The following is a 55,309-nucleotide window of genomic DNA, read 5'->3' as shown; positions in this document are numbered from 1 at the left end:
CTGAAGCGCTTGGCGTTGTACGCAGGCTTTGTGGGAGCTTGCTCGCGAAAGCGATTGTCCAGACGACCTGTTTTTTGTGTCTGCACTGGCCTCTTCGCGAGCAAGCTCCCACAGGACCGATGCGCTGCCGGGGGCGGCACGCCGACATATTTGATGAAGACATGCGCCCCAACGCTGAAGCGCTTGGCGTTGTTACACAAATCTTGTGGGAGCGAGCTTGCTCGCGAAAGCGATTGTCCAGACGCCCTGTTTTTTGTGTCTGCACTGGCCTCTTCGCGAGCAAGCTCGCTCCCACAGGACCGATGTGCCGCCGGGGGCGGCACACCGACATATTTGATGAAGACATGCGCCCCAACGCTGAAGCGCTTGGCGTTGTACACAAGTCTTGTGGGAGCGAGCTTGCTCGCGAAAGCGATTGTCAAGACGCCCTGTTTTTTGTGTCTGCACTGGCCTATTCGCGAGCGAGCTCGCTCCCACAGGACCGATGTGCTGCCGGGGACGGCACACCGCCGTATTTGATGACGACATGCGCCCCCACGCTGAAGCGCTTGGCGTTGTACACAAATCTTGTGGGAGCGAGCTTGCTCGCGAAAGCGATTGTCCAGACGCCCTGTTTTTTGTGTCTGCACTGGCCTCTTCGCGAGCAAGCTCCCACAGGACCGATGCGCTACCGGAGGCGGCACACCGACATATTTGATGACGACATGCGCCCCAACGCTGAAGCGCTTGGCGTTGTACACAGGTCTTGTGGGAGCAATAAGCACAAGGCGTGGGGACGAGACTTAGGGATTTTTAAAAGGACCGCATCATGAGCAAAACCCTCGCTGCACTGGCCTTAGGCCTTCTGACCCTGAACGCCTACGCTGACGATAAACCCCTGAAAGTCGGCACCACGGCAGCCTTCGCGATACCGCTCGAAGCCGCTGTCGAAGAGGCCGGCAAGCAGGGCCTGAAGGTCGAGCTGGTCGAGTTCACCGACTGGATCGCGCCCAACGTCAGCCTCGCTGCCGGCGATATCGACGTGAACTACTTTCAGCACATCCCGTTCCTGACCAACGCCAACGAAGCCGCCGGCTTCGGCCTGGTGCCTTACGCACCGGGGATCATCAACAACGTAGGCCTGTACTCGAAAAAGTACAAAAGCTTCGATGAGCTGCCGACCGGCGCCACAGTCGCCATCGCCAATGACCCGATCAACAGCGGGCGCGGCCTGCAACTGCTGGCCAAGGCCGGGCTGATCACGCTCAAGGAAGGTGTTGGTTACAAGGCCACCGAAGAAGACATCACGGCCAACCCGAAAAAACTCAAGCTCATCCAGGTCGAAGCCGTGCAACTGGTGCGAGCCTACGATGATGCCGATCTGGTGCAGGGCTACCCCGCCTACATCCGTCTGGCCAAGACTTTTCCCGCTGACTCGGCGATCCTCTTCGACGGTCTGGACCACCCGGAATACGTGATTCAGTTCGTGATCAAGCCTGATCACAAGGATGACCCACGGCTGGCGAAATTCGTCGATATTTACCAACACTCGCCGGTCGTCCGCGCCTCACTGGACAAGGTCAACGGCAAGCTTTACCAGGCCGGGTGGAAAGAATGACTGCGACCGCGCAACGCCAACGGCCACTCGACACAGCAGGCGCAGGTCAACGGGCGCAACAGGCCGAGCTGCACCCGGAGCTGAATCGCGCGCATGTGCGCTTCATCAACCTGGGCAAGACCTATCACGGCAAGCAAGGCCCGGTGGAGGCGCTGGGCAATATCGATCTGGCCGTCCAGCGCGGCGAGATCTTCGGCATTATCGGCCGCAGCGGCGCAGGCAAATCCTCGTTGATCCGCACCATCAACCGCCTTGAACAACCGAGCAGCGGTCGCGTACTGATCGATCAGGTGGACATCGGCGAGTTCGACGAAGACAAGCTGGTGCAGCTGCGCCGACGCATCGGCATGATCTTCCAGCACTTCAACCTGATGTCGGCCAAGACCGTCTGGCAGAACGTCGAACTGCCGCTCAAGGTCGCCGGCGTGCCCAAGGCGCAACGCGCGCGCAAGGTCGCCCAGTTGCTGGAACTGGTGGGTTTACAGGACAAGCACAAGGCGTACCCCGCGCAACTGTCCGGCGGGCAGAAACAGCGCGTCGGCATCGCCCGCGCACTGGTGCACGACCCGGCGATTCTGTTGTGCGACGAAGCCACTTCAGCGCTGGACCCGGAAACCACCCAGTCGATCCTCGGCCTGCTGCGCGAGATCAACCAGCGCCTGGGCCTGACCATCGTGCTGATCACCCATGAAATGGCGGTGATCCGTGATATCTGCCACCGCGTCGTGGTGCTGGAACAGGGGCGAATCGTCGAGCAGGGGCCGGTATGGCAGGTGTTTGGCGACCCGCAGCACGAGGTCAGCAAAACCTTGCTGGCGCCCCTGCAAACCGGGCTGCCGAAAGAGTGGGCCGAGCGCCTGAGCGATCAGCCGCAACGACCCGATGCGGCCCTGCTGCTGGACGTGCATTTTACCGGTGTCAGTGACGAAGGGCCGGATCTGGCCGCGCTGTTTGCCGCGCTGGGCGGCAAGGTGCAATTGCTGCAGGGCGGCGTCGAGCGGATTCAGGAGCGCGCCATCGGGCATCTCATTCTGTCGGTTGCCGGCTCGCCGCACAGCCGGGACGAGCTACTGGCACGCGCCCGCACACTGGCGCCACGCACGGAGGTATTGGGTTATGTGGGTTGATCGCTTGCTGCAAGGCACCCTCGACACGTTCCTGATGGTCGGTGTGTCGTCATTGATCGCACTGCTGCTGGGCATTCCGCTGGCAGTGATTCTGGTGACCAGTTCCAAAGGCGGCATCTACGCAGCGCCGGGGATCAACCGCGTGCTGGGCGGCTTCGTGAACCTGTTTCGCTCGATTCCGTTCCTGATCCTGATGGTCGCGCTGATTCCGTTCACGCGGATGATCGTCGGTACCACTTATGGCGTATGGGCAGCCGTCGTGCCGCTGACCATTGCCGCCACGCCGTTCTTTGCGCGGATCGCCGAAGTGAGCCTGCGCGAGGTCGATCATGGTCTGGTCGAGGCGGCGCAAGCGATGGGCTGTCGGCGCTGGCACATCATCTGGCATGTGCTGCTGCCGGAAGCGCGCCCCGGTATCGTCGGTGGCTTCACCATTACCCTGGTGACCATGATCAACTCATCGGCCATGGCCGGGGCCATCGGTGCAGGCGGATTGGGCGATATTGCCTATCGCTATGGCTATCAGCGCTTCGACACGCAGGTGATGCTGACGGTGATCGTCTTGCTGGTTGCGGTCGTCGCGCTGGTACAACTGGGTGGTGACCGATTGGCACGCAGCTTCGACCGGCGCTGAGCAGCCGCAACGCAGCGAGGGTATATTGGCGGTCTTCCTTTACCGGACCGCCCTTGATGAAACTCGACCCACAAACCCTTGCGCAGATCACCGCCGCGACCCTCGGCAATTACAACAGCGTGGCCGACGACTTCCGCGAAGGCACCCGCGACCACGACGTCAGCCAGAATATCGACGCCCTGCTGCGGCATATAGAAGGACCGGCACCCTGGCAGATTCTCGACTTCGGCTGCGGGCCGGGCCGCGACCTGAAAACGTTTACCGCGATGGGCCATGTGGCGGTCGGGCTCGATGGCTCCGAACGTTTCGCCGAGATGGCCCGTGCCGAGACCGGTTGCGAAGTGCTGCAGCAAAACTTCCTCGAACTCGACCTGCCGCAAGGCCGCTTCGATGGCCTCTTCGCCAATGCAGTGTTGTTCCACATCCCCAAACAGGAGCTGCCACGCGTCCTGCGTCAGCTGCATGCCACGCTCAAGCCGGGCGGCGTGCTGTTCAGCTCCAACCCCCGCGGTGAGAATCAGGAAGGCTGGAACGGCGAGCGTTACGGCGCGTATCACGACCTGGAATCATGGCGCGAATTGCTGACCGAAGCCGGCTTTGTCGAACGGGAACATTACTACCGCCCCGCCGGCTTGCCGAGGGAACAGCAACCGTGGCTGGCGAGTGTCTGGCGGCGGCAGTGATGTGCGGCGCTGTGCAGTCGGTGTGCTGTCAGTTCTGACAGTATCGGCCAACACTCACGCGCCTTAGGATGGACTTGCGGCCGTCTGCGCAGACGGCTGGCAAGGGAATCCATTTGAACCGATCAAAGGAACTGATCATGGCGACCGAATTCTTGAAAAACGGCAACTTCAGCGACGGTCTCAAGTACTGGGCAGCACCTGAGGGCTTTGATCCAGACTTCAAGCCTTGGCCCGCAGGCGATGGGCAGAGCATCAAACTGGATGCTACTGAAGTGACCGTAAGCCAATTTATCAATGAGCTGCCTGACTCTACCCTGCGTATCGAGTTCGATGTGCATAGCGCAGACGTGAAAATAGACGAGGCGCTCTTTGTCATAGCCGTGGGAGGTTACAACAAAGAGGGCGCGCTGAATCTGACACCGATCATTGGCCTCGCCACTAAGGAGTGGGAACATTTTTCTGGCGAGATTACGTTCGAAGAAGCGCTTGAAAAATGCTTTGTGAATCTATCGGCGCCTTCGAACACGTTCCGCTTCTCGCTCTCAAACTCAAACTCAAACTCAAACTCAAACTCAAACTCACACTCAAGGCTGGCTTCACAGTTCGGCCCTGTACGGTTCGCAAACCTCAGCCTGACCATGATCGACGCCAAAGACTCAGACCAGACCGATTGATTGCCGTGTCAGCAGCCCTGCCCCGTGTCACAGGCGCAGGGCACGCCGACCTCAATGCGCCGGCCGCGCGTGCTCCCCTTCATCCTTGTCAGCCGCTTCGCGACGCTGTTCGTCGGTCGGTTCCTTGATGCGATACCAGGCCACGTACAACGCGGGCAGGAACAGCAAGGTCAGCAGCGTGGCGATGATGATGCCGCCGATCATGGCGTAGGCCATCGGCCCCCAGAACACCTCACGGGCGATTGGAATCATGCCCAGGCTGGCCGCGGCCGCCGTCAACAGGATCGGACGACGGCGATGCTCGGTGGCTTCGACCACGGCGTCCCACGGCAGATAACCGCTTTTTTCATAGGCATCGATCTGGGTCACCAGAATCACCGAGTTGCGGATGATGATGCCGATCAGCGCCAGCACCCCGAGAATCGCCACGAACCCCAAGGGCGTCCCCGTCGGGATCAGCGCCAGCACCACACCGATAAGCCCCAGAGGCGCGACACTGGCCACCAGAAACATCTTCTGAATGCTGTGCAACTGAATCATCAGGAACGTCGCCATGAGAAACAACATCAGCGGCGCAACGCTGGCAATCGGCCCCTGTGCCTTGCTGCTTTCTTCGACCGTACCGCCGGTTGCAACCTTGTAGCCGACCGGCAGACCTGCGGCGAACTTGTCGATTTCCGGTTGCAGTTGCTTGACCAGATCAGTCGGCTGAATGGCGTCGCGGACGGCGCCTTTCACCGTGATGGTCGGCTTGCGATCGCGGCGCCAGACCAATGGCTGCTCCAGCTCGTAACCGACCGTGGCAAACGCCAGCAGCGGGATCGACGTGCCGGTCGGTGTCACAATTTGCAGGTTCTGCAGGGTTTCCGGTGTGCCGCGCTCGGCATCTTCGGCACGCCCGATCACATTGATCAGATAGATATCGTCGCGCACCTGGGTCACGGTAGAACCGCTGACCACGCTGTTCATCAGCTTGGCGACGTCTTCCGACGACAGGCCCAACTGCCGGGCCTTGTCCTGGTTGATGTCGATGCGCAGGACCTTGCCCGGCTCGTTCCAGTCGTAGATCACTTCGCCCACATGCGGGTTGTGATCGAGCAGCGTGGCCAGCTCGATGGCGTGCTGGCGCACCTTGTCGATGTTCTCGCCGCTGACGCGATACTGCAACGGACGCCCCACCGGCGGGCCCATTTCCAGCGCCTGCACGTATGATCCGATGCCGACGAAGTCTTCACGCAGGCGCTTTTGCAGACGGGCAGTCAACGCGCCACGCTCTTCCAGGCCTTTGCTGACAATGACCAGCTGGGCGTAGAACGGATTTTCCAGCTGCTGATCGAGCGGCAGGTAGAAACGCAACGCGCCCTGGCCGATGTAGGTGCTCCAGCGCTCGATGTCCGGATCGTCCTTGAGGCTCGCTTCAAAACGATCCACTACCTTGCGCGTCTCGTTGATCGAGGCGTTCTGCGGCAGGTTCAGGTCGACCAGAATTTCTGGGCGGTCCGAAGACGGGAAGAACTGGTTCTGCACGAACTGCATGGAGAACAGCGACGCGGCGAACAACCCGACCGTGATGGCAATCGCCAGCCAGCGATGACGCATGGCCCAGAGCATGCTGCCGTTGAATGCCCGGCCGATGCGACCCGGCTCTTCAGATTTGGGCTTGATGTTGGCGCTCAGAATATGCACGCCGATCACCGGCGCAAACAGAACGGCAACCACCCACGACACCAGCATCGCCACGGCAATGACCGCAAACAGCGTGAAGGTGTACTCCCCCGCCGAGCTGTTGTTCAGACCGATCGGCACAAAGCCGGCCACGGTCACCAGCGTACCGGTAAGCATCGGGAACGCTGTCGAGGTGTAGGCGTACGTCGCGGCCTGCTCCTTGGACTCGCCCATTTCCAGCCGTGTGACCATCATTTCCACGGTAATCATGGCGTCATCCACCAGCAGGCCGAGGGCGATGATCAGCGCGCCGAGGGAAATCCGTTGCATGGTGATGCCGCTGTATTCCATGAACACAAACACCATCGCCAGTACCAGCGGAATCGAACACGCGACCACCAAACCTGCACGAAACCCGAGGCTGACGAAGCTGACCAACAGCACGATAATCACCGCCTCGAACAACGCGCTGGTGAAGCCGCCCACGGCCTTGTTCACCACCTCGGCCTGATCCGAGACCTTATGCACGCCAATGCCGACTGGCAGCTCCGCCGTCGTAGCATCCATCTGTGCATGCAGCGCCTTGCCGAACGACTGGATATTGCCGCCCTTCTGCATCGCGATGGCCAGGCCGATCGCCGGTTTGCCATCGAAGCGGAACAGCGGCTTGGGCGGATCGGTGTAGCCACGGGTGATGTCAGCAATGTCGCTCAGACGGTAAAAGCGATCATTGATGCGCAGATTGACCGCAGCCAGGTCCTTCTCGGAAGCGAACTGCCCGGAGGTACGCACCGAGATCCGCTCCGGCCCGGCTTCGATCACCCCGGCAGGCGTCACCGCGTTCTGCGATTGCAGGCTTTGCACCACCTGGCTCTGGTCGATGCCCAATGCCGCGAGTTTGCGTGTCGAGAAGTTCAGGTACACCACTTCGTCCTGCTGACCGATCATCTCGACTTTGCCCAGGCCGGGCACGTCGCGGATGTCGGCGCGAACCTTCTCGACGTAGTCCCGCAACTGACGCATCGAGAAACCGTCTGCGGTAAACGCATAGATCGAACCGTACACATCGCCGAACTCGTCGTTGAACGACGGGCCTTGCAGCCCCTGCGGAAACTGCCCACGGATGTCATCGACTTTCTTGCGCACCTGATACCAGATTTCCGGTATCGCCTTGGCACTGGTGGTGTCACGCAGGTACACGAAGACTGTGGACTCACCCGGTCGGGTATAGCTCTTCACGTAGTCCAGCGAGTCCAGCTCTTCGAGCTTCTTCTCGATGCGATCGGTGACCTGCTCGAGGGTCTCGTCCACCGTCGCGCCCGGCCAGCGGGTCTGGATAATCATGGTCTTGATAGTGAAGGACGGGTCTTCCTCGCGGCCCAGCTTCATGTAGGAAAACACGCCCATCAACAGCGCGACGAACATCAGGTACCAGACGAACGACTGATGCTTGATGGCCCACTCGGATAAATTGAAATTCCCTTTCATCGCGGGCTTTCCTCATCGACTTTGACTTTCTGGCCCGGCTTGAGGCTATTGACGCCCGCGCTCACCACTTTTTCACCCGCTTTGACGCCATCGGTCAGCACGAAGGAGTCGCTGTCACGGCTGGCAATCGTCACCGTTCTGGGGTTCACCGTCTGGCTCTGCGAGTCGACGATCCAGACCTGGCGTTTGCCATCGACTTCCTGCAGGGCATTGACCGGCAGACGCATGCGCGGCGTGATGGTCGAGCTGAGCGTCACGCTGATCGCCGTGCCCAGGCGGAACGCCGCTGGCGTCTGCGCCAGCGACAGACGCGCACGGCGCGTACGTGTCGTGCGGTCGGCCTGGGGCTCGATCTCGCGAATGGTAGCGGTGGTGTTCACTTCCGGATTCAGCTGACTGGCGACGGTGAAGACCACGTCGGACGGTAACTGGTCGGCCAGTGTGTCGGGCAGGTCGATCACCGCTTCCTTGATGTCCGGCCGCGCCAGGGTCACGACTTCCTGACCGGCTGTCACCACCTGTCCGGCTTCGACTTTCCACTCGGTAACCACTGCATCGTGATCACTGCGCAGCTCGCTGTAACTCAATTGGTCGCGGGCCTGTTGAGCCGCGGCTTTGGCCTGTTCCTGCGACGAGCTGGCGGTCTTCAGGTCGGTCAGGGCGATGTCCAGTTGCGCTTGGGCACCGACGCCGCGATCGAACAGCTCCTGCTGACGGCGAGCATTGGCCTGGGCGTTGATGTATTGCGCCTGAACATTGGCCAGGTCGCCCTGCCGGGCACGCACGGCGTTCTGCTGATCGGTCGGATCGAGGGTTGCCAGCAAATCGCCTTTCCTGACTTCAGCGCCGACGTCAACGTCGCGCCGGGCGATGCGCCCCGCGACACGAAAGCCCAGCACACTTTGATAACGCGCCTGGATATTGCCGGCAAAGCGCCCGAAATCCTGATTCGACTCAGGCTTGGCCTCGACGAACACCACGGGACGCACCGGTTCGGGAGGTGTTTCATCCTTGCCACAGCCACTCAATAAAACGCCGCTCAACAGCAGGCTGCCCAGCGACAGGCATGACGGACGCTTCATGGCTGCACCTGTGCATTCTGCTGTTTGGGCTGTTCGGCAATTTCGACCTGCATGTCCGGGTGTAGCAACTGTCCGCCTGCCACCACGACTTTCTCTCCACTCTTGAGCCCGTCGCCAATGATGACTTTGGCGGTCAGGTAACGGGTGACGGTGACCTTGCGCAGATTGACCTTGCCCTGTTCATCCACCACCCACACGGCAGGCTTGCCCAACTGTTCGCCGAGGTCCTTGGTCAGCGCCGCCCAAGGCAACTCGACACTGGCATTGGCCGGTGCGCTCAGCGCCACGCTGACCACCGAGCCCAGGTCCATGCCTTCAGGCAGCGGGTCCAGCGCGATCTTGACCTGCAAGGTGCCGGTTTGCGCCGACACCGCCGGGGTCACCTCGCGTACTTTGCCGCTGACCTTGATGTTCGGGTTATCGAGCAACGTGACCTGTACGGGTTGATCGGTTGGCGGCTGAACGAACAGCGACTCATAGACATTGAACACCGCATCGCGATCACCGTCGCGCGCCAGATCGAAAATCGGCATGGTGGCCTGCACCACTTGCCCGACCTCAGCCTGACGCGCAGTGATCACACCCGGTGCGTCAGCGACCAGTGCGGTATAACCCAGTTGTTCACGGGCGTTGGCCAATTGCGCCTGCGCCGCCTTCAACGAACTTTCACTGCCGCGCAACGCCGCTTGTGCAGAGTCATATTCGCTGCGGCTGGTATAGCCCTTGGGCAACAGTTTTTGTTGTCGGACGAAAGCCGCGCTGGCCTGATTCACGCGGGCCTGCTCGGCAGCCACAGCAGCAGCGGCCGAGTCGACGTTGACCTGCAGATCCTTAGGGTCGAGCCGCGCCAGCACCTGCCGGGCAGTGACCCGATCACCCACATCGACATTACGCTGAATGATCTTGCCATTGACCCGGAATGAAAGACGGGTCTGCACTCGCGCCTGAACATCACCGGTCAGGGCGACACTGGCGGCGAAGTCGGCACTTTTTACCGTCTGCACATAAACCCTGGGCAGTTCGGGCGCCGCCGGTTTTTCCTCGCCACAACCGGCCAGCGCCGCCAATGCAGCGGCCAGACCGAACGTAACCAGTCTTGAAATACGAACGGGCATGCAGACTCCTTGTGCAACTGCCGGATGCGGGCGTGATCAGGGCGAGAGAATAGCGTGAGTATGCGACTGTGTGCGAGAGGGAGGGTTCATTAACGGGGCAGAAAGTGGGTGGGCACGAAAGACCTTCAAATGAATGATTGGCCCAAAGGGACTCAGCGCATTTTAATTGAGCTTTGCTGGTACGAATTTCGGCAGATAGATTGCTTTTGAGCGCCACTGCCGAAATCGGACGTAGCGTATCGATTAATACATCAATTCATCGCCCGCGCGTATGGAATACGATGGCACTTCATCTATCGTTGGCATCTTGTGGACTCCAGAAAAATAATCTTTGGGAACATGACTTCTTATATCTCGGTATCTAGGATAGCCCGTTCTACGAATAGTAGGCGACTGTGCCGGCGCGACGCTTAATGGTGATGAATTTGCTCGTGGCAATATAAAGGATGTAGTCTGCAACCCGGCAGCGGATTGCGCAGGGCGTTGAGTTGGCAGTGTTCTCGCGGAGCTGATTTTCGGGCCGCGAGCCCGGCCACGAGCAAATGCAGATTTTGCGGACATTGCACCAGAGGCCAATGAAAAGGCGCCCAGACCAACAGCAACCCAACCCAGTTCCGAGCCACCCTCTACATCGTAATAGTCCGTAAGCACAGATGCTGTAGCCGCAGAAGAAGCACCAAATGTGGCAAGGACAGTCCCCCCAAATGCTTTTACGCTAAGAACTTTAGGAAAAGCATAAGTGCCTAATGCAACACCCACCAAAGCCATGGCCAAGCTTGCATAAAAATCCCAAGATTCATGTCCTGTAGCGTCTGTGCGATTAACCGGATCGCCAAGGCAATACGCATATACATTCAACCCACCCTTACCAAACGGACTCATACTGTCCGGGCTGTTGAAGCGCATCAACACCGGGTTGTAGGCACGATAACCATTGCCTAGCAGGTAATGGCCGGTCAGCGGGTCAGGCTGTTCGCCGTTGAAACCGGGTAGTTCTGCAATCGTCTGCCCGGCTTGATGATGCCCGAACGGCGTATAGGCAATGTCTGCTTGGCGCCCGTCTTCACTAGCATGCAGCACGCTGTTGTGCAGGTCGCCGGCGAGCAGCGTCGTCATGACCTCGTCGCCCTCCCGACTCTGTTGCGCCAGCCATTGTGCGCCTGCGCGGATACAGGTTCGTTGCCTGTCACCGTGCAACTCGGTCATCAGGTGCTCGCCGTTATAGAAGCGGTTGGCGACGGCCTGCGCCAGGGGCGTCACTGTGGATAAACGGTCCAGCGGGTCGTAGGTGTACTTGCAGAGGATGGCCATTATCGTTCCCTGATGATGACGAGGTCAGGGCTTTAGCGTGAGCCCGTCGGAGCCGACAGTCCACTGGCAAAACTATCAGTAGGGCACCCGAAAGCAAGAGTCCGGGTGACCTGGGTAATAAGCTCATAGGTTGTCATGGCTCTGTAAGATCGCCCAGGTTCCGGCAGAAGGCTGGATGGCGTCAAGACGGCATTCACTCAATAAAATGTCCGATCCTCATGCCGTCAGCCCCAGCGTTGCTCCTCACGTTCGGTGACATGACGTTGAGTTGGAATTGATCTCACGTATCTGATTGAGAGACGGCTTAATTTTATATGCTGCCAGTCCGTAATCACCTAGCAACCTGCCAGTTGTACGTATACGCATTTTTTCGACTCTCAGGCACCATCTGGTGACTTTGTGACTCGATAGTTATTCCGATAAAGTGTCTGACCCCGGCGAATAGTTGTAGCCTGCAGTCCAAATTGATCAGTCATTCTGAGCGTAGAAAACATCCGGCCGTTATCCACGAATTCACGGTACAACTCACCCTGATCACGAAGCGACATATACCTGTTACGGTAAAAACCAATGCCATTAACCTCCAGCACATCAGAGTTTACCATATTAAGAAACAAATCTTGTACGCCGTTGGACTCTTGATTAACACGACCCCTTCCCTCTGGCAACGCAAGTTTCTTATTAGCAGCGCGCGGCGACGCAGATCGCATATTAGCACCGTGCGTCGCCGCGCGCGGAGGGGATGATAGCCCCTCGCCCAACTTTTTAATGTAAATTACTTCCATATTTTTGAAATTTGATTTTGCTTTTCGCCATTGTCGTATCGTGCTTGCAACCCCTCCTCCGCCGGCAACCAAAGAGACAACCCCAACTGCAGCGAGTATGATGCGGAGCTCACTGTCTGATCCTTTGAGCCCAGCAGACGCCCCTATCGCTCCCGCCCCCACGGCACTGAACAAAATCCCCGATAGAAAAGACAGACCGATCGAAATATGCCCAGTCGGATCAACCCGATTAACCGGATCCCCCACACAATACGCATACGCATTCAACCCACCCTTACCAAACGGACTCATACTGTCCGGGCTGTTGAAGCGCATCAATACCGGGTTGTACGCGCGATAACCATTGCCGAGCAGGTAATGGCCGGTCAGCGGGTCAGGCTGTTCGCCGTTGAAACCGGGTAGTTCTGCAATCGTCTGCCCGGCTTGATGATGCCCGAACGGCGTATAGGCAATGTCTGCTTGGCGCCCGTCTTCACTAGCATGCAGCACGCTGTTGTGCAGGTCGCCGGCGAGCATCGTTGTCATGACCTCATCGCCCTCCCGACTCTGTTGCGCGAGCAACTGGCCGCCAGCGCGGATGCAGGTTCGTTGCCTGCCGCCCTGTAACTCGGTCATCAGTTGCTCGCCGTTGTAGAAGCGGCTGGCGACGGCCTGGGCCAGGGGCGTCACTGTGGATACGCGGTCCAGCGGGTCGTAGGTGTACTTGCAGAGGATGGCCATTATCGTTCCCTGATGATGACGAAGTCAGAGCTTTAGCGTGAGCCCGTTGGAGCCGACAGTCCACTGGCAAAACTATCAGTGGGTCACCCGAAAGCGAGAGTCCGGGTGGCCTGGGCAACAAGCTCATGGGGTGTCATGGCTCTGTAAAATCGCCCAGGTTCTGGCAGAAGGCTGGATGGCATCAAGACAAACGTCACTAAATAGAATATCTGATCCTTCTGCCAGCAGCCCCAGCGTTGCTTCCGCGGCTCTGTAAAGGTAGGCCGAACCCACTTGTTGAGTTTATCGATGAGGCAGTTGAAGCGCCAAGAGCCTCTCTTGCAGCGATGTGTGGGGGAAAAGGATATGGATCTCTTCGTGAATACACTGGCGGCGCATCAGGCGGCCGTGGACTATACGGCGGCGGCGCATCAGGCGGCCGTAGAATATCCGGTGGCGGTTGGCGGTTGGAGTCAGGCACTGTTCTTCGCCCGGCGAGCCGATTTGCTCCAGCTTGAACATCAGATCGTTTTTGCCTCATTCGTCTCGCAGCTAAGGAGCCCCGCCAAAACACTGTCGAAGTGACTCCTAAGCCAAATCCCACATATTGAAATATTGAGCTGGTCTCGGGGTGCGCGTCTTTCGTCAACGCCGACCCTATCGTGGGAAAAAGGCCAAGAATACCTGTTAATGAGCCGACGACCGAGACTATCCTCGTCTTGACCCCCTTCGATAGGAGTGTCCCTCCCCCCCCTCCGAGCGCACCGAGTACCGACAGGCCTAAACCCACCCAAAACCACGCGCTTTCATGCCCTGTCGGATCAACCCGGTTGACCGGATCTCCCGCGCAATACGCGTACGCATTCACGCCACCCTTGCCAAACGGGCTCAGGCTGTCCGGGCTGTTGAAGCGCATCAGCACCGGGTTGTAGGCGCGATAACCGTTGCCAAGCAGGTAATAGCCGGTGAGAGGGTCGCTCTGTTCGCCGTTGAAACCGGGCATTCCATCGAGGGCCTGGGCAGTGTCGTGGTGACCGTAAGGCGAGTAGGCAATGTCCGCCTGGTGTCCGTCTTCACTGGCATGCAGCACGCTGTTGTGCAGGTCGCTGGCGATCATCATTGTCACGACCTCATCGCCCTCCCGACTCTGTTGCGCGAGCAACTGGCCGCCAGCGCGGATGCAGGTTCGTTGCCTGCCGCCCTGTAACTCGGTCATCAGTTGCTCGCCGTTATAGAACCGGTTGGCGACGGCCTGAGCCAATGGCGTCACTGTGGATAAGCGGTCCAGCGGGTCGTAGGTGTACTTGCACAGGATGGCCATTATCGTTCCCTGATGATGGAGGTCAGGCTTCAGCGTGATCCGAGTCGGGAGGCAGGTCTACTGGTAGAAATGTCAGCGAGCGGGTTTATGCAGAGAACGAAGAGGATGTTCAAAATGGGGTTTCTTCAACATTTAAATCACCACTCCGAATGCTTGAAGCCCGGGATGTAGTGACATTAGACTCAGGTAAGGCGCTCTGCGCCAACTTCGCAGCTTTTTTTGCTGCTCGTTTTGTAGCTCGCTTTGCAAGTCTGGAACGCAAATACATCACGCCACGAGACCCGACGACGGGGATACCAACAACTATAGCAACGCTTCTCAGCGTACGAGCTGCCAGTAAACCACCCTCAAACTTTCCCGTAATATAACCTGCAGTCCATGCCACACTGGCCGTAAGCGCCCCGACGCCAATGAATCCCAAGAGTTTTTCCTCCGTGTTCGCCGGTCTTCTGAGCAAGGGTGTCTTGGGGAGGACATTATCGATAGCGTTTACTTCGGGCTTTACCTTCACTCCCTTTAACACAGCCTTTATAGACGAACGAGCCGTCAACAGGCCAAAAACGCCGGTAGCAAGGGCTGCGCCAAGGTAGATGTACGCCTGCACATCATCAAAGAGTTCATGCCCGCTCGGATCGGATCGATTGATCGGGTCCCCCGCACAATACGCATAGGCATTTATTCCACCCTTGCCAAACGGACTCATACTGTCCGGGCTGTTGAAGCGCATCAAAACGGGGTTGTAGGCGCGATAACCATTGCCCAGCAGATAATGACCGGTCGACGGATCGGGTCGCTCACCGTTGAAGCCTGGCAGCTGGTTCAATGCTTGCCGATGCCCGTAAGGGGTGTAGGCGATAGGGCCAGGCAAGCCGGCAGATACGGTGTGGAGCACGCTGTGCTGTTGGTCCGAGCCGATCAACAACGTGGCGAGCGCTGACTGCATGGCCAGCAACTGACGGTCGCGATGCAGGAAACGAAGGTGTTCTGCCCCCTGAATCTCGCTGACCAGAATATCGGACTGATAGAACGAACGGGCAATGGCTCCAGCCGCAGGCGTGCGAGCCGCGAGCCGGTCAAGCGCGTCGTAGCGGTAATTGCACAATGTGGTTGGCTGGCGCATGGCGAGTAACCGGAGTGGTCTTGATCAGCGAGGCAGGCCTCTTCAAGCACACAATGCACCGCAGGGACCGCAGCGGCTACTCGTAGAACTGCTAGGTTGCATCAGGGCTGTCAGGGGTTCTGGACGCATTCCAGCGAGCGCTCCAGCTCGGCCTTGGCCATATTGATCAGATGCACCACCGAGAACGCCAGATCACGTTTCAGGCCATCGAGGTTGTCACCGGTTTCATACGCGGTGGCAGAGGCACAGCGCAGTATTTCGCTGACCTGTATCAGAGAGTCTTCCAGAGAGTTGGGGAGCGGCGGGGATGGGGTTGAGTTGATCATCATGTGTGCCTCTGCAAGTAGGGCCATCAGATGTTCGCTGCTAAACAAACAAGGGTGGCGACTTTGACGCGGGTTAGCAGACCGGTAGAGAACACAGACCCGGCGCACTCGAAAGTGCCCCACGCAAAGCCGCCATAAAACGGTAATTGCGCTGCGTATCTCTGGACAGGCTGCTAAACCCGGTCGCTGGAAAAATCAGCGACCGACGCAGCCTAGTGTGCAGAGTTGGCAGGCACAAGGGCTCGAGATTTTCTAGGAAAGGTCATACGCAGGAAAGAGAAAAGACTGAAGGAAAGGTCCTGCAGGACAGGTTTTTCGTGAGCGGAAGTAACCTGAATCTTTTAGAAGAGGACGCAGAGCGTCCAGAATGGCATTCCCACGCTGGAGCGTGAGGAACGATAGGCGCCCGGGAGATCACCTATCGTTCCTCACGCTCCGCGTGGGAATGCCGTTCGTGACGCTCCGCGTCATCCTCAAGCAGCGCCGATCAGCTGCCCTCGGTGCCGTGTGCTTCTTCGAAGAAGAAATCCTTCCAGCTCGCTGCCTTGTTTTTCAACACACCCAGCTCATGCAGTTTCTCGGCGTAGATGAAGGTGCGCTGCGGCGTGATAGTGAAATCGATTTCCGGGTCGGCGACGATTTTCTCTACCAGGGGCAACGGCAGCTTCGATTGCTCGACGCGGATGTAGGTCTGCGCGGCAGCGGGTTTGTCGGCCTTGATGATCGTCTCGGCTTCAGCCAGCGCGTCGTAGAACGCCTTGTAGGTCTTGGGGTTTTCGTCGTGGAATTTCTCGGTGGTGTAGAGCACGTTGAACGTCGCCTGGCCGCCCAGCACCTCATAGGAACTGAGCACCTTATGCACGTTGGGGTTCTCCAGTTCCTGATACTGGAACGGCGGGCTGGAGAAGTGCGAGTTGATTTCCGAACCACCGGCAATCAGCGCGGAGGTCGCGTCCGGGTGCGCCAGGCTGACCGAGATGTTGTCGAATTTCTTGTAGTTGTCGTTACCGAACAGCTTGGCGGTTTCGATCTGCAAGGTGCGCGACTGGAAGCCCACGCCCGCAGCCGGTACGGCGATGCGGTCCTTGTCGGTGAAGTCCTTGAGGGTCTTGACGTTGGGGTTGTTGGTCAGCAGGTAATTGGGCATCGAACCCAGCGAGGCAATCGCCTTGACGTTCTGTTTGCCCTTGGTGCGGTCCCATACGGTCAGCATCGGCGGCACGCCGGCCGACACCACGTCGAGTGCGCCAGCCAGCAACGCTTCGTTCATCGCCGTGGCACCGGAGATGCTGTTCCAGTCGACCTTGATGTCCAGGCCCTGCTCCTTGCCGTGTTTCTCGATCAGTTTCTGATCGCGCACCACGTCGAGGATCAGGTAGCCGATGCCGAATTGCTGAGCGATGCTGATCTTGCCTTCAGCCTGAGCGCCGCCGCTGAGCAGCGCGCCAAACAAGCCGAGGGTCGCCGCCAACACAGTCAGTGCCGGACGTTGAAATGCAGTTTCCATGTGGTTCTCACCCTGATTATTCAAAAAAAGACGGCGTTTCAACGCTGCATACCCCAGCGCTTGACGGTCAGGCGCTCGATGTTGGCGAACAGCAGGTTCTCGACCAGCAGGCCGATGAGGATCACTGCCGCCAGCCCCGCAAAGACCTTGTCGGTATACAGCTCGTTACGGTTCTGGAAGATGTACCAGCCCAGACCGCCCTTGCCGGAGGACGCGCCAAACACCAGCTCGGCGGCGATCAGTGTGCGCCAGGCAAAGGCCCAGCCGATTTTCAGACCGGCCAGAATCGACGGCAGCGCAGCAGGGATCAGGATGTGCCAGACAAAGCGCAGGCCTTTGAGGCCGTAGTTGCGCCCGGCCATGCGCTGGGTTTCCGAGACGCCCAGAAAGCCCGAGTAAGTATTGAGCGCCAGCGCCCAGAGCACCGAATGCACCAGCACGAAGATCAGGCTGTTCTGACCCAGCCCGAACCACAGCAGCGCCAGCGGTAGCAGGGCAATGGCCGGTAACGGATTGAACATCGCAGTCAGCGTGCTGAGCAGGTCGCGGCCCAGTTGGGTGGACACTGCCAGGGTGGTCAGGGCGAACGCCAGCACGATGCCGATCAGATAGCCCTGAATCAGCACGGTCAGGGAGATCCAGACCTTGCCCGGCAACTCACCGGAAATCAGCCCGTCATAAAAGGCGGCAGCCGTTTGCAGAAAACTCGGCAACAGCAGGTCGTTGTTCTGCAGACGTGCGGCCAGTTCCCAGATCACCGCCAGGGCGATCATGATGACGCATTTGCGCACCCAGCTCAGTTGCCAGATACGCTGTGCCAAAGGCAGTTCTCGGGCCAGGTCTTCCTGAGTGAAAGGCTCCAGCGTGATTTCATATTCTTCGCGAGCGGGAGGTGCGAGGCTCATGATTCGGGTTTCCCGGTAATCGTGTAGATAGGACGCGGAGCGTCCTGAAAGGCATTACCACGCGGAGCGTGGGAACGATCAAGGCAGTCGCCTAGTAAGCGATCCGGATGTCCTGAAAATTCAGATCCTGCTCCACCGGCCCGGCCTCGCCCTCATCGAACAACAACCGATGAATACGCTGCGCGGTTTGCTGAAAGCCGACGCCGCCGAGACTTTTCAGGTCGTATTGATGGCTGTTGATTTCCGCCCTTACACGGCCCGGATGCGGCGACAGCAGCAGGATGCGGTTACCGACCACCAGCGCTTCTTCGATGGAGTGCGTGACGAACAGCAACGTAAAGCGCACCTCGTCCCACAGCTCCAGCAGCTCTTCCTGCATCTTGCGGCGGGTCAGTGCATCCAGCGCGGCAAAGGGCTCGTCCATCAGCAGGATTTTCGGCTGCATGGCCAGGGCTCGGGCAATCGCCACGCGGGCTTTCATGCCACCGGACAAGGTGTGCGGATAGGCATCGGCAAACGCACTGAGGCCGACCTTTTCCAGGTAGTAACGCGCGCGCTCCAGCGCTTCGGGGCGCTTCAATGTGCGTGATGCCAGCAGCGGAAACATGACGTTCTCGATCACGGTTTTCCACGGCGGCAGCTGGTCGAATTCCTGAAACACCACGATGCGGTCCGGGCCAGGCTCGGTGACCTGATGCCCCGCCAGACGAATCTCGCCCTCACTGGGCTCGATGAAACCGGCCACCGCTTTGAGCAGCGTCGACTTGCCGCAACCGGATGGGCCGAGCAGCACGAAACGATCGGCCGGATCGACTTCGAAACTGACCTGATGCGTCGCCCGCACCACGCGTTCTGGCGTGCGGTATTCGAGGCTGACGCCGCGAACTTGCAACAAGGCTTCAGCGCTGGGCTGTGCAGCCGGTTGCGCTTGGGTGCTGGTGCTGGCCGTGTGGCCTTGCGCGACAGCATTCATGAACGGCCCTCCTGGATCAAAATGGCGCGGTGCCTTGAATGGTCGTGCGATGCAGTTTGCGACGCAGATGCGCCGGGCAGCCGGCAGCCAAGTGGATCAGGGAACGGTTGTCCCAGAACACCATGTCGTTGGCCTGCCACTGGTGCCGATAGATGTGCTCGGGCTTCACGCTGTGGGCGTAAATCTCGTTGAGAATCTGACGGCTCTCGTCTTCCGGCAGACCGAGGATGCGTGTAGTGAAACCCTCGCTGACGAACAGCGCCTTGCGCCCGTTTTCAGGGTGAGTGCGAACGATCGGGTGGCTGACTTCGACCACCTGCGCCAGTTGCTCGGCGCTCAGGGTCGGACGCCAGTTGGCGGCGTTGTGGCCCTCGGCGTAGCGTGCGGTGTAACTGTGCACCGCTGAACGCCCTTCAACCGCATCGCGCAGGTGTTGCGGCAACGTTTCCCACGCCAGGTGCATGTCTGCAAACAGCGTATCGCCGCCTTCACTTGGCAGCTCCTGGGCGTACAACATCGAGCCCAGGCTCGGCAGCTCCTTGTAAGACAGGTCCGAATGCCAGTACTTGCCGGCATCGCCCAGGCCCACGGGCTTATCGTTCTCGACAATATTGGAGACGATGAGGATTTCCGGATGGTTGGCCGACAGAAACTGCTTGAGCACATGGATCTGCAGCACTCCGAAGCGCCGGCTGAAATCGATCTGCTGCTGCGGCGTGATCTGCTGATCGCGGAACACCACCACATGGTGATCCAGATGTGCCTGATGCACACGGGCGAAGTCGGCATCGTTCAACGGCCTGGACAGATCCAGCCCAACGATTTCCGCGCCCACCTTTTCGGTGAATGGACGCACTTCGAAGGATTGCGAAGCAGGTTGAGCGGACAATGAAGCGAGGGAGGCTGCTGGCATGAGAACTCCGACTCCAGGACTGTGTGACTGAAAGACGAAACTCTATAGGTATAAGAAACAGAGTTTAAATACCGTTAAAGAATATCGATAGTGCTGAATTTTTCACTGCCTCGCGGTGTAACGTCAGTCAGCATAAATGTGTCACGACAGATACATCCAAGTGTAAGACCGCCTTGCTAGGGTCGGCGCCTTATTCGACCTGAGTGAAGCGCCCGCTATGCGATCCAATAAACCGGTTGTCCATGTAATGGTGTCGTCATTGATACTGTCGCTGCTTGCCGTCTCGGTTCAGGCTGCGAGCCGTGCCAATGACAATCGTATAAACGGTGTCGACCTGCTCTCCGGGTTCAACACCCTGTGGACAACCGGCGCAACCTGGGACACCGGGACGCCGACGGCCCTCGGTCAGAGCCTGCTTCGGCGCAACCTGCAGATCGTGGTCGACCGCGCCAACTCGCGCACGCTGGCGCAGGAAACCGCCGCCTACTTCGATGACCGCCGCGACCAGAGCTACAGCGCCATCAGCGGCCTGGGCTCGCTGAGCGATGCTTACAAAGCGGGCGCGGGCGCGTTTACGACCATCACGCAATTCGACGACAGCAACAAAACCGTCAAGTACGACGACAAAGGCAATGGCGCAGGCAGTTCGTCTTCAGCGCTGGGCAAGGTGGTCGATCTGGTCGGCGCCGTGCGCAACGATGCCTCCACGACTCCAGCCAAGTCCCACTATCTGTATCCACGGCCATGGCGGCAGAGCCTCGACGGACAGAGCCTGGCATTCGTCGTCGCGCCGTCCCTGCGCCCGGCCGAAAGCACCACGCCGGCCAGTGACTCGGGTTTCCCCAGCGGGCACACCAACGCCGCCTACCTGTCAGCCTACGCCTTGGCCTACGCGATCCCGGAGCGGTTCAGCGAGCTGATGCTGCGTGCTTCGGAGATCGGCGACAACCGCATCGAAGCGGGCATGCACTCGCCCTTCGACGTGATGGGCGGGCGAATCACGGCGACCTATTTCGCAATCGACAATCTGTCCAATTCCGCCAACACGCAATTGCGCGCCGATGCTCGCGCACAGGCGCTGGCCTATTTCACTGCTCAGTGCGGCGGCAACGTCAACAATTGCATGACGGCCATCGACCCGGCCACCGACCGCACTTCCCAGCACGCACAGGACAAGGCGCTGTATACCGCGCGCATGACTTACGGCTTCGACCCGGTCGGCCCGACCAATCTCGCGCCGGTCGTGCCGACCAACGCTGAAGTGCTGCTGGAAACACGCTTCCCGTACCTGGACGCCAGCCAGCGCCGCGAGATTCTGGCGACCACTGAACTGTCGTCGGGCTACGCAGTGATCGATCAGTCAGGTGGCTACGGTCGCTTGAACCTGTATGCCGCAGGCGATGGTTACGGCGCGTTCAATTCCAACGTCACCGTCAACATGAACGCCAGCCTGGGCGGCTATAACGCCATCGACGCCTGGCGCAACGACATCAGCGGCAGCGGCGCACTGATCAAGAACGGTACGGGCAACCTGATCCTGACCGGCAACAACACCTACTCAGGCGGCACGCTGATCAACGGCGGCACCCTGACCGGTCATGCCCAGGCCTTCGGCAGCGGTACGATCACCGATAACGCAACGCTGGTGGTCGATCAGTCCACCAACGACACCCTCGCCAACACCCTGACCGGCAACGGTGCGCTGATCAAACGCGGTATCGGCTCGCTGAACCTGACCGGCAACAGCAGCCTGTCCGGCGCGACGACCGTGCAGGCCGGTCGCCTGGCAGTGAATGGCAACCTCGGTAACTCCATCGTCAGCGTGCAGCAAGGTGCAACGCTGGGTGGCAACGGCACCGTCGGCGGCATCAACGTCGCTCAGGGCGGCGTGGTCGCACCGGGTAATTCGGTCGGGCAACTGAACGTCAACGGTGACGTCAACCTGGCTCAGGGTTCGGTTTATCAAGTGGAATCGGACGCCAATGGCAAAGCCGACCGCATCGTCGCCAGCGGCCGCGCGACGATCAATAACAGCACGCTGTCACTCGTCGAGGGCGGTAACTGGCTGGCCGCCAGCCGTTACTCGATCCTCTCCGCAGCCGGTGGCGTGAGCGGTGCATTTGCCGCCGTACAAACCAACTTCGCGTTCCTTACCCCGACGCTGAACTACACCGCCACCGATGTCGGGCTGACGCTGGATCGCAATGCACAAACCTTCGCCAGCCTGGCGACCACGCGCAACGCCAAGGCGGTCGCGCAGGGTCTGGACAGCGCGGGCGCAGGCAACGCGCTGTGGCGTCAGGTGGTGCAGGACGACGCCTCGACGGCGCAGGCCACGTTCAGCGCGCTGTCCAACGAGCTGCATGCATCGACCCAATCTGCACTGATCGAAGACAGCCGGCTGGTGCGCAATGCCATGAATGCTCGCATGCAACAAGCGCAATCCACACAGGCATTCGGCAGCACCACGCAAACCCTCGCCGGTGACGCCTCGCGCGGCGTGGTGTGGACCCAGGCCATCGGCGCGACCGGCCAGACCGACAGCAGCCGTGACGCCTCAGGCCTGGAAACCCGCACCAGCGGCCTGTTGTTCGGCGCCGACGTACCGCTCGACGACACCTGGCGTGTGGGTGCATTGGCAGGCTTCAGCAACAGCAGCTTCGACCTGCGCCACGCGTCCGGCTCGACCGACAGCGACAACTATCACCTGGGTGTCTACGGCGGCGCGAAGTGGGGCCAACTGGGCCTGCGCCTCGGCGCGGTACGCACCTGGCATGAGCTGACCGCCAAGCGCACGCTGGACCTGCCGGGCTCGTCCGAGCACTTCAAGGAAGACTACAAGGCAGCGACCAATCAGGTCTTCGGCGAACTGGGCTACACCCTGGAAATGGGCAACGCACAGCTTGAACCCTTCGCCAACCTGGCACACGTACGCCTGGACACCGACGCCTTCGACGAGAACAGCAACGCCATCAGCCTGCAGAACAAATCCCAGGACAACCACATCACCTTCAGCACCCTGGGCCTGCGTGCAGCGACCCGCCTGAACGCAGGCAGCGTCGTGATCAAACCCAACGCCACACTGGGCTGGCGTCGCGCCTACGGTGACGTCACCCCGGAAAGCCGCTCGGCCTTCAGCGGCGGTGACACCTTCGAACTCTCCGGCGCCCCCATCGCCCGCAGCGCAGCCGTGCTCGGCGCAGGTGTCGACCTGGGGTTGAGCGATACGCTGAGCGTGGGCCTGAGCTATGACGGACAGGTGAGCAATGATGCATCGGATCAGTCGCTGAATGCCCGGGTGACATTGGCGTTTTAAGGCTGAAGCGGCGGCTGCTCTCTGTAGGGACGGAGAGCAGCCTGCCGAAGTTATCAGGGGGTCTGAGCGCTCTTGCGTTGACCCTCAATTTCATCCCACTCCAACCCTCTCGCTTTCATTTCCCGGCCTCCCGATCAGCCTCAACAATCGAGGTCGGGAATGGGCTGCGTGCCTTTGCAAACCACCACAGGGCACCCACCCCGATAACGCTCGTTAGCATGGCCAAACTCAGGATGACCTGGCGAATGCCCAGGGGCGCTGCGAGCAGGGCCACCAGCAAACCCGCCAGAGGCTGCGACAGGTTATTGAGCAGCGTGATCACGCCCACCGTCTTGCCGAAGTCCTGAGGCGGTATCACCCGCTGCCGGAGGGTGCGCATGTAGACGTTGAACATCTTGTCGAAGCCGACGATCAACAGAAACCCCAGCGCATAACCGGTAAGGTTCGGGCTCACAGCGCTGATAAATGCCCCGGTCGCGATCATCGAAAAGCCGACGCCACCCAGCACGCGCATAGGCAGAGCCACGCGGGCCAGGAAGAACAGAATCACGATGGTCGTCACCGCACCCGCCGCCTGCAGCCCGGCATAGCTGTCTTTGCCGGCGCTGTACTCACCGATCACCATGGCTGCCGAGGTCGCCAGCGTGACACCGACGATCAGGTTGACGCCTACTGCCAGCGTGATGATCTTTTTCAATTCCGCCAGGCTGCGGATATGCCCGAATGCAATCCGCAACGGCTGCAGCCAGATGCCCTGATGCTGCTCGAACACCTCCAGCGTGATACGACTGAGACGTTGCCACGCGAGCATGCTCAGGTCTGCCAGCAGGAACAGGCCAGCGGTCAACAGTACGACCCAGTGCCAGGCCCACACCTCAAGCATCAGTGCCGCGACCAAGGGCCCGAGAACCAGCCCGGACTGGTCGGCGATCTGGGAATAGGACAACGTTCTGGTGTAGCTGTAGTGCTGAAAGATATGCGGCATGAGCACTTCGCGCGCCATGATGCCTTGCGTGGTCAGCACCCCGCACAATGCCGACAGCACCACCAGCCATCCGATACCGCCAAAGATGGCGTAGAGCAGCATCGCCAGCACGCACAGCGATGCCCGGTAGATCTGGCTGATATGCAGAATTTTGACTGGCGGGTATTTGTCGCAGAGGGCACCGCACAACGGAAACGCGAGAAACCTCGGCAGCGATTCGACGAAAAACGCCAGCCCGGCCCATGAAGCGCTGTTGGTGGTCTGGAACACCACCAGCGGCACAATGAACAACAGAATCTGATCCGCCAGCCTGGACAGGAAAAGCGAGACGAAGAAAGCGAGGTAATCCTTGCGCATGGAAAACTCCTGTAGGCCGGGACGTGCATCGCTATTAACCGAGCCCGGCATTGGAGCTTATTGGATTTGCGGGCGCAATGCTCAGAAGAGGACGCAGAGCATCCAGAACGGCATACCCACGCGGAGCATGGGTACGATAGTGTTTGCCGGACACCTCGCGCGCCACCCGTACAGCGATCTCCCTGACGACTATCGTTCCTCACGCTCCAGCGTGGGAACGCCGTTCGTGACGCTCTGCGTCACACATCTGTGCCGCGCCGCACATTCAAGATCGGACGCGGAGCGTCCAGAACGGCATGCGACGCGGAGCGTCGCACGATAGTTGGAGGAAGGAGCGTCAGTGGGTCAGAACGCAGGCAGTACCGCGCCGTCGTACTTCTTGTTGATGAAGTCTTTCACTTCCTGGCTGGTCAACGCTTTCGACAGTTTCTCGATCGCATCGGTGTGGGCGTTGTCTTCGCGGGTCACGAGGTAGTTCACGTAAGGCGAATCCGAACCTTCGATGATCAAGGCATCTTTTGTCGGCTTTAGCGGAGGCTTGGCTTCCAGTGCGTAATTGGTGTTGATCAGGGCAAGGTCAACCTGGCTAAGGGCGCGTGGGAGCAATGCCGATTCCAGCTCGCGGAATTTGAAGTTGTGCGGATTGCTTGCGATGTCTTTCACAGTGGACAAGGCATTGGTGTTGTCTTTGAGAGTGATCAGTTTATTTTTGTCCAGCAGGATCAACGCACGCCCGGCGTTGCTGCCTTCGTTCGGAATGGCAATGGTTGCGCCTTCAGGCAGATCTTCCACGCTCTTGTACTTTTTCGAGTAGCCGCCAAACGGTTCGACGTGCACACCAACGCCGGTTACCAGGTTGGTGCCTTTACCCTTGTTGAAGCCATCGAGGTAAGGCTTGGTCTGGAAGTAGTTGGCGTCCAGACGCTTTTCGCTCAACTGGACGTTAGGCTGTACGTAGTCAGTGAAGACCTTGATTTCCAGGTCCACACCTTCCTTGGCCAGCGTCGGCTGGATCAGTTTGAGGATTTCCGCATGCGGTACGGGCGTCGCGCCGACGACCAGCTTTTCACCTGCGTGAGCCAGGCCAATGGAGAACACAGCCGCCAGAGCGGTCAGCAAAAACGTCTTTTTCATGCAATGTCCTTAACGAAATCCGAGAGCGTCATCCAGAAATGACACCTTATTATTCAATGGTTTGTCACAGCTATCCGAACCCTGCGACATCATGCTGACATTACCGGTGTTTTATATTCCGATAAAATACTTTTTAATCGAGTGCTTATGCTTTTTTGCATCAGGATCTACTGTAACTCATCGAGACCGCGCTGGGGCGCGCTCAAGCGGGACGCCGCGCCAGCTCCGAGGTGACTGTTTCAAGCAATTGCCTGAGCGCGGAAAGCTGCCTGCGATCACCACCATCGAGCAATACCTGCGTCTGGCGCTCGATCAGCGTCAACGGATCGGCGATGTCCGGCAGATTGATATCGTGTGCGCGAATTTCATCACCGCTGCTGACCAGCAAGGCAAAGTGAATGACGTTCTCCAGCTCACGGGTATTGCCGGGCCAGCTGTGCGCCTCCAGCGTGCGCTGCGCGTCCTCACTGATCAGTTGCACCGGCAGGTTCAGGCGCTGGCTGTAGATCCCCACAAAATATTCGGCCAACGGCAGGATGTTGCCCGGCTGCTCACGCAACGCAGGCAGATCAAGGCGGCCCTCGCTCAGGTAATGATAAAGCCGCTCGTGGAATTTCCCGGCGGCCACGGCCTGGGCCAGATCGATACTGGTGGCGGCGACCAGACGCACATCGACCGGGCTCGGCTGCTGCGCGCCCACTCGCGTGACTTCGTGATTTTCAAGGGCCGCGAGCAGCTTGACCTGGATCGGCAACGGCAGGTCGCCGATCTCGTCCAGGTACAAGGTGCCGCCATTGGCCGAACCGAACCAGCCTGCGCGGCTGCTGACCGTTCCACTGTGGGCTCCGGCGGCATAGCCGAACAATTCGGCGTCGGCATAGGTCGGGCTGATGGCACCGCAGTTCACTGAAACGAACAAGCCCGAGCGATCGCTGCCGCGATGAATATGCCGGGCCAGCAACTCCTTGCCGGTCCCGGACTCGCCACGGATCAGTACCGGTAGAGAACGAGGAGCCAGTTGCTCCATTTCTTCACGCAACCGGCGCGAGCGTGGATCGATAAACACCAGCGCCTTGGCGCGAATGCTCAGTGGGCTTTTTTCCGCATCGGGAAAGGTCAGCAGCGGCTGGCCGAAGTTTTCGTGAAGGCTCATGACACACTCCCGCCTGAGCCCTTGCGATGGCTCAAGCGTTTAAAAAGACGGGACCCGGTGAGTCCGATAAACAGGCTGCCCGGTCATGCGCGACGACGCGCGTGTTGCTCCAGACGGTTTTGCAGGCGATACAGGTAGGCGAAGCCCTGCTCCCAGCGTTGATGGCCGGACTTGACGTTGATATGCCCGGCCTGACTCAGAAAACCTAGCTCGGCACCCCAATGACGCGCCATCTCCATGGCCCGCTGGGAGCTGACCGCAGGGTCGTTGTCAGAGCTGACGATCTGCGTCGGAAACGGCAACAGGTCAGTAGGGATCGGTGCGAAATTACGCAACGCAGGCGGGCAATTCGGACGATCGACGTCGGCCGGTGCCACCAGCAGTGCGCCCTGCACCTGACGCAAGGTTTCCAGCGGCGCGAGTCGGGCCCAGTGCGCGACGGTGACGCAACCCAGGCTATGCGCGATCAGGATCACTGGCGTGTCGTGCGCGGCGATCGTGCGTTGCAACTCACCCACCCAGTCTTCACGACGCGGCTTGAGCCAGTCGGCCTGCTCCACGCGCGTGCTGTTGGGCAGGCTGTTCTGCCAGTGGGTCTGCCAATGATCATCAGGAGACCCTTGCCAGCCTGGCACGATCAGATACCGGATCGACTCGTTATGCATGGATTCGCCTCCTGCATGTATGCGTTCATGAGACGAGTATAGGGATGGAAGGGGTATTCGCTAAGGAATAAGAAGCTATTTATTAATTCCCAAAACGAATATCAACTGACAGGCAAAAAAAGAGGCCACTCCCTGCCTTCGAGGAACGGCCTCTAATAAAAATCACTTTCAGGGCAAAGACTATCCGCACTTCGTTACAGGATTACGACGACCTCAGGTTGCCGGGACAGTACGCGGGCCCTGCTCGCCCGCAGTCAGCGGTACTGGCTCGTCGTGCTGCGGGATTTCACGGGCAACGTTCCACACCACAATCGCAGCGACGATATCGAAGATCGCCAGCACCACGAACAGCGGGCTGTAGCCGATTTTGGTGACCATAACGCCGAAGACCATGGTGAATGCCGCCGCCCCGAAAAAGCCGAACATTCCGCCCATCCCGGTCGCGGTGGCCACCTCGTTTTTACCGAATGAATCCGAGGTGATCGAATACAGCGCGCCCGACAGGGTCTGGTGGGCAAAGCCGCCGATGCACAGCAAGGCGATGGCGGTGTAGGGACTCTCGACCAGCCCGATGCACGCTGGCCCGATCATGCAGGAGCAGCCAAACAGCATGACCATCTTGCGCGAGGTGAACAGCGACACCTTGCAGTACTTGTGGAACAACGGACTGAGGTAGCCGCCGAGTACGCAGCCGATGTCAGCCGCCAGAAACGGCAGCCAGGCGAACATCGCGACTTCCTTGATATTCATGTGACGCTCGGTCATCAGGTACAGCGGGATCCACGCATTGAAGGTCTGCCAGGCAGGCTCGGAGAGGATTCGCGCCGAGGCAATCGCGTAGAAATTACGGTTTTTGAACAGTCGCTTCCAACTGCCTTTCTGGGCAGGTGCGTCCTTCAGACGCGCTTCCTGGCCGCTGAGGATGTAGTCACGTTCGGCATCGCCAAGACGCTTCTGATCGCGCGGGTGCTTGTACAGCAGCAGCCACAGGCCGCTCCACACAATGCCCAGACCGCCGACAATCAGGAACGCCAGCTCCCAGCCACTCTGCAGAATGGCCCAGACCACCAGCGGCGGCGCCAGCAATGCGCCGAACGACGAACCGATGTTGAACCAGCCGATGGCGACCGAGCGCTCTTTGGCCGGAAACCATTCGGTGGTCGCCTTGACGCCTGCCGGCAGCCCTGCGGCTTCGGTCAGGCCGAGCATGCCGCGGAAGATCGCCAGACTCTGCCAGCCGGTTGCGAATGCTGCGGCAGCGCAGGCGGCAGACCAGGCGATGGCGAAAATCGCAAAGCCCATCTTGGTGCCGATCAAATCGATGATGTAGCCCGCCACGGGCTGCATGATGGCGTAGCACAATTGCCAGGCGACCACGATGTGCGCGTACTGCTCGGTGGAAATGCTCAGCTCGCTCATGAGCGTCGGTGCTGCGACGGACAGCGTGTTGCGTGCCAGGTAGTTGACGACCAGGCCGGCCGTGACCAGCCCCACCATCCACCACCGAATGCCTTTTATCTTCATCTCTTCACCCTGTTTATTTTTAGATTGGCGATGAGCGTCCCGCGGCCAAGGCCGTGAGGCGGCTGGTTTTATGTAACTTCAGATTACGGTTTCTTCAGAAGACTTTTAGGCGCTTTCTGCCGACGATCATGCGTAAAAACGGGTTTTTCGCACGAGGAGCATGCCTTTATGGCCTGAGAATTCAGACTGATCATGAGGTTGTTACTCTTTGAATTATTTTTGTGGTTGTAATTTTCTTCAAGTCTTATGTTGTCGTACAACATGATGCACTTATAGTCATTTGCCATTCCAGTGTCAAATGACAGAAACGCTCTGACCTGCATGAGGGATGGGTTAGCGCGGCGTTGAGAGTGGGAGGTGCGCTTTAGCGTTATACGATGACTGCATAATCGGCGTCTGCTCATAGCTCGTTTCGGCCTATAGAGCGTCGCTCAGTGGTGACAGCGAGGCCTATTTTCTGCGTAACGGCAAGAAACGCATCCTGGCACTTGCACAACTGTCACAAATGCTCTCATTCTTGAAGGCGGCTTCAGGCAAGGGAAATGCCCGGTGAGACCTTATCGGCACGGGCCTGACGCTGAAGTCACCTCATGTCAGGAAGAGGCGTGTGCATGCCCGAGCCAAGCAGTCTCGCCAGCTGGACCCCCGCTCTGCGCAAGCAGCTCACTGCCCTGGGTATGGACAGCGATGCGTTGTGCCAGAGCGCGGGTATTGAACTGAACAGGCTGAGTGAGCCCGGTGCGCAGTTCTCGCCGGACGTCACCGCCACGCTCTGGCAACATGCAGTCCAGGCCAGCCTTGACCCGGCTCTGGGTCTACGTGTTTCACGCTTCGTCAGCCCCACAGCGTTTCATGCGCTGGGCTACACACTGGTGGCCAGCGGTTCGCTGCGTGAAGTTTTCGAGCGCATCGTACGTTACCGCTCGATGGCCGAGGACTCTCTGGAGCTGGACTTCAGAACAGTCGGCGAGCGTTATGAATTCCGCTTCGGTACACCACCCTCCTGCCAGTCACCGGTTCATGAACTGCTCGATGCATTTGCCGCCATTTACGTGCGCACCTGCCGCAATCGGCTCGGCCGGGGCTATGCGCCGCTCGCCGTGCACCTGCAGCGTCCCGCACCCGAGGACCCGCGGCCCTGGCACGACCTGTTTCGCTCGCCGGTCATGTTTGCGGCGCATGAGAACTTGCTGGAGTTTGGCGGTGATCAATTCGACAGCCATCTGGATGACGGCCCGGTACAGCTGAACGGTCAGGAATCCCAAGGGGATCCGTTACCGTCACTGATTTGGGAGCAACGCGTACGCTCGGCCATCGAGACCCTGCTGCCGGACGGCGAGCCCACCGTCAGAAGCATTGCCGAAGCCCTGCACCTGAGCCCGCGCAACCTGCAGCGCCATCTGGCCGACGAGGGCTGCTGCTATGACCTGCTGCTCAATCAGTGCCGCCAGAACCTGGCGCTTTTGCATATGAACGATCAGCAAAGCTCGCTGAGCGAAATCGCCTACCTGCTGGGTTTTTCCGACACCGACTGCCTGAGCCGCGCCTTCAAACGCTGGACCGGGCTGACACCGGAACAATACCGCAGCGCCGTGGTGCGTTGATGGAGGACACACCATCGTGCCCATGCTCAGCGTCCACTCTTGATCAAGCGGCGCAGCGCAGATGTGTGACGCGGAGCGTCACGAAGAGCATTCCCACGCTGGAGCGTGAGGAACGATCGGTGTCTGGAGGATCGCGAGCGTAACGTGCCCGCAAGAACACCATCGTACCCATGCTCCGCGTGGGTATGCCGTTCTGGACGCTCTGCGTCCTCTCCTGATTATGTGACGCAGAGCGTCACGACAGGCATTCCCACGCTGGAGCGTGCGGAACGATAGTGCTCTCAAGAACACCGTCGCGCCTGTGCTCCGCGTGGGTAGGCATTGGCTTCTAGCGTGCTTCGATCCGCGCCAGCTCGGGCAGGTCCCCAGACAAACCCAGCGCTTCGCGGACGAACAGCGCTTTGGCTTCGGGCATGCGGTTGACCATTTTCAGGCCGGTGTTGCGCAACCAGCGCAAGGGCAGCGGGTCGGCCTGGAACAGGCGTTCGAAGCCTTCCATCGCGGCCATCAGCGCGAGGTTGTGCGGCATACGGCGGCGCTCGTAGCGGCCCAGCACACGCAGGTCAGACCAGCGCTCGCCACGCTTTGCAGCATGGGTCAGCACTTCAGCCAGCACTGCGGCGTCGAGGAAACCGAGGTTCACGCCCTGCCCGGCCAGCGGGTGAATGGTGTGTGCCGCATCGCCAATCAGTGCCAATCCTCCGGCAACGTAACGCTTGGCGTGACGTTGACGCAGCGGCACGCACAGGCGGCTATCGGCAGACAGCACCTGGCCCAGTCGTCCTTCAAATGCCTGCTCCAGTTCGCGGCAGAACAGGTCATCCTCCAGCACCATCAGGCGCTCGGCTTCGGCAGGTGTGACTGACCAGACAATGGAGCACCAGTGCTCGCCCTCGCGCTCCAGCGGTAGAAAGGCCAGCGGCCCGTCATCGGTGAAACGCTGCCAGGCGGTTTTTCTGTGGGGGTCGGCGGTGCGCACACTGGTGACGATAGCGTGATGCAGGTAATCCCATTCACGCGTCGGCGTTTCGGTCAGGCGGCGCACAGCGGAATTGGCACCATCGGCGGCCACCACCAGCGGTGCGCGCAGTTGACGACCATCGGCCAGAGTCAGCAGCCAGTCATCGCCGGAGTGACGCATCTGTTCAAGCCGCGCATTGGCCAGCAGGCCGATGTCGCTGGCATGCAGACGGTCAAGCAGCGCGTCCTGCACCACACGATTCTCGATGATGTGCCCCAGCACGTCGGCATGCACACTGGAGGCCGAGAAGTGAATCTGCCCGGTGCCGCTGCCATCCCAGACCTGCATGTGCGCATACGGGCTGACGCGGCGCGCAGCGATGCCGTCCCATACGCCCAGCCGCTGGAGGATTCGCTGGCTGGCCGCCGACAGGGCGCTGACCCGCGGTTCGAAGCTCGACTGTTGATCAAACGGTTCGACGCTCAGCGGTCCACCGTCGACCACCAGCACATCAAGGCCGCTGCCCTGCAATGCCAAGGCAAGGGCACTGCCGACCATTCCGGCTCCGACAATCAGCACATCTGCGCGCGTTTCCATGGTCAAACCGTTCTCGCTTGCGGCCGAAGCCCAGTGTTTAAAGTGTGTGATTCACACATCGGATCGAGTCCCCAAACCCATGGCCTGGCGGGCAAACCAGCGCTTGGCGGCAGGCAGCAGGTCCAGCCCGAGCAACCCGACGTTACGCCCGGTGGCAACCGCCGACCGGGAGCTGCCGAACAGGCGTGTCACCTTGTCGGAGAAGCCCACGGTCAATTGCTGATCCTGGCGCTGACGCTCACGGTAGAGCTGCAGCGTCGGCAGCTCGCCGGGCGGCGCGTCGCTGTCCAGCAGCGTCTCGGCCAGTGCATCGGCGTCGCGCAAGGACAGGTTGAACCCCTGCCCGGCGACCGGATGCAGGCTGTGCGCCGCGTTGCCCAGAATCACCAGATGCGAGCGCACCTGCTCTTCGGCTTCGATCAGTGCCAAGGGGTAGACATGCCGAGCACCGACCTGACGCAGCGTGCCCAGGCGATAGCCAAACACGCCCTGCAGCTCTTCCAGAAAACTGCGGTCGTCCAGCTCGGCCAGACGCTGGGTATCGTTGCCCGGACGTGTCCAGACCAGCGCACAGCGGTTATCCGGCAATGGCAGCAGCGCCATCGGCCCGTCCTCGGTAAAACGTTCGAACGCCTGACCACAGTGAGCTTCGCTCGGTGTGATATTGGCAATCAGCGCATGCTGGTCGTAGGGCCGTTGCCGCACCCCGATACCCAACTGCTCGCGCAGGCTGGAACGGCCGCCGTCGGCCAGCACCGCCAGGTCGCAGTCCAGCTCGCTGTCGTCACTCAGGCTCAGGCGATAACCATCGGCCAATGGCTGCATGTGTTTGACCTCGGCCGGCACACGCCAACTGACCACATCACGATCCAGCCCGGCCCACAGAGCCTGACCGAGCCAGGCGTTTTCGACCACATAGCCGAGCGCCAGAACGCCCTCTTCGAGCGCAGACAGGCGAGTGGCGCCGAAGCGACCACGGTCCGACACCTGGATTTGCAGGATCGGCTCGGCGCGTCGGGAAATCTGCTGCCACAGGCCAAGCCGCTCATAGATGCGTCGCGAGCCGAACGACAGTGCCGAAGAACGCGCATCGTAGCTGGGCTGCCAGGCTTCACCCGGCGCGAAGGGTTCGATGAGCACGATTTTCCAGCCGCGTGCCTTGGCACCAGCCTGCAGCGACAGCGCAAGGCTTGCACCGACCAGTCCGCCGCCGACGATGGCGATATTGAAGCGGCTCATGCGACCTGTTCCTGTGCAGCCGCCATCAGCGCCTCGATCTCGGCGACGGTCTTGGGCACGCCGCCGGACAGAATTTCACACCCCTGCCTGGTCACAACCACGTCATCCTCGATTCGCACACCAATACCTCGCCATTTCTTCGCGACTTCCAGATTGTCGGGGGATATGTAAATCCCGGGTTCAACGGTCAGCGTCATGCCGACCTCCAGTACGCGCCACTCGCCGCCGACCTTGTATTCGCCGACGTCGTGCACATCCATGCCCAGCCAATGCCCGGCACGGTGCATGTAAAACATTTTGTAGGCCTCGCTTTCGATCAGCTCGCCAACGTCGCCGCGCAGCAGGCCCAGTTCGACCAGCCCGGCGGTAATCACCTTGACCGTCGCCTCGTGTGCCTGGTTCCAGTGCTTGTCGGGGCCAATGGCCTCGAAGGCCGCATGCTGGGCCTTGAGCACCAACTCGTAAATGGCTTTCTGCTCGGGGGAAAACCTGCCGTTCACCGGAAAGGTGCGGGTGATGTCGCTGGCATAGCAGTCGATTTCGCAGCCGGCGTCGATCAACACCAGATCACCGTCCCTGAGCACCGCGTCGTTCTGCTGGTAATGCAGAATGCAACCGTTGCGCCCCGAAGCGACGATCGAGCCGTAGGCAGGCATCTTCGAACCGCCCTTGCGGAACTCGTAGTCCAGCTCGGCCTCCAGGCTGAATTCATGCAGCCCCGCGCGGCAAGCCTGCATCGCGCGCACATGGGACCGCGCGGAAATATCCGCCGCGCAACGCATGACCTTGATTTCCGCAGCGGACTTGTACAGGCGCATGTCGTGCAGCAGGTGGTCCAGCGCCACGAATTCCTTGGGCGGCTGGGCACCGAGGTGCGCCTTGGAGCGAATCACGTTGATCCAGTCCATCAGGTGCCGGTCGAACTCGGGATTGCTGCCCATCGCCGAATACACCCGATCCCGGCCTTCGATCAGGCCGGGCAGGATTTCGTCGATGTCATTGATGGGGAACGCATCGTCCGCACCGTACTCGCGGATTGCGCCTTCCTGTCCTGCACGCAGGCCCTCCCACAGCTCGCGCTCGGGATTGCGCTCGCGGCAGAACAATACGTACTCGCCGTATTCACGACCGGGGATCAGCACCACCACCGCTTCCGGTTCGGGAAAGCCACTCAGGTACTGAAAGTCGCTGTCCTGCCGGTAGACGTGCTCGACGTCACGATTGCGAATGGCAACCGCAGCGGCAGGCAGGATGGCAATGCTGTCCGGCTCCATCTGAGCCATCAGAGCCTTGCGGCGGCGGGCGTACTCGGACTTCGGGATCTGAATCATGGGCAGCAGGCGTCCTGATGGAGTCCACCGGCTCGCGCTGTGGCACGCGCAGGCCGGTGTCGCAGTGATCGGCTATCAGTGCAGTGAAGGCTTGGGTTGCGGCGCGGACGGCTCGTTGAATTCAGTGAACAGCAGCAGCGGCGCTACGCGCATGTACTCCATGACTTCCATGTAGTCGGTTTCGCCGTCTTCGGACTCTTCCAGCGCGTCCTGAACCTGGGCAATCGCCGCCAGATCCTCCAGAACCGCCTTGGCTTCAGTGCCCAGCGGCTTGTCGCCAATGCCCAGACCGAAACCTGACAGAAAGCCCTGACACCATTGGCCCAGCGCAGCAGCACGCTCGGTCAGCGGCTCGTCGTCGCCCGGCAGCAACAGCACGACGGTCATGTCGTCGCCGGTGAGCTCGCCCTTGACCATCTCTTGCAAGCCGACGAGCGCCTGACGGATATTGTCTTGCGGCTCGGTCTCGAGCAGGACCGACGCGTCGGCGAACCAGCCTTCGTTGTCGAAACCGGCACCTGCGCAACTGCGCCCCAACAATAGGCCATGCAGCTCGGCAGGAGATACCTGGTGACCGCCACTGTTGAGCAGAGTGGCGAACGCTTTGTACGGAGAATTCTGAATGGGCATGGGTAGCTAGTCGCCAAACGGCGCAATGTCTAGAATGAAGGCCTTGTATCCTAGACTATCCGCGCGACAAGATCACCCGGACGGCGGTTCGAGCTTGAGCACAAGCATCGCTCCCCCTGCCATTCATCAGAAAGTATTCAGTGGAAAACAATGGAAGACACCGACCTGCAAGCGCTGATGAAACGTGTGGAGCTGCTCCTGAAGTATGCCGAGCAACTTAAAGGCCAAAACGCACTCTTATTAGCTCAGGAAAAGACCTGGCGCGAGGAACGTGCCCAACTGATTGAAAAAAACGAAATCGCCCGGCAGAAGGTCGAGTCAATGATTTCGCGCCTTAAAGCCCTGGAGCAAGACTCATGAGCAATGGCAACAGCGTTACCGTTCAGATCCTGGACAAGGAATATTCGATCATCTGCCCTCAGGAAGAGCGCACCAACCTGGTCAGCGCCGCCCGCTACCTGGATGGCAAGATGCGTGAGATCCGCAGCAGCGGCAAAGTCATCGGTGCCGATCGCATCGCCGTGATGGCTGCCCTGAACATCACTCACGACCTGCTGCACAAGGAACATCTGCCTGACGTACAGACCAGCGGTTCGACCCGCGAACAGGTCCGCGATCTGCTCGACAAGGTCGATCTGGTGCTGGCGACAGACACGCCCGGCACACCGGATTCAACTCGGGGCTGATTATTGCGGGGCATTTCTGTATACTCGCGCTGCTCCCTGGAGTGCTTGCCAGTCGGTCATGTCCCTGAGCCGATACGCACAACCACGGGGGTTGCACGTTGGGGTTGGTGTGCATGTCCGCTCGACGGAAAGCCTTAAAACCTCCTGCAATCTCCACCTTGAACTTTCGGGTTCAAGGGCTAAACCGACAGCGGTTCGTCGGGGAGTCCATATTCAGTTCGTTGCCAGCCCTGTTGTCTGGCAACGACAACCCCGCTCCGGCTTCAACCTCCTTTCCGGATCAGCCTGCATGACCTTCTGCTCATGATCAGCGCCCAATCACTTACCCGTCCGCAATTGCGCCGCCAGCTACGCAAGGCACGCAAAGCCCTGAGTCAAAGCCAGCAACGCGAAGCCGCACGGGATATTTATCGTCAATTGGCGCAGCACCCGCTGTTTCGACGTGCCCGGCATGTTTCGCTGTACCTGCCGATGGATGGCGAAATCGATCCGCAGCTGTTGCTGCGCGAAGCCCAGCGCCGCGGCAAGGCAACCTATCTGCCGGTGCTCAACGCATGGCCGCGCACCCGCATGGTTTTTCAGCGCGTACGCCCCGGCGAGACATTCATCCCCAACCGTTTCCGCATCCCCGAGCCGCGCATCGACCGGGCAAAGCAACGCTCTATCTGGGCGCTCGACCTGATCCTGATGCCGTTGGTGGGTTTCGATGATGAAGGCGGTCGCCTGGGCATGGGCGGAGGTTTCTACGACCGCAGCCTGGCGTACCTGGCGCGCAGAAAGACCTGGCGCAAACCGGTGTTACTGGGGCTGGCTCACGAGTGTCAGAAAGTCGATCGACTGGCGCAGGCCAGTTGGGATGTACCGCTGCAAGGCACGGTATCGGATAAAGGCTGGTATGTGACGCAGACACTCTGATCGTTCAGCCAACAAGGCCATCAACGATCAGAGTACAAGCAGGGCTCAATGCCTGCCGGGGACTTTTTGCTGCTGCTGTGTGATCTCGACTGGAGCATCATCCTTGGTGGACCACAAGCTCTGTGCATAACCGGTTGTCACGACACCCAAGCCAAACAGAATAACCAGAATCCAGAGTAAATCAGGCTTGCGCTTCATTGACTGCCCTCCTTAGGCAAATCAATACGATGTCAGCATCGGCTTTGTGGAGGCCGCTGCAACAGCGTGGAACTTTAAAGGGCGGCATTTTGCGGTAACGTGAACCAGTACGCAAATAGTGGCGCGAACCGATTGTCGGTTTGTCATCAAACTGTTCGTCATACCGTGAACCTTTTGTCTGTGGAGTGAGCACAATGGCCTATTGGCTGATGAAGTCCGAGCCTGATGAATTCTCGATCAGCGACCTGCAACGACTGGGCAACGCTCGCTGGGACGGGGTGCGCAACTATCAGGCGCGTAATTTTCTGAGAGCCATGGCAGAGGGCGACGCGTTCTTTTTCTATCACTCCAGTTGCCCGGAGCCGGGCATCGCCGGCATCGGCAAAATCGCCAGATCAGCCTACCCGGACCCCACCGCACTGGACCCCGAGAGCCACTATCACGACGCCAAGGCCACGGAGGAAAAGAATCCGTGGAGTGCCATCGACGTCGAGTTCGTGGAGACCTTCAAGCGCGTACTGGGGCTGGGTTATCTCAAGCAACAAAGTCAGCTGGAGCAACTGCCTCTGGTACAGAAAGGCAGCCGGCTCTCGGTCATGCCGGTGACCGCCGAACAATGGGCGGCGATCCTGGCATTGCGCTGACGGACGTTATTGAACGATGAAGTTATTGAACAGCAAGTCTTCGACAATCGGCTTGCCTTCTTCATCGTTCATGACGCGCTGAACCTGCTTGAGCGCTTCCTGACGAATGTTTTCCTTCGCTTCGGCGCTGCTCATGGAATCGACGGTCTGTTGAGTGAACAGCGACACCAGTTGATTGCGGATCAGTGCATCATTGCGCTTCACGGCAGCCTCGGCGTCGGCACCGGTTACACGCAAGGCAATGTCGGCCTTGTAGACACGCAGCTTGGGGCCGCCATCGAGCGCGTAGTTACCCACGAACGGAGGCGTCAGCGAGACATACGCCGCTTTCGGGGCACCTCCTTCTTCCTTGGCTTCCTCTTGCGCCATGACAGGCAATGACAAGGCCAGCAACATCAGAATCCACGCTTTCACAGTCCACTCCTTAATACGGTTTGCCACGTAGCTTACAGCTTATGTGTGCTTATCAGGCAGGGCCATGCTTGTTGACCCGGGAACCCGCTTAACTGACTTTATCGGCCATTACCGGAAAAGGAATAGCCCGATGAAAGCCCTGTTATGCAAAGCCTTCGGTCCTGCCAGCACACTGGTACTCGAAGACGTCCCCGGCCCCGCGATCAAAAAGAACGAAATTCTGCTCGACGTGCACGCCGCCGGGGTCAACTTTCCCGACACCTTGATCATCGAGGGTAAATACCAGTTCAAGCCGCCCTTCCCGTTCTCACCGGGTGGTGAGGCCGCAGGCGTGATAGCCGCCGTCGGGGAAAACGTCAGCCACCTGAAACCCGGCGACCGCGTCATGGCCCTCACCGGCTGGGGCAGCTTTGCCGAGCAGGTCGCCGTTCCCCACTACAACGTGCTGCCGATTCCACTGGGCATGGACTTCACCACGGCGGCCGCATTCAGCATGACCTACGGCACCTCCATGCACGCCCTCACACAACGCGCGCACCTGCAACCCGGCGAAACCCTGCTGGTACTCGGCGCATCCGGCGGCGTCGGCCTGGCCGCCGTGGAAATCGGCAAAGCCCTCGGCGCCCGCGTCATCGCCGCCGCCAGCAGCGTAGAAAAACTCGAAGTCGCTAGAAACGCAGGCGCGGACGAACTGATCAACTACAGCGAAATCAGCCTCAAGGACGAAATCAAACGCCTCACCCAAGGCAACGGCGCCGACGTGATCTACGACCCGGTCGGCGGCGACCTTTTCGACCAGGCCATCCGCAGCATCGCCTGGAACGGCCGCCTGCTGGTCGTCGGCTTCGCCAGCGGCCGCATTCCGGAACTGCCCGTCAACCTCACCCTGCTCAAGGGCGCTTCGGTGGTCGGCGTGTTCTGGGGCTCGTTTGCCCAGCGACAACCGCAGGACAATGCGGCGAACTTCAAGCAGCTGTTTGCGTGGTTTGAAGAAGGGAAATTGAAGCCACTGGTGTCGACGGTTTATCCGCTGGAAAGGGCTGGGGAGGCGATTGATTTGTTGGGGGGACGGAGGGCTGTGGGGAAGGTGGTGATCGCCTTAAGCGCTGATCTCATAAAATCATCCCACTAGCCAGAAACACGAGCTTATTAATAAATATGTATATCACTGGCACTTAGGAATTAAAACAACATAGCCATACAGATAAGGAGAACTGTATGGCTACACGAAGAAAGCGACAAACAAATATATTACATGACCAGACAAGCGGCACTGTAACCATAAGTCATGGAAGCTCATCCAAGCCTCAAAACACTGGCTTTTTTGGAGGCGGCTTTACTAATACTGGAGCCTCTAGCAGTAAACGCAGAAGAAGGCGTTTACGGGCGCGAGCACAACAGCAAGCAGCGCAGGCTCAAGCCTATGCTGAAGCTCAAGCGCAGGCAGAGCGTCGGGCTGCAGAAGATGCAGCGGCTCAAGCAAGAGCCCAGGCAGAAGCCTCAGAACGAGCACGTATTGAAGCGCAGGTACGCGCACAGGCTGAAAAAGATCAGGCACATCGACAGGCTCTTGAAGCGCTGACAAATGTCTTTCCATCTTTACAATCTGGATTGGCACAAAACTATTCTCAGGCCTCTGCAGCGCTGCCGAATGCTATTCAAGAAGAAATAGCGTCGGGGCTTGATCTGAATGTCGTTCACTCGGACGAACAGCAACTACGCGACCTGATACTTCAGGAAAAGGCCAGGATAAATTATTTAATTGAGTCCAAAGGCTCGTTACTGGAAGAGCGTCGCGCTCAGGCTCTGAGTCTCACCGGTCAAGAGCTTGACCATGCTACACAAAAAGACCACCTGAACTATCTGGTGTACTACAGCCAGGGTGATCCTCCACGTGTGCAGCAGGCCCATGAAGCGTGGGTAAACGCTTTATCTCAAACCTACGAAGCAAAGCTTCTTGCCGAGTCGGTCACGCTGCTCAATGAACAATCAGCAGCGCTTTCCATGCGCCATGCTGAACTGTCGCTGGCCAATAAACCGGCGAGTCAGGAAGCACGACAGGCCGCTGGCATCGACAAGTTGTGGTCAGTTATTGCCCCCGCGTCAACCACCACCGCAGCACCAGGCATCAGAACCGTTGCGACCAACATCGCGAAGGATCAACTCATCAGGATTGCGACCAGAACATTGGGCAGCAATCTGGTTACGTTGCTGGCGATGTATCCACAACCGTTGGGCGACGCAGAACTGCCGCCCGCCGTTATCGCCACACCTCTGTCGCAGCTCAACCTGCCGCCGCATATCGATCTGCACTACCTTGCCAGCGTCAAAGGCACGCTGGATGTACCTCATCGACTGACATCCGATGAAGCTGGCACAAGCGCTACACGCTGGGTAGCTACGGACGGTGTGAAAGTTGGTACCAAGGTTCGCGTAAGAACTTTCACCTATAACGCACAGAACAATTCCTACGAGTTTATCCGTGACGGGGAATCGACACCGGCACTGATATGGACGCCAATAGCACGACCGGCGGACAGCTCGACAAGCTCACCTGCGGGACCGCCCGCTTTGCCGGTAGATCCAGGCAACGTGGTGACACCTTTTGTACCCGAGCTTGAAGCTTACCCGGCGATTGATCGAGATGATCCTGATGATTACATTCTCATATCGCCGATTGATTCAGGGCTGCCGAATAGCTACCTGCTGTTCAAGGACCCGAGGTCGATTCCAGGGGTTGCGAGTGGGTACGGTGAGCGCATAACAAACACTTGGTTAGACGCTAGGACTCGGGCTGAGGGGGCTCCAATTCCTTCGCAAGTTGCAGATCAATTGCGTGGGGTACGCTTCAGCAATTTCGGCCGTCAGAGAGAAGCCATCTGGAAAGCTGTGGCGAATGACTCAGAAATCAGTCAACAGTTTAGTCAGCGGAACCTGCAATTAATGAAGGCCGGTAACGCACCACATCCAAAATTAGAAGATCAGGTAGGACGGCGTACGAAATTCGAGATTCATCACAAGGAAGAAATTGCAAACGGCGGGGCGGTGTATGACGTAGACAATTTAGTCATCATGACACCAAAACAACATATAGAGCATCATAGGAACCGTTCACAATGATTATGAAAGAAAAAATTGAAGATTACACTGAAGAAGAGTTTCTTGATTTTTTGAGGGAGTTCTCTCCTGAGCGCAACAAGCTTGAAGGGAAAGAATATGGGGCATATGTCGACGTATTGTTGCAGCATTTCATTAAAGTGACCGAACACCCCGCACAGTCGGACGTAATATTTTATCCTGAGGAAGGCCAAGAGGACAGCCCCGAAGGAGTTCTGAAAGTAATCAAAGAATGGCGAGCAAAAAATGTCAAGCCAGGATTCAAAAGTTAAACACTTAACGCACGCTCATATTAACCAATATAAAAAGGAAATCGTCTATGGAAGAACTACATCATCACCTGCAACAATTAAGTGGCGATCTACAAGCCGAGATTGCAGCTTACGTCGGCGACTGGAGCGGGATGAACCATATAGAAATAGCCGACAAACACATTCATGCCGCAAACCATCTGATCAGCAGTAAACGAGCACATCTGCAGCCGGGATATATCGAGCTTGCCAATACGCCTAAGGAAAAAATACGAGTTGCGCCCGGGAACGGCGGCCTTGCGGATTTGGTAGCCGAAGCGAGATCTTTCTTAGACAGCATTCTTGGTTTGGAGAACTTCAAGCGCAGCATCGAAGACCTATTTGCCAGGCTATTAGAACTTGATCGCCAACACGCTGAGCGCCTTGCCCTGGAAGCCCGAGCCGAAGAAGCCGCGCGCGCGCGAGCCGAGGCGGAAGAGGCGGCTCGCCGACTCGCGGAAGAGCAGGCTGCGCAGCAGCGAGCCATAGAGGCAGCATTCCAGCTTGCACAGCGTCAGGTTGAAGAAGCCGAGCACGCATTGGCCCTACGCAACGCCGAGGAAGCTCGCGCTAAAGAGGCCGAATCCAACCGAGCGATAGAGATGACGTTCGGGCCTGAGGCGTCGCGAGAAATCGATAATGCGATCAAGGTGCTGAGAGGCACTATCGAAATCGCGATCACCGACTTCTCGAATACGATCAGCGCTCACGGAGCGCTCGACATGAGTCAGCTTGAAGCGATTCAAAATATGAGCGCTGTTCACTGATCATTTCGCTGAAGGTGCCGGGTCAAGTCAGCACTGCTTTGACACCGGCACCACACGATAGATCTGACATTCTCCGGCAAATAATCCACCTACCTGAAGGTCGGATCATTTGGTAACTGACGACGATATCCGGTTCAGACCTCCAGACTGAAACTCACTCAAAAGCAGGAGGATTACCTGAACTGTGGGAGCGAGCTTGCTCGCGAAGGCGTATTCACAGGGCAACAAACATTTTCGTTGCCATGCTCGCTCATGCTTCTCTGGAGACTCCGCGTCCAATCTTGAATGTGGCTCATGGAGCGAATGGTGACGCGGAGCCTTACGAAAGGCGTTCCCGCTGACGCGTGCGAAACGAGAGATATCCGTCGGCTGTACCGGCCTCTTCGTGAGCAAGCTCACTCCCACAAGTAAGCGGCGCTCACGATGTCCGTAATCAATACCGCTCAACCCTTACAACGCCTTCCTCACATTCTCCGGCAAATAATCAACATACCTGCGCATCGGATTTTTTTGGCATTGAGCGACGATGCCCGGCGTCGCCTCCAGCAGCTCAAGAACCAGGGCCTCACGCTCGTCCAGGGTGAGAAAATGCTCTATGATCGGACTGCTCGACAGGTACAGTTCTGTGCGCATCAGCGCATCCGGCTTGACGTCCTTGCGCCATTTGCGTCCCTCGAACATTTCTGTATTCAACTGCCAGCACAACACCTGCTTCAGCTCGACATTGGATGCCAGCGGCGGGTTGGTATGTGGCCGCCCCGTGAAATTGAACGTGACCGTAACTGCTTCGCCCTCGGGATGAGAAACAGACGGCTGCCAGGGTTCGAAGACCCACTGTTCGACAGCACTTCGGGTCAGGCTGATGAGCCTCGGATCGGGCGCGCCCAGCACTTCGAGGAAGCGCACGCCTCCATCGGCCTGAATGAAAACCCTGATGCTGACACTGCGTTTTACGGAGGAACGAAGCATCGATGTCGGATAGCCCGGCTCAGGCATGTGCAAGGGCACCGGATACGACGGCAACGCCTGTGCTCCCGCCGCCGAAAGCAACCCCGTAAGCATCATGCAACCCAGCACGCAGCTCATTCGCTGCCTTCCGCTTGCTCGGCCAACCCCACCATCAACGTCTTGATCGGCGTCGGCAGATAGTCGCCGTACAGACGATCGGGATTGCTTCGGCAATTGCTGACCATCATCGGTATCGCGGCGCCCAGTTGCTCAAGCAGGACCTGGCGTTGGGGCTCGCTGCGCAGGTGGGCAACATGGCTGCCGAACAGCGCCTGCCCGGTGTACCAGAACACGTCGACCTTACTCAGTGGTTCCTTGGGATAGTCCTGGCGGGCGGATTTCACTTCGTGGTTCAGGTAGCCGCAGCGGATGTTGCCCAGGCCCACGGTCACTTCGGTGTTGAAGCGCCGATAGCCGTGGGAACCGAAAATGACGGGCACGGTGATCGTGGTCATGGGCGGCGCGCCGACTGTTCCGACCCAGGGTTTATAGCGCCATTGGCGGAGTGCCTGCTCCACCGCTGAGGCGAGCTGCGGATGCCCGCTCTCGATCGCCCTGGCTTCACGAACCTGCCCGTCGGATTTGATCCACAGCTGGGCGCGGACCTTGCCTGCATAGCGGGTCTTGACCAGCTCTGGTGGAAAAACCGGTGTCGGCGTGTATATCGGCACTAGAAATGGCTCTGCAGCGCCGACGGGAGGGGCCAGTGCTGCGGCAATCATGAACGCGGTGATTCTCATTGTTGTAGGGGCTCATCGTCGTGGTGCACCTCCAGGGCGCAGGGATGACGATGGTATGAACCTGCCGACACATCAGTCAGCACACGACTTCCGATACGCCTGTAGGACCCATCCCAAATCCTTGAAACACCTGTAAACATTTACGCAATGTTCGTAAAACAACAGCTGATTGCCTGCATTTCCTACAAAGAATCAGCCCGAAGGCACTGCTTTTTTCTGTAATGAAAATGTAATATTCGCATTCGCAAAAACAACAATAATCAGGAGCTTCTCCATGTTTGGGTTTTTCCGCCCTGCCAGGCATCAGGCACCCCTTCCCGAAGAAAAGGTCGACAGCACCTATCGCCGTCTGCGCTGGCAGATCTTCGCAGGCATCTTTATCGGCTATGCGGGTTACTACCTGCTGCGCAAGAATTTCTCGCTGGCGATGCCGTATCTGATAGACGAAGGCTATACGCGTGGCCAGCTGGGCGTGGCGATGTCTGCCATTGCGATTGCCTACGGCTTGTCGAAATTCCTCATGGGCATCGTTTCGGATCGCTCCAACCCGCGTTACTTCCTGCCGTTCGGCCTGCTGGTGTCGGCCGGGATCATGTTCATCTTCGGCTTCGCGCCGTGGGCGACGTCCAGTGTCACGATCATGTTCGTGCTGCTGTTCATCAATGGCTGGGCGCAGGGCATGGGCTGGCCGCCGAGCGGGCGGACGATGGTCCACTGGTGGTCGCAGAAAGAGCGCGGCGGTGTGGTGTCGGTGTGGAACGTGGCGCACAACGTCGGCGGCGGCCTGATCGGCCCGCTTTTCCTGCTCGGCATGGGCTGGACCAACGACTGGCATGCGGCGTTCTACGTGCCGGCGGCGGTTGCGTTGCTGGTGGCGGTGTTCGCCTTCGCGACCATGCGTGACACCCCGCAATCGGTCGGCCTACCACCGATCGAGCACTACAAGAACGATTATCCGGAAGGCTACGATGCCAGCCACGAAGAAGAATTCAGCGCCCGGGAAATCTTCGTCAAGTATGTGCTGCGTAACAAATTCCTGTGGTACATCGCCATGGCCAACGTGTTCGTTTACCTGCTGCGCTACGGCGTACTGGACTGGGCACCGACCTATCTCAAGGAAGCCAAGCACTTCACGGTCGACAAGACCTCATGGGCTTACTTTCTGTACGAGTGGGCGGGCATTCCGGGCACGCTGCTGTGCGGCTGGATGTCGGACAAGATCTTCAAGGGCAATCGCGGCCTGACCGGCATGGTGTTCATGTTTCTGGTGACCATCGCCACGCTGGTGTACTGGCTCAACCCTGAAGGCAATCCGACCGTCGACATGATCGCCCTGGTGTCCATCGGCTTCCTGATCTACGGCCCGGTGATGCTGATCGGTCTGCAGGCGCTGGAACTGGCACCGAAGAAGGCAGCAGGCACGGCCGCCGGCTTTACCGGGCTGTTCGGCTATCTGGGCGGGTCGGTCGCGGCCAGCGCGGCGATGGGCTACACGGTTGACCACTTTGGCTGGGATGGTGGGTTCGTGCTGTTGATCGGCGCGTGCATTCTGGCGATGGTGTTCCTCGCACCGACGCTGCGGCACAAACAGGTCGCCAGCACATCCCGCGACATCAAAGGCTGATCAGGCAGTCTCCGACTTGCAGCGCTTGAGCCGCGCCTCCAGATTCAGGTCTGGCATGGCGTGGCTACGCAGCGCCTTGGCGGTCTGCTCCACGTACTCGCGGGTGGTCCCGTAGCGCCCTCTGGCGCTGGCGAGTACCTGGCTCAGCACGCTGTCCGGCAGGTTGCCTGCGTAGCTGGGCAGATGCCGCTCGAGTACGAAACCCAGGGCCTGCACCTTGCGGCCATCTTCAAGGCGGCAATTGAGCCAGTGCGGGCGATACGAGGGGTACGGCATCTCGCGCTCCCACAAGGCCAGCAGCGATTTTTCCAGGCATTCATCCGGCAGACGATAGGCGAAGCCGGTGCATGAACCGCCACGGTCCAGACCGAATACCAGCCCCGGTACTTCCGGCGTGCCACGGTGTTCGTGCGACCAGAGGTAAAGCCCGCGGTGATAACCGTGCACTCGGGCGCGCTGGCTCTCCACGGCGGTGCACTCGGGACGCCAGATCAGTGAGCCGTAGGCGAACAGCCAGACCGGGCCGCCCTTGTGACGACGCATGGTGGTGTTCATCGATGCGAGCAGTTGCTCGCGGGTAAGCTGTGGGCCCATATCGATAACGGGCGGATACGTCAGGCCAAGGCCGTCATGCACCGCAGCGGCCAACTCGTTGATTGGATTCTCCATTTGCCTCCCTGACAGTCTGACTGTCAGTTTTTACCGAGCCCCGCCGACTCGCTCGTGGTTGAGCGGCATCAGGGTGTCGTGGTTCGGTTGTTGCCACAGGCCAACGGCCTGCCTCTACTAAAAGTTGCCTGGCTACGACCATGCATCGCCATCGGTTGTAATCAGTTAAAGCAATTTACACTCCACTCCTGCAGCCGTCAGTCCGGCATCATGCACGCGGTGCATAAGCGAACACGTCTGCACGCATCTGATGAGCGTCCATTCCGGCGTCGACCAGGGCGTCCAGGGTTCCGTAGATCATCGCTGGCGAGCCGCTGGCGTAGACGTGAACAGCTGACAGGTCCTTGATGTCCTCGCAAACCGCCTCGTGCAGCAGACCGCAACGTCCCTCCCAGCCGCACAGGTCGCTGACGACCTTGTGCAGGAACAGGTTCGGCAGTTTCGCCCACTCGTCCCAATGGCTGACCTGGTAGAATTCCTCGGGGCGACGCACGCCCCAGTACAGGTGCACGGGATGACTGAAGCCTGTGGACCGACAGTGTTCCAACAAACTGTTCATTTGCGCCATGCCCGTACCGGCCGCGATCAGCACCAGCGGCCCGTCTGGCAGCTCGGCGAGGTGGGTGTCGCCAAAGGGCAGCTCGACCCGCGCCATGCGATTACGCTGCAGTTGCTCGATCAGGCTGCGCGCACTGTCTTCACGAGCCAGCACGTGCAGCTCCAGGTCGCGACCGCTGTGCGGCGCCGATGCGATGGAAAACGCCGACTTCTCGCCGTTCTCGCGCTCGATCATCAGGTACTGTCCGGCGTGATAACGCGGCGGCTTGCCGGCCGGGGCACGCAGGCCGACCCGCCAGACATCGCCCCCCACCTCGACGCATTCGCTCAGCTGGCAGGCAAAACTGCGCACCGGCAGTTCACCCTTGGCCAGCACGCCATCCCAGAGCACCACGCAGTCAGTCAGCGGCTCGGCCACACAGGTATGAATTTCGCCGTGATCGAGCGTCTGCCCCGACTGCATTACCTGGCCCTCGACCAGCAGGGCCGAGCAGACATGGCAGTTGCCATTGCGACAGCTCTGCGGGCACTCGTAACCCAGGCGCTGTGCCGCATCGAGTATCCGCTCGCCCGGCAGGGTTTCCAGCACCGCACCTGATGGCTGCAAGGTTACGCGCATCAGTCTATTCCCAACTGAGTCCAGATTTCGTCCACCCGGCGTGTGGTGGCTTCGTCCTTGACGATCGCCCTGCCCCACTCGCGGCTGGTCTCACCTGGCCATTTGTTCGTGGCATCCAACCCCATTTTCGATCCCAGGCCGGACACCGGCGAGGCGAAATCGAGGTAATCGATGGGCGTATTGTCGATCATGACCGTGTCGCGCTTGGGGTCCATGCGCGTGGTGATGGCCCAGATCACGTCGTTCCAGTCCCGCGCATTGATATCGTCGTCGGTGACGATCACGAACTTGGTGTACATGAACTGGCGCAAGAACGACCAGACACCCAGCATCACGCGCTTGGCATGGCCGGGATACTGTTTCTTGATGGTCACCACCGCCATGCGGTACGAGCAACCCTCGGGCGGCAGGTAGAAATCGACGATTTCCGGAAACTGCTTTTGCAGAATCGGCACGAACACTTCGTTCAGCGCGACGCCCAGAATCGCCGGCTCATCAGGCGGACGACCGGTGTAGGTGCTGTGGTATATCGGCTTGATACGGTGCGTGATGCGCTCGACGGTCAGCACCGGAAAGCTGTCGACTTCGTTGTAATAGCCGGTGTGGTCGCCGTAAGGCCCCTCGTCGGCCATCTCGCCCGGATGAATCACGCCTTCGAGCACGATTTCGGCGCTGGCCGGGACTTGCAGATTGCTGCCACGGCACTTGATCAGTTCGGTGCGCGAGCCACGCAGCAGACCGGCAAAGGCATATTCGGAGAGGCTGTCCGGTACCGGCGTCACGGCACCGAGAATGGTCGCCGGGTCCGCGCCCAGTGCGACGGCCACCGGATAAGGCTCGCCGGGATGCTTGGCGCACCAGTCGCGGAAGTCCAGCGCACCACCGCGATGGCTGAGCCAGCGCATGATGATCTTGTTGCGACCGATGACCTGCTGGCGATAAATGCCGAGATTCTGGCGCTCCTTGTTCGGGCCTTTGGTGACCGTCAGGCCCCAGGTGATCAGCGGCGCGACATCGCCCGGCCAGCACGTCTGTACGGGCAGCATGCCGAGGTCGACGTCATCGCCTTCGATGACGACCTCCTGGCAGGGCGCATCCTTGACGACCTTCGGCGCCATAGCGATGACCTTGCGGAAGATCGGCAGCTTGGACCACGCGTCCTTCAAGCCCTTGGGTGGCTCGGGCTCTTTGAGAAACGCCAGCAGCTTGCCGATTTCACGCAGTTCACTGACCGCTTCGGCACCCATGCCCATGGCGACACGCTCTGGCGTGCCGAACAGGTTGCCCAGCACCGGGATATCAAAACCGACCGGTTTTTCGAACAGCAGCGCCGGGCCCTTGGCACGCAAGGTACGGTCACAGATTTCAGTCATTTCCAGCACAGGCGAGATCGGCATCTGGATGCGTTTCAACTCTCCGCGCTGCTCAAGCTGCTGCACGAAATCCCTAAGATCTTTGAATTTCATTAACCCGGCCATTTATCCAATAGACGCACATCGTACCTGCTCCAGCCCGTCAAGACAGCTAATCGGCGGCATGCAGGCAAAAAAAATGGTGCCCCGAAGGACACCATTTTTTGTTTCAGCCTGCCCGTTACTTGCGTTTCATGGACAGGAAGAACTCGTCGTTGGTCTTGGTCTGCTTGAGCTTGTCGATGAGGAACTCGATAGCCGCGACTTCGTCCATCGGGTGCAGGAGCTTGCGCAGGATCCACATGCGCTGCAGCTCGTCATCAGCGGTCAACAGCTCTTCACGGCGTGTGCCGGAGCGGTTGATGTTGATGGCCGGGAACACGCGCTTCTCTGCGATCTTGCGATCCAGAGGCAGCTCCATGTTGCCGGTACCCTTGAACTCTTCGTAGATCACTTCATCCATCTTCGAACCGGTTTCAACCAGTGCGGTGGCGATGATGGTCAACGAGCCGCCTTCTTCGATGTTACGCGCAGCACCGAAGAAACGCTTTGGCTTCTCGAGTGCATGAGCATCGACACCACCGGTCAATACCTTGCCGGAGCTCGGGATGACGGTGTTGTAGGCACGTGCCAGACGGGTGATGGAGTCGAGCAGGATAACGACGTCCTTCTTGTGCTCGACCAGGCGCTTGGCCTTCTCGATCACCATTTCGGCAACCTGTACGTGACGGGTTGGCGGTTCGTCGAACGTCGAGGCGACCACTTCGCCGCGCACGGTGCGCTGCATCTCGGTCACTTCTTCCGGGCGCTCGTCGATCAGCAGAACGATCAGATGCACTTCCGGGTTGTTACGCGTGATGTTCGACGCGATGTTCTGCAGCATGATGGTCTTGCCCGCCTTCGGCGGAGCAACGATCAGACCACGCTGACCTTTACCGATCGGTGCGCACAGATCGATCACACGACCGGTCAGGTCTTCGGTGGAACCGTTACCGGCTTCCATCTTCATGCGGATCGTCGGGAACAACGGCGTCAGGTTTTCGAACAGAATCTTGTTCTTGGCGTTTTCCGGACGGTCGTAGTTGATCGTGTCGACCTTGAGCAGAGCGAAATAACGCTCGCCTTCCTTGGGTGGACGGATCTTGCCAACGATGGTGTCGCCGGTACGCAGGTTGAAGCGGCGGATCTGGCTGGGGGAGACATAGATGTCATCCGGGCCGGCCAGGTAGGAAGCGTCTGCAGAGCGCAGGAAACCGAAGCCGTCCTGGAGAATCTCCAGCACGCCATCACCGGATATTTCCTCGCCACTTTTGGCGTGCCGTTTGAGCAGGGAGAAAATGACGTCCTGCTTGCGCGAACGGGCCATATTCTCGATGCCAGCCTGTTCGGCCATTTCGAGCAATTCGGTAATCGGCTTTTGCTTGAGTTCAGTCAGGTTCATATGGGGAATGACGTAATCATGTATGGAGGGGGAAATTAAGCTTTTGGCTTAATGAGGCCGCGCCGCAGAGAAGGCGACAGGATCGCGTACTAAATCGAAAGGAGAGCGTCGGCGACGGCTAGCAGGGGGCAACGGAGAAACCGTTGCGGGGCCGAATGTACCACCTGATTTTCCAGGCGTCTAGTACGACACCCGAAAAAAACCCCGCGATTTGCGGGGCTTTGAAACGCTTCAGATGTTGGCGTCGAGGAACGCAGCCAGCTGCGACTTCGAGAGGGCACCGACTTTGGTCGCTTCAACGTTGCCATTCTTGAACAGCATCAACGTAGGAATACCACGGACACCGTGCTTGGCAGGAGTGTCCTGATTTTCATCGATGTTCAGCTTGGCAACCGTCAGCTTGCCTTTATAGGTGCTGGCGATTTCGTCCAGAACCGGGGCGATCATTTTGCAAGGGCCACACCACTCAGCCCAGTAATCAACAAGTACAGCACCATCAGCCTTGAGTACGTCGGCTTCAAAGCTGGCGTCGGTGACGTGTTTGATCAGGTCGTTGCTCATGGAAGTCTCCGAGGTCATAGGCTAAAAACGACGCTCATCATAGCGGGCCTCAGGTGATTCAGGAAGCGAAGGTTCATTGAGTCTGACTATGATGGCTCATGACTGGAGTTATGGCAGGCGTTCAGTTGGCGGGCGACACGAACACGATGCCGGTGCGCAGTGCCGCGCCACGAATATGGTCCTGCATGGCCTTTTGCGCAGGCCCTGACGCATGTCGGGCCAGCGCACGAAGGATCTTGCGATGCTCCTGCCAGGTCTCCATGACCCTGGCCGCGCGGATGAACGGCATCTTCTGGCTTTCCAGAAAGATGTCGGCCCCGGCAGTCACGATCCCCAGCATCGCCTGATTGCCGCTGGCGACCAGAATGTGCCGATGAAACTCGAAGTCCAGCCGCGCCGCAGCCTCGAAGTCACCGGCACGCAATTCCAGGCGCATGGCTTCGACGTTGTCCTCCAGTACATCGCGCTCGTCGGCGGTCAGGGTCACGGCGGCCATGCCTGCTGCGAAACCTTCCAGTGCATAGCGCAGCTGAAAGGTGTCGGCGGGGGAAACCTGAGCTTCATAAGGCCAGGAAAAACCACTCGTGCGCTGTTCTGGTTCAGAAATCGACTGCACGAAGACGCCTTTGCCGGGCTGGACACTGACCACTCCGAGTGCGCTGAGCGATGACAGGGCTTCACGCAAAGACGCCCGACTGACCCCCAGCAAAACCGCCAGATCGCGTTGCGACGGCAGGCTTTCGCCGGGCTTGTACCCTTGCTCGGCGATCAATTTGCGAATGGCCCGGAGGGCTGATTCGGGTACTGCGAGTGAAGTGTGCGGCATCACTGTTCAGGCCAGTCAGTCCAGTAAAAATCCCTTTTATCCCCATCTCGAACATTCGGCAAGCGACGCCCAGCACTGGGGCGGCAAGGCTTTAAAGCGCGCCAAAGCAGGGCGCGAAGCCGCTCGACTGGTCTGACCAGTAAGACCATAAACGTGCTGCAAACCCTGATTCATGGCAGTTCACGAGCGGATGGCATGCGCTGTGCACTGGAGACAGGCCAACACCTTTCGTTTCGCCCGGAGACTTCATATGACCAAGCGTTACAGCGCCCTGCTTACTGCACTGTTTGCCAGTCTGATGCTGAGCCAGACACCCGCCCACGCCAACGGCCTGGACGACGTTGTAGCGCGCGGCACCCTCAAGGTGGCCGTTCCGCAGGACTTCCCGCCATTCGGCTCGGTAGGCCCGGACATGAAACCGCGCGGCCTGGACATCGATACTGCGCAGCTGCTGGCCGACAAGCTGAAGGTCAAGCTGGAGCTGACCCCGGTCAACAGCACCAACCGCATTCCGTTCCTGACCACCGGCAAGGTCGACCTGGTGATTTCCAGCCTGGGCAAGAACCCGGACCGCGAGAAAGTCATCGACTTCTCGCGCGCTTATGCGCCGTTCTACCTGGCGGTATTCGGGCCACCTGATTCGCCGGTCAAGGACATCGCTGACCTGAAAGGCAAGACCATCAGCGTCACCCGTGGCGCCATCGAAGACATCGAGCTGTCGAAAGTGGCTCCGGAAGGCGCGGTCATCAAGCGCTTCGAAGACAACAACTCGACCATCGCAGCCTATCTGGCCGGCCAGACCGACCTGATCGCCAGCGGCAACGTGGTGATGGTCGCGATCAGCGAGCGCAACCCCAAGCGCATCCCGGCGCTGAAAGTGAAACTCAAGGATTCGCCGGTCTACGTCGGCGTGAACAAGGGTCAGCCGGAACTGCTGGGCAAGGTCGATGAGATTCTGAATGCCGCCAAGGCTGACGGCTCGCTGGAAAAAGCTTCCCAGACCTGGCTGAAGCAACCGCTGCCTGCTGATCTCTGATCTCTGCTTTCCGGTAACAGGATTCACCAATGGCTTATCACTTCGACTTTACACCGGTCCTGCAGAGCATCGATCTGCTGTTGCGCGGGGCTTTGTTCACGCTGGAACTGACGGCCATTGGCACGCTGCTGGGCGTCAGTCTCGGTATTGTCGGTGCCGTCGTGAGGGCCTGGAAGATTCAGCCTTTTGCGACGATCTTTGCCATCTATGTCGAGCTGATCCGCAATACACCGTTTCTGGTCCAGCTGTTCTTCATTTTCTTCGGTCTGCCGTCGCTGGGCGTGCAGATCACGGAATGGCAGGCAGCGGTGCTGGCGATGGTCATCAACCTGGGTGCCTACTCGACCGAGATCGTGCGGGCGGGTATCCAGGCGATTCCCAAGGGTCAGCTTGAAGCGTCGGCTGCGCTGGCGATGAACCGTTATGAAGCCTTTCGCCACGTGGTACTGGTTCCGGCGCTGGGCAAGGTCTGGCCGGCACTGAGCAGCCAGATCATCATCGTCATGCTGGGCTCGTCAGTCTGCTCGCAGATTGCCACTGAAGAACTGAGCTTCTATGCCAACTTCATTCAGTCACGCAACTTCCGCTCGTTCGAAACCTACATTGTGACCACGCTGATCTACCTGGCCATGGCACTGCTGATCCGGCAGTTGCTGGCCTGGATCGGGCGGCGCTACATCTCGAGGAACCGCTGATGGATTTCACCCTCTGGGACATCGTGCGCAATCTGCTGATCGGCCTGCAATGGACCTTGGCCTTGTCGCTGGTGGCCTTCATCGGCGGCGGGCTGATCGGCTTGCTGATCATGGGCATGCGCACCTCGGAAAAATCCGGCCCGCGCGTGACCGCGAAGCTCTATATAGAACTGTTTCAGGGCACACCGCTGTTGATGCAGTTGTTTCTGGTGTTCTTCGGTGTCGCTCTGATGGGCATGAACATTTCGCCCTGGGCTGCGGCGGCACTGGCCTTGACGCTATTTACCAGCGCCTACCTCGCGGAGATCTGGCGTGGCTGCGTCGAATCGATCTCCAAGGGCCAGTGGGAAGCATCCGCGAGCCTGGCGCTGACCCCGTTCGAGCAGATGCGCTATGTGATTCTGCCGCAGGCGTTGCGCATCGCGGTCGCGCCGACGGTCGGCTTTTCCGTGCAGGTGGTCAAAGGCACTGCGGTGACGTCGATCATCGGTTTCACCGAGCTGACCAAGACCGGCAGCATGCTGGCCAACGCCACGTTCGAACCTTTCATGGTCTATGGCTTCGTTGCCTTGGGCTACTTCATCCTGTGCTACCCCTTGTCGCTGTGCGCGCGCCATCTGGAAAGGAGACTGCATGCCTCTGCTTAGAATTTCCGCCCTGCATAAATACTATGGCGATCATCACGTGCTCAAAGGCATCGATCTGTCGGTCGAAGAAGGCCAGGTCGTGGCGATCATCGGTCGCAGCGGCTCGGGCAAAAGCACCCTGTTGCGCACGCTCAACGGCCTGGAGTCGATCAACGATGGTGTGATCGAGGTCGATGGCGAATACCTGGATGCCGCACGCGCCGACCTGCGCACGCTGCGCCAGAAGGTCGGCATGGTGTTCCAGCAGTTCAACCTGTTCCCGCACCTGAGCGTGGGCGAGAACGTCATGCTTGCGCCGCAGGTCGTGCAGAAAGTACCGAAGGCCGAGGCCGCCAAACTGGCGAGGAAGATGCTCGAACGCGTCGGGCTGGGCGAGAAATTCGACGCCTTCCCGGATCGCCTGTCCGGTGGTCAGCAGCAACGCGTGGCGATTGCCCGCGCGCTGGCGATGTCGCCCAAGGTCTTGCTGTGCGACGAAATCACCTCGGCGCTGGACCCGGAGCTGGTCAACGAAGTACTCAGCGTGGTGCGTCAGCTGGCAGCCGATGGCATGACCCTGATCATGGTCACCCACGAAATGCGCTTCGCGCGTGAAGTGGGCGACAAGCTGGTGTTCATGCACCAGGGCAAGGTGCATGAAGTGGGCGATCCGAAAGTACTCTTCGCCAACCCGAAAACCCCGGAACTGGCGAACTTCATCGGCACAGTGGAGCACGCCTGACGCTGAACGCAGAGCGTCCGGAACAGCATGTCCACGCGAAGCGATCAGCGTTATACACAAACCCCGAAGAGCCTGGAAAAGGGCTGAAGCGGCAGTGTCTGGCTGGACAGAAATCTTGGTGGGAGTGAGCTTGCTCACGAAGACTTTGGTCCAAACACTATATCTCCGGTGGCTTCACCGGCCTCTTCGCGAGCAAGCTCGCTCCCACGAAGACTTGTGTGTAACGCTGAGCGCGGAGCATGTTGCGGGCACTTATCGTTCCTCACGCTCCGTGTGGAAATGCATTTCGTGACGCTCCGC

The 55,309-nt window shown here is 59.3% G+C and carries 52 protein-coding genes and 1 other RNA gene; 21 read left to right on the top strand and 32 right to left on the bottom strand.

Features of this window, described 5'->3' with window-relative positions:
- The coding region (locus GE543_RS27265; RefSeq protein WP_218571928.1) for a hypothetical protein at positions 1-422 on the bottom strand (422 nt) is incomplete at its 3' end.
- 386 nt (positions 423-808) lie between these two features.
- Here GE543_RS27265 and GE543_RS22095 point away from each other — a divergent pair.
- The 5 genes from GE543_RS22095 to GE543_RS22075 all read left to right on the top strand — a co-directional run bounded on the left by GE543_RS22095 (position 809) and on the right by GE543_RS22075 (position 4,715).
- The gene (locus tag GE543_RS22095) at positions 809-1,597 is read left to right on the top strand and encodes a MetQ/NlpA family ABC transporter substrate-binding protein (protein WP_153222379.1); all 789 of its coding nucleotides are present in this window, start codon (positions 809-811) and stop codon (positions 1,595-1,597) included.
- Entirely contained in the window at positions 1,594-2,724 is a 1,131-nt protein-coding gene (locus tag GE543_RS22090; RefSeq protein WP_153222378.1) for a methionine ABC transporter ATP-binding protein, read from the top strand. The genes GE543_RS22095 and GE543_RS22090 overlap by 4 nt, the downstream gene beginning before the upstream one ends.
- Positions 2,714-3,358 carry a methionine ABC transporter permease gene (locus GE543_RS22085; RefSeq protein ID WP_003403166.1) on the top strand — a complete coding sequence of 215 codons (645 nt, stop codon included), beginning with the start codon at positions 2,714-2,716 and terminating at the stop codon, positions 3,356-3,358. The genes GE543_RS22090 and GE543_RS22085 overlap by 11 nt, the downstream gene beginning before the upstream one ends.
- 56 nt (positions 3,359-3,414) lie before the next feature.
- Positions 3,415-4,041 (top strand): bifunctional 2-polyprenyl-6-hydroxyphenol methylase/3-demethylubiquinol 3-O-methyltransferase UbiG, encoded by a 627-nt coding sequence (locus GE543_RS22080; protein ID WP_153222377.1) that lies wholly within the window; start codon positions 3,415-3,417, stop codon positions 4,039-4,041.
- Between the two features lie 137 nt (positions 4,042-4,178).
- Positions 4,179-4,715, top strand: a complete 537-nt coding sequence (locus GE543_RS22075) for a hypothetical protein (RefSeq protein WP_153222376.1) — start codon at positions 4,179-4,181, stop codon at positions 4,713-4,715.
- A 51-nt stretch (positions 4,716-4,766) separates the two neighbouring features.
- Here GE543_RS22075 and GE543_RS22070 read toward each other — a convergent pair whose 3' ends face one another.
- The 12 genes from GE543_RS22070 to GE543_RS22010 form a co-directional block, all read right to left on the bottom strand.
- Positions 4,767-7,868, bottom strand: coding sequence for an efflux RND transporter permease subunit (locus GE543_RS22070; RefSeq protein ID WP_153222375.1), 3,102 nt, complete (start codon positions 7,866-7,868; stop codon positions 4,767-4,769).
- Complete coding sequence (locus tag GE543_RS22065; protein WP_153222374.1) at positions 7,865-8,950, bottom strand: efflux RND transporter periplasmic adaptor subunit; 1,086 nt, start codon at positions 8,948-8,950, stop codon at positions 7,865-7,867. The genes GE543_RS22070 and GE543_RS22065 overlap by 4 nt, the downstream gene beginning before the upstream one ends.
- Positions 8,947-10,065, bottom strand: coding sequence for an efflux RND transporter periplasmic adaptor subunit (locus tag GE543_RS22060; protein ID WP_004409144.1), 1,119 nt, complete (start codon positions 10,063-10,065; stop codon positions 8,947-8,949). The genes GE543_RS22065 and GE543_RS22060 overlap by 4 nt, the downstream gene beginning before the upstream one ends.
- Before the next feature lie 243 nt (positions 10,066-10,308).
- Positions 10,309-11,376: an RHS repeat-associated core domain-containing protein gene (locus GE543_RS22055; protein WP_153222373.1), complete on the bottom strand. Its 1,068-nt coding sequence runs from the start codon at positions 11,374-11,376 to the stop codon at positions 10,309-10,311.
- A gap of 377 nt (positions 11,377-11,753) precedes the next feature.
- Positions 11,754-12,881: an RHS repeat-associated core domain-containing protein gene (locus tag GE543_RS22050; RefSeq protein WP_153222372.1), complete on the bottom strand. Its 1,128-nt coding sequence runs from the start codon at positions 12,879-12,881 to the stop codon at positions 11,754-11,756.
- A gap of 196 nt (positions 12,882-13,077) precedes the next feature.
- Positions 13,078-14,181, bottom strand: a complete 1,104-nt coding sequence (locus GE543_RS22045) for an RHS repeat-associated core domain-containing protein (RefSeq protein ID WP_153222371.1) — start codon at positions 14,179-14,181, stop codon at positions 13,078-13,080.
- A gap of 109 nt (positions 14,182-14,290) precedes the next feature.
- Positions 14,291-15,301 (bottom strand): RHS repeat-associated core domain-containing protein, encoded by a 1,011-nt coding sequence (locus GE543_RS22040; protein WP_153222370.1) that lies wholly within the window; start codon positions 15,299-15,301, stop codon positions 14,291-14,293.
- Between the two features lie 110 nt (positions 15,302-15,411).
- Positions 15,412-15,627 carry a DUF6124 family protein gene (locus GE543_RS22035; RefSeq protein WP_046237824.1) on the bottom strand — a complete coding sequence of 72 codons (216 nt, stop codon included), beginning with the start codon at positions 15,625-15,627 and terminating at the stop codon, positions 15,412-15,414.
- 487 nt (positions 15,628-16,114) lie between these two features.
- A complete protein-coding gene (locus tag GE543_RS22025) occupies positions 16,115-17,134 on the bottom strand; it encodes an ABC transporter substrate-binding protein (RefSeq protein WP_046271359.1) in 1,020 nt (339 codons plus the stop codon).
- A gap of 38 nt (positions 17,135-17,172) precedes the next feature.
- Positions 17,173-18,039, bottom strand: a complete 867-nt coding sequence (locus tag GE543_RS22020; RefSeq protein WP_153222369.1) for an ABC transporter permease — start codon at positions 18,037-18,039, stop codon at positions 17,173-17,175.
- Between the two features lie 91 nt (positions 18,040-18,130).
- The gene (locus GE543_RS22015; RefSeq protein WP_032655456.1) at positions 18,131-19,012 is read right to left on the bottom strand and encodes an ABC transporter ATP-binding protein; all 882 of its coding nucleotides are present in this window, start codon (positions 19,010-19,012) and stop codon (positions 18,131-18,133) included.
- 16 nt (positions 19,013-19,028) lie between these two features.
- Positions 19,029-19,925, bottom strand: coding sequence for a TauD/TfdA family dioxygenase (locus GE543_RS22010; RefSeq protein ID WP_153222368.1), 897 nt, complete (start codon positions 19,923-19,925; stop codon positions 19,029-19,031).
- Between the two features lie 217 nt (positions 19,926-20,142).
- Between GE543_RS22010 and GE543_RS22005 the strand changes: the two genes are divergently transcribed.
- Positions 20,143-23,241, top strand: coding sequence for an autotransporter domain-containing protein (locus tag GE543_RS22005; RefSeq protein ID WP_153222367.1), 3,099 nt, complete (start codon positions 20,143-20,145; stop codon positions 23,239-23,241).
- 115 nt (positions 23,242-23,356) lie between these two features.
- On the opposite strand, the gene GE543_RS22000 is transcribed toward GE543_RS22005, so the two are convergent.
- The 5 genes from GE543_RS22000 to GE543_RS21975 all read right to left on the bottom strand — a co-directional run bounded on the left by GE543_RS22000 (position 23,357) and on the right by GE543_RS21975 (position 29,032).
- The gene (locus tag GE543_RS22000) at positions 23,357-24,583 is read right to left on the bottom strand and encodes an MFS transporter (protein WP_153222366.1); all 1,227 of its coding nucleotides are present in this window, start codon (positions 24,581-24,583) and stop codon (positions 23,357-23,359) included.
- A 345-nt stretch (positions 24,584-24,928) separates the two neighbouring features.
- The gene (locus GE543_RS21990; protein ID WP_003414156.1) at positions 24,929-25,717 is read right to left on the bottom strand and encodes a MetQ/NlpA family ABC transporter substrate-binding protein; all 789 of its coding nucleotides are present in this window, start codon (positions 25,715-25,717) and stop codon (positions 24,929-24,931) included.
- A gap of 202 nt (positions 25,718-25,919) precedes the next feature.
- Entirely contained in the window at positions 25,920-26,870 is a 951-nt protein-coding gene (locus tag GE543_RS21985; RefSeq protein WP_153222365.1) for a sigma 54-interacting transcriptional regulator, read from the bottom strand.
- Between the two features lie 83 nt (positions 26,871-26,953).
- Positions 26,954-27,535 (bottom strand): alpha/beta hydrolase, encoded by a 582-nt coding sequence (locus tag GE543_RS21980; RefSeq protein WP_003317322.1) that lies wholly within the window; start codon positions 27,533-27,535, stop codon positions 26,954-26,956.
- A gap of 213 nt (positions 27,536-27,748) precedes the next feature.
- A complete protein-coding gene (locus GE543_RS21975; RefSeq protein WP_003414152.1) occupies positions 27,749-29,032 on the bottom strand; it encodes an MFS transporter in 1,284 nt (427 codons plus the stop codon).
- Between the two features lie 638 nt (positions 29,033-29,670).
- On the opposite strand from GE543_RS21975, the gene GE543_RS21970 reads away from it, so the two are divergent.
- Positions 29,671-30,663, top strand: coding sequence for an AraC family transcriptional regulator (locus GE543_RS21970; RefSeq protein ID WP_103697395.1), 993 nt, complete (start codon positions 29,671-29,673; stop codon positions 30,661-30,663).
- A 328-nt stretch (positions 30,664-30,991) separates the two neighbouring features.
- On the opposite strand, the gene GE543_RS21960 is transcribed toward GE543_RS21970, so the two are convergent.
- From GE543_RS21960 to GE543_RS21945, 4 genes are all read right to left on the bottom strand, one after another.
- Positions 30,992-32,221 carry a 2-octaprenyl-3-methyl-6-methoxy-1,4-benzoquinol hydroxylase gene (locus GE543_RS21960; RefSeq protein WP_046270670.1) on the bottom strand — a complete coding sequence of 410 codons (1,230 nt, stop codon included), beginning with the start codon at positions 32,219-32,221 and terminating at the stop codon, positions 30,992-30,994.
- A gap of 51 nt (positions 32,222-32,272) precedes the next feature.
- Complete coding sequence (ubiH, locus tag GE543_RS21955) at positions 32,273-33,460, bottom strand: 2-octaprenyl-6-methoxyphenyl hydroxylase (protein WP_153222364.1); 1,188 nt, start codon at positions 33,458-33,460, stop codon at positions 32,273-32,275.
- A complete protein-coding gene (gene pepP / locus GE543_RS21950) occupies positions 33,457-34,791 on the bottom strand; it encodes a Xaa-Pro aminopeptidase (RefSeq protein ID WP_046271740.1) in 1,335 nt (444 codons plus the stop codon). Before pepP ends, ubiH begins: the two co-directional genes overlap by 4 nt.
- A 75-nt stretch (positions 34,792-34,866) precedes the next feature.
- Positions 34,867-35,421, bottom strand: a complete 555-nt coding sequence (locus GE543_RS21945; protein WP_004409109.1) for a YecA family protein — start codon at positions 35,419-35,421, stop codon at positions 34,867-34,869.
- A gap of 150 nt (positions 35,422-35,571) precedes the next feature.
- Here GE543_RS21945 and GE543_RS21940 point away from each other — a divergent pair, with 150 nt between their 5' ends.
- From GE543_RS21940 to GE543_RS21925, 4 genes are all read left to right on the top strand, one after another.
- Positions 35,572-35,781 carry a TIGR02449 family protein gene (locus GE543_RS21940; RefSeq protein WP_002551573.1) on the top strand — a complete coding sequence of 70 codons (210 nt, stop codon included), beginning with the start codon at positions 35,572-35,574 and terminating at the stop codon, positions 35,779-35,781.
- Positions 35,778-36,107, top strand: coding sequence for a cell division protein ZapA (locus GE543_RS21935; RefSeq protein ID WP_003317331.1), 330 nt, complete (start codon positions 35,778-35,780; stop codon positions 36,105-36,107). The genes GE543_RS21940 and GE543_RS21935 overlap by 4 nt, the downstream gene beginning before the upstream one ends.
- A gap of 30 nt (positions 36,108-36,137) precedes the next feature.
- Positions 36,138-36,316: non-coding RNA, 6S RNA (gene ssrS, locus GE543_RS21930), on the top strand.
- A 94-nt stretch (positions 36,317-36,410) separates the two neighbouring features.
- Positions 36,411-37,022 (top strand): 5-formyltetrahydrofolate cyclo-ligase, encoded by a 612-nt coding sequence (locus tag GE543_RS21925; RefSeq protein ID WP_153222363.1) that lies wholly within the window; start codon positions 36,411-36,413, stop codon positions 37,020-37,022.
- A gap of 45 nt (positions 37,023-37,067) precedes the next feature.
- Here GE543_RS21925 and GE543_RS21920 read toward each other — a convergent pair whose 3' ends face one another.
- Positions 37,068-37,220 carry a hypothetical protein gene (locus tag GE543_RS21920; RefSeq protein WP_003317333.1) on the bottom strand — a complete coding sequence of 51 codons (153 nt, stop codon included), beginning with the start codon at positions 37,218-37,220 and terminating at the stop codon, positions 37,068-37,070.
- 194 nt (positions 37,221-37,414) lie between these two features.
- On the opposite strand from GE543_RS21920, the gene GE543_RS21915 reads away from it, so the two are divergent.
- Entirely contained in the window at positions 37,415-37,864 is a 450-nt protein-coding gene (locus GE543_RS21915) for an EVE domain-containing protein (RefSeq protein WP_003414138.1), read from the top strand.
- 6 nt (positions 37,865-37,870) lie between these two features.
- On the opposite strand, the gene GE543_RS21910 is transcribed toward GE543_RS21915, so the two are convergent.
- The gene (locus GE543_RS21910; RefSeq protein ID WP_046237315.1) at positions 37,871-38,278 is read right to left on the bottom strand and encodes a flagellar basal body-associated protein FliL; all 408 of its coding nucleotides are present in this window, start codon (positions 38,276-38,278) and stop codon (positions 37,871-37,873) included.
- Between the two features lie 130 nt (positions 38,279-38,408).
- Here GE543_RS21910 and GE543_RS21905 point away from each other — a divergent pair, with 130 nt between their 5' ends.
- The 4 genes from GE543_RS21905 (at position 38,409) to GE543_RS21890 (ending at position 42,452) form a co-directional block, all read left to right on the top strand.
- Positions 38,409-39,410, top strand: a complete 1,002-nt coding sequence (locus GE543_RS21905) for an NADPH:quinone oxidoreductase family protein (RefSeq protein ID WP_153222398.1) — start codon at positions 38,409-38,411, stop codon at positions 39,408-39,410.
- Between the two features lie 86 nt (positions 39,411-39,496).
- Positions 39,497-41,398: an S-type pyocin domain-containing protein gene (locus tag GE543_RS21900; RefSeq protein ID WP_153222362.1), complete on the top strand. Its 1,902-nt coding sequence runs from the start codon at positions 39,497-39,499 to the stop codon at positions 41,396-41,398.
- Complete coding sequence (locus GE543_RS21895) at positions 41,395-41,667, top strand: bacteriocin immunity protein (protein WP_153222361.1); 273 nt, start codon at positions 41,395-41,397, stop codon at positions 41,665-41,667. Before GE543_RS21900 ends, GE543_RS21895 begins: the two co-directional genes overlap by 4 nt.
- A gap of 47 nt (positions 41,668-41,714) precedes the next feature.
- Complete coding sequence (locus GE543_RS21890) at positions 41,715-42,452, top strand: hypothetical protein (protein ID WP_153222360.1); 738 nt, start codon at positions 41,715-41,717, stop codon at positions 42,450-42,452.
- Between the two features lie 450 nt (positions 42,453-42,902).
- Here GE543_RS21890 and GE543_RS21885 read toward each other — a convergent pair whose 3' ends face one another.
- The gene (locus tag GE543_RS21885; protein ID WP_153222359.1) at positions 42,903-43,538 is read right to left on the bottom strand and encodes an energy transducer TonB; all 636 of its coding nucleotides are present in this window, start codon (positions 43,536-43,538) and stop codon (positions 42,903-42,905) included.
- On the bottom strand, positions 43,535-44,200 hold the full coding sequence (locus tag GE543_RS21880; protein ID WP_371927226.1) for an energy transducer TonB: 666 nt from the start codon (positions 44,198-44,200) through the stop codon (positions 43,535-43,537). Before GE543_RS21880 ends, GE543_RS21885 begins: the two co-directional genes overlap by 4 nt.
- Positions 44,201-44,474: 274 nt before the next feature.
- On the opposite strand from GE543_RS21880, the gene glpT reads away from it, so the two are divergent.
- Complete coding sequence (gene glpT, locus GE543_RS21875; RefSeq protein ID WP_003317341.1) at positions 44,475-45,824, top strand: glycerol-3-phosphate transporter; 1,350 nt, start codon at positions 44,475-44,477, stop codon at positions 45,822-45,824.
- Here glpT and GE543_RS21870 read toward each other — a convergent pair whose 3' ends face one another.
- The 6 genes from GE543_RS21870 to GE543_RS21845 form a co-directional block, all read right to left on the bottom strand.
- The gene (locus GE543_RS21870) at positions 45,825-46,493 is read right to left on the bottom strand and encodes a gamma-glutamylcyclotransferase (protein ID WP_003317342.1); all 669 of its coding nucleotides are present in this window, start codon (positions 46,491-46,493) and stop codon (positions 45,825-45,827) included.
- A 208-nt stretch (positions 46,494-46,701) separates the two neighbouring features.
- The gene (locus GE543_RS21865; RefSeq protein ID WP_153222358.1) at positions 46,702-47,670 is read right to left on the bottom strand and encodes a CDP-6-deoxy-delta-3,4-glucoseen reductase; all 969 of its coding nucleotides are present in this window, start codon (positions 47,668-47,670) and stop codon (positions 46,702-46,704) included.
- Positions 47,670-49,136: a 4-hydroxy-3-polyprenylbenzoate decarboxylase gene (gene ubiD / locus GE543_RS21860; protein ID WP_003403254.1), complete on the bottom strand. Its 1,467-nt coding sequence runs from the start codon at positions 49,134-49,136 to the stop codon at positions 47,670-47,672. The genes GE543_RS21865 and ubiD overlap by 1 nt, the downstream gene beginning before the upstream one ends.
- Before the next feature lie 127 nt (positions 49,137-49,263).
- On the bottom strand, positions 49,264-50,523 hold the full coding sequence (gene rho, locus GE543_RS21855; RefSeq protein ID WP_002551560.1) for a transcription termination factor Rho: 1,260 nt from the start codon (positions 50,521-50,523) through the stop codon (positions 49,264-49,266).
- Positions 50,524-50,754: 231 nt separating this feature from the next.
- Positions 50,755-51,084 carry a thioredoxin TrxA gene (gene trxA, locus GE543_RS21850; protein ID WP_004409079.1) on the bottom strand — a complete coding sequence of 110 codons (330 nt, stop codon included), beginning with the start codon at positions 51,082-51,084 and terminating at the stop codon, positions 50,755-50,757.
- Between the two features lie 121 nt (positions 51,085-51,205).
- Entirely contained in the window at positions 51,206-51,910 is a 705-nt protein-coding gene (locus tag GE543_RS21845; protein WP_004409077.1) for a FadR/GntR family transcriptional regulator, read from the bottom strand.
- Positions 51,911-52,160: 250 nt separating this feature from the next.
- Here GE543_RS21845 and GE543_RS21840 point away from each other — a divergent pair, with 250 nt between their 5' ends.
- From GE543_RS21840 to GE543_RS21825, 4 genes are read left to right on the top strand one after another with little or no spacing between them, the layout of a single operon-like run.
- The gene (locus GE543_RS21840; protein ID WP_003317349.1) at positions 52,161-52,946 is read left to right on the top strand and encodes a transporter substrate-binding domain-containing protein; all 786 of its coding nucleotides are present in this window, start codon (positions 52,161-52,163) and stop codon (positions 52,944-52,946) included.
- A gap of 29 nt (positions 52,947-52,975) precedes the next feature.
- On the top strand, positions 52,976-53,641 hold the full coding sequence (locus GE543_RS21835; RefSeq protein ID WP_003414114.1) for an amino acid ABC transporter permease: 666 nt from the start codon (positions 52,976-52,978) through the stop codon (positions 53,639-53,641).
- A complete protein-coding gene (locus GE543_RS21830; RefSeq protein ID WP_032697623.1) occupies positions 53,638-54,288 on the top strand; it encodes an amino acid ABC transporter permease in 651 nt (216 codons plus the stop codon). The genes GE543_RS21835 and GE543_RS21830 overlap by 4 nt, the downstream gene beginning before the upstream one ends.
- Positions 54,275-55,009 (top strand): amino acid ABC transporter ATP-binding protein, encoded by a 735-nt coding sequence (locus tag GE543_RS21825; protein WP_003317352.1) that lies wholly within the window; start codon positions 54,275-54,277, stop codon positions 55,007-55,009. The genes GE543_RS21830 and GE543_RS21825 overlap by 14 nt, the downstream gene beginning before the upstream one ends.
- The last annotated feature ends 300 nt before the right edge of the window (positions 55,010-55,309 follow it).

The sequence above is a fragment of the Pseudomonas sp. SZ57 genome, assembly GCF_009495975.1.
Taxonomy (GTDB): Bacteria; Pseudomonadota; Gammaproteobacteria; order Pseudomonadales; family Pseudomonadaceae; genus Aquipseudomonas; species Aquipseudomonas syringae.
This window is presented reverse-complemented; position numbering and strand designations above follow the sequence as displayed.

What these genes read in the sequence shown, in the direction of transcription:
- GE543_RS21985 (WP_153222365.1), bottom strand. Translation starts at nt 26,870, where the DNA reads ATGAGCCTTCACGAAAACTTCGGCCAGCCGCTGCTGACCTTTCCCGAT.
- GE543_RS21890 (WP_153222360.1), top strand. Translation starts at nt 41,715, where the DNA reads ATGGAAGAACTACATCATCACCTGCAACAATTAAGTGGCGATCTACAA.
- GE543_RS22035 (WP_046237824.1), bottom strand. Translation starts at nt 15,627, where the DNA reads ATGATCAACTCAACCCCATCCCCGCCGCTCCCCAACTCTCTGGAAGAC.
- GE543_RS22010 (WP_153222368.1), bottom strand. Translation starts at nt 19,925, where the DNA reads ATGCCAGCAGCCTCCCTCGCTTCATTGTCCGCTCAACCTGCTTCGCAA.
- ubiD (WP_003403254.1), bottom strand. Translation starts at nt 49,136, where the DNA reads ATGAAATTCAAAGATCTTAGGGATTTCGTGCAGCAGCTTGAGCAGCGC.
- GE543_RS21935 (WP_003317331.1), top strand. Translation starts at nt 35,778, where the DNA reads ATGAGCAATGGCAACAGCGTTACCGTTCAGATCCTGGACAAGGAATAT.
- GE543_RS21975 (WP_003414152.1), bottom strand. Translation starts at nt 29,032, where the DNA reads ATGGTGGGGCTGGTCACGGCCGGCCTGGTCGTCAACTACCTGGCACGC.
- GE543_RS22075 (WP_153222376.1), top strand. Translation starts at nt 4,179, where the DNA reads ATGGCGACCGAATTCTTGAAAAACGGCAACTTCAGCGACGGTCTCAAG.
- GE543_RS21885 (WP_153222359.1), bottom strand. Translation starts at nt 43,538, where the DNA reads ATGAGCTGCGTGCTGGGTTGCATGATGCTTACGGGGTTGCTTTCGGCG.
- rho (WP_002551560.1), bottom strand. Translation starts at nt 50,523, where the DNA reads ATGAACCTGACTGAACTCAAGCAAAAGCCGATTACCGAATTGCTCGAA.
- pepP (WP_046271740.1), bottom strand. Translation starts at nt 34,791, where the DNA reads ATGATTCAGATCCCGAAGTCCGAGTACGCCCGCCGCCGCAAGGCTCTG.
- GE543_RS22070 (WP_153222375.1), bottom strand. Translation starts at nt 7,868, where the DNA reads ATGAAAGGGAATTTCAATTTATCCGAGTGGGCCATCAAGCATCAGTCG.
- ubiH (WP_153222364.1), bottom strand. Translation starts at nt 33,460, where the DNA reads ATGAGCCGCTTCAATATCGCCATCGTCGGCGGCGGACTGGTCGGTGCA.
- GE543_RS21865 (WP_153222358.1), bottom strand. Translation starts at nt 47,670, where the DNA reads ATGCGCGTAACCTTGCAGCCATCAGGTGCGGTGCTGGAAACCCTGCCG.
- GE543_RS21825 (WP_003317352.1), top strand. Translation starts at nt 54,275, where the DNA reads ATGCCTCTGCTTAGAATTTCCGCCCTGCATAAATACTATGGCGATCAT.
- GE543_RS21960 (WP_046270670.1), bottom strand. Translation starts at nt 32,221, where the DNA reads ATGGAAACGCGCGCAGATGTGCTGATTGTCGGAGCCGGAATGGTCGGC.
- GE543_RS21940 (WP_002551573.1), top strand. Translation starts at nt 35,572, where the DNA reads ATGGAAGACACCGACCTGCAAGCGCTGATGAAACGTGTGGAGCTGCTC.
- GE543_RS22015 (WP_032655456.1), bottom strand. Translation starts at nt 19,012, where the DNA reads ATGAATGCTGTCGCGCAAGGCCACACGGCCAGCACCAGCACCCAAGCG.
- GE543_RS21870 (WP_003317342.1), bottom strand. Translation starts at nt 46,493, where the DNA reads ATGGAGAATCCAATCAACGAGTTGGCCGCTGCGGTGCATGACGGCCTT.
- GE543_RS22095 (WP_153222379.1), top strand. Translation starts at nt 809, where the DNA reads ATGAGCAAAACCCTCGCTGCACTGGCCTTAGGCCTTCTGACCCTGAAC.
- GE543_RS21895 (WP_153222361.1), top strand. Translation starts at nt 41,395, where the DNA reads ATGATTATGAAAGAAAAAATTGAAGATTACACTGAAGAAGAGTTTCTT.
- GE543_RS21980 (WP_003317322.1), bottom strand. Translation starts at nt 27,535, where the DNA reads ATGCATAACGAGTCGATCCGGTATCTGATCGTGCCAGGCTGGCAAGGG.
- GE543_RS21970 (WP_103697395.1), top strand. Translation starts at nt 29,671, where the DNA reads ATGCCCGAGCCAAGCAGTCTCGCCAGCTGGACCCCCGCTCTGCGCAAG.
- GE543_RS22000 (WP_153222366.1), bottom strand. Translation starts at nt 24,583, where the DNA reads ATGCGCAAGGATTACCTCGCTTTCTTCGTCTCGCTTTTCCTGTCCAGG.
- GE543_RS21835 (WP_003414114.1), top strand. Translation starts at nt 52,976, where the DNA reads ATGGCTTATCACTTCGACTTTACACCGGTCCTGCAGAGCATCGATCTG.
- glpT (WP_003317341.1), top strand. Translation starts at nt 44,475, where the DNA reads ATGTTTGGGTTTTTCCGCCCTGCCAGGCATCAGGCACCCCTTCCCGAA.
- GE543_RS22085 (WP_003403166.1), top strand. Translation starts at nt 2,714, where the DNA reads ATGTGGGTTGATCGCTTGCTGCAAGGCACCCTCGACACGTTCCTGATG.
- GE543_RS22080 (WP_153222377.1), top strand. Translation starts at nt 3,415, where the DNA reads ATGAAACTCGACCCACAAACCCTTGCGCAGATCACCGCCGCGACCCTC.
- GE543_RS22025 (WP_046271359.1), bottom strand. Translation starts at nt 17,134, where the DNA reads ATGGAAACTGCATTTCAACGTCCGGCACTGACTGTGTTGGCGGCGACC.
- GE543_RS22065 (WP_153222374.1), bottom strand. Translation starts at nt 8,950, where the DNA reads ATGAAGCGTCCGTCATGCCTGTCGCTGGGCAGCCTGCTGTTGAGCGGC.
- GE543_RS21845 (WP_004409077.1), bottom strand. Translation starts at nt 51,910, where the DNA reads ATGCCGCACACTTCACTCGCAGTACCCGAATCAGCCCTCCGGGCCATT.
- GE543_RS21990 (WP_003414156.1), bottom strand. Translation starts at nt 25,717, where the DNA reads ATGAAAAAGACGTTTTTGCTGACCGCTCTGGCGGCTGTGTTCTCCATT.
- GE543_RS21900 (WP_153222362.1), top strand. Translation starts at nt 39,497, where the DNA reads ATGGCTACACGAAGAAAGCGACAAACAAATATATTACATGACCAGACA.
- GE543_RS21920 (WP_003317333.1), bottom strand. Translation starts at nt 37,220, where the DNA reads ATGAAGCGCAAGCCTGATTTACTCTGGATTCTGGTTATTCTGTTTGGC.
- GE543_RS22090 (WP_153222378.1), top strand. Translation starts at nt 1,594, where the DNA reads ATGACTGCGACCGCGCAACGCCAACGGCCACTCGACACAGCAGGCGCA.
- trxA (WP_004409079.1), bottom strand. Translation starts at nt 51,084, where the DNA reads ATGAGCAACGACCTGATCAAACACGTCACCGACGCCAGCTTTGAAGCC.
- GE543_RS21945 (WP_004409109.1), bottom strand. Translation starts at nt 35,421, where the DNA reads ATGCCCATTCAGAATTCTCCGTACAAAGCGTTCGCCACTCTGCTCAAC.
- GE543_RS22040 (WP_153222370.1), bottom strand. Translation starts at nt 15,301, where the DNA reads ATGCGCCAGCCAACCACATTGTGCAATTACCGCTACGACGCGCTTGAC.
- GE543_RS21880 (WP_371927226.1), bottom strand. Translation starts at nt 44,200, where the DNA reads ATGAGAATCACCGCGTTCATGATTGCCGCAGCACTGGCCCCTCCCGTC.
- GE543_RS22055 (WP_153222373.1), bottom strand. Translation starts at nt 11,376, where the DNA reads ATGGCCATCCTCTGCAAGTACACCTACGACCCGCTGGACCGTTTATCC.
- GE543_RS22045 (WP_153222371.1), bottom strand. Translation starts at nt 14,181, where the DNA reads ATGGCCATCCTGTGCAAGTACACCTACGACCCGCTGGACCGCTTATCC.
- GE543_RS21905 (WP_153222398.1), top strand. Translation starts at nt 38,409, where the DNA reads ATGAAAGCCCTGTTATGCAAAGCCTTCGGTCCTGCCAGCACACTGGTA.
- GE543_RS22050 (WP_153222372.1), bottom strand. Translation starts at nt 12,881, where the DNA reads ATGGCCATCCTCTGCAAGTACACCTACGACCCGCTGGACCGCGTATCC.
- GE543_RS22020 (WP_153222369.1), bottom strand. Translation starts at nt 18,039, where the DNA reads ATGAGCCTCGCACCTCCCGCTCGCGAAGAATATGAAATCACGCTGGAG.
- GE543_RS22060 (WP_004409144.1), bottom strand. Translation starts at nt 10,065, where the DNA reads ATGCCCGTTCGTATTTCAAGACTGGTTACGTTCGGTCTGGCCGCTGCA.
- GE543_RS21840 (WP_003317349.1), top strand. Translation starts at nt 52,161, where the DNA reads ATGACCAAGCGTTACAGCGCCCTGCTTACTGCACTGTTTGCCAGTCTG.
- GE543_RS22005 (WP_153222367.1), top strand. Translation starts at nt 20,143, where the DNA reads ATGCGATCCAATAAACCGGTTGTCCATGTAATGGTGTCGTCATTGATA.
- GE543_RS21915 (WP_003414138.1), top strand. Translation starts at nt 37,415, where the DNA reads ATGGCCTATTGGCTGATGAAGTCCGAGCCTGATGAATTCTCGATCAGC.
- GE543_RS21925 (WP_153222363.1), top strand. Translation starts at nt 36,411, where the DNA reads ATGATCAGCGCCCAATCACTTACCCGTCCGCAATTGCGCCGCCAGCTA.